Consider the following 53,406-nt stretch of genomic DNA (forward strand, 5'->3'; position numbering starts at 1 on the left):
CTCCCGCCCCGCAAAGTCCCCACAAACCAGCCCCGTCAAATCTCCGGCAACCAGCGCCGGGTCGACCATCGGCTTAGCCATGTTTCTCTCCTGCTCCAGATCATCCACGATGATGCGGTCGAAGCGGGGCATGGTCTCTCGCAGCCAGGGCAGGGCCTGGTCGGTCATCACGGTGAAGCTGCCCGGCTTCAGCCAGTTGGCGTCGAGGAAGGGTTCGGGCTTGGGCACCAGGGTCACCGTCGTCACCACCATGTCGGCGCCTTCGATCGCGGCCCTTGCCGTGTCGCAGGGGATTGCTTGCAGACCTCGCGATTGCGCCATTTGGCACAGCGCGTCGCGGTTGGCGGTGCCGCGGCCGAAGGCGCGGATTTCGCGCAAGGGGAAGAGCGCGGCGAAGGCTTCGAGGTGGCCGCGCGCTTGCACCCCGCAGCCGATGAAGGCCAGGGATGACGCATCGCGGCGCGCCATGCGCCTGGCGGCGACGGCGCTCAAGGCAGCCGTGCGTTTCTCGGTCACCCAATTGCCGTCGACAAGGGCAAGCGGCAGGCCGGTCTCGGCGTCGAGCAGCGTGATCAGCGAATTGAGCGTCGGCAGTCCGCGCCCGGCGTTGCGCGGATTGACGACCAGCGATTTCGTCGCCAGCATGGGCGGCGTCGAGGCGACGCCCAGCGTCGCCATGATGTAGCGGTCGTCGCCCGGCAGCACCACCGCCTTCGGCGCGCACCAGACCTCGCCGCGCCGCTGGCCGACGATCTGGCGTTCGATCTCGTCGACCATGTCGACTGTCGAAATCGCCAGGCGGTCGAGCAGCTGGGATGACAGATAGGGCAGGGTTTCGGCGGTGTTCATTTTGTCATTTCCAAGGGGGACGATCAGACTACACGATGTGCGCGAGGCCGAAAGCCTCGCGGCGCCGGCGGCGTGACGGCATGCCTGGGAGGCGGGAACGGCGTCCAGCGGTGCCGACCGTCCCAGCGGGTCGAGCGGCAGTCGGTGACCTTGCTTAAGACCGCGCTCTCGGGCTGAATGGCTAGACATGCCGCGAGGAGGGCATCGAGATGAGCCAAGACAGTCCACGGCCACTTTCCGAGATCGCCAGCTATCACGCGCATGTCTATTTCGACGGCCAGGCCGAGCGGCAGCATGCCGAATGGCTGCGGCTGCGCATCGCGGAACGATTCCGCGTGCGCCTGGGCAATTGGCACGACAGGCAAGTCGGGCCGCATGACAAGCCCATGTACCAGGTCTCCTTCGCGACCGGGATCTTCGGCGCGCTGGTTCCGTGGCTGATGCTGAACCATGGCGGCCTCAGCATTCTCGTCCACCCGAACACGAGCAATCCCAAGCGCGACCATCTGGTCGATCCCATCTGGATCGGCCGGCCGCTGGCGGTGCATGGCGACGTGCTTCCGGAGGACCATGAGGCGGAAGAGGCGCTGGAACCCAATACCGAGCCGTCCCTGCCGGCGTAGACCGGCGTCGGTTCCGCGCCGCGCGGGGCATTGCGCGATGCCGTTGGGTGCGCTTCTATCCCTGCCGCGCCATGGGGGGTCATCATTTGTCTGGCAGGAACCAAACGTCCACCGGCCACGAAGCGAGCGAGGCCGGCTGGCTCGATCTTCATTTCGAATCGTCGCGGCCCGAATACGAGGCGGCCTTGCTCGACGCCGGCATCCGCCCGGGCTGGCGCGTGCTCGACGCCGGTTGCGGCAGCGGCGGCTTCCTGCCGCTCATCGCCAGGGCCGTCGGCCCCTCCGGCTTCATCGCCGCGCTCGACCTCGCGCCCGAAAACATCGGCCGGGTCGAGGCGCTCGCGGGCACGCTGTCCGAGCCGCCGGAAATCGCCACGCATGTCGGCAGCATCCTGTCGCTGCCCTTCGCCGACGCATCGTTCGATTGCGTCTGGTCCGGCAATGTCATGCAGTATCTGACGCCGGCCGAGTTCGAGCTTGCCGTCGGCGAGGCCAGGCGCATGCTGAAGCCGGGCGGTATCTTCGCCGTCAAGGATTTCGATTCGACCATCCTGCAAATCCTGCCCATGGACCGGGCCCTGCTGGCGCGCTTCATGGCCGCCAGGCTGCAGGGGTTCCGCGACCGGGGCGTGCTCGGCACCGATTGCGGTTCGACGCTTCCGGCGCGCCTGCGGCAGGCGGGCCTGGAGGTCGTCAGCCGCAAGGGCTGGCTGGTCGAGCGCTGGGCGCCGGCGCCCCGCTTCACGCGCGCCTATGTTCGCGACCTGCTGGCCTATTTTGCCAGCGTCGCGCCGGGCTACGCCCTGCCTGACGCCGACCAGGTCTATTGGCGGGAGCTGAAGCAGCGGCCGGATTGCCTGCTCGACGATCCCGATTTCTGCTACCGCGAGTTCTTCGTCATGGCGGTCTGCCGGACCTAGCGCTCAGCGACGACCGATGCTCCCGGCGGCTGCGCGAGGCCGCGGGCAAACCCGCTTCCGAGATCCAGGCCAAGCCAAGGCGCATTCGCCAGTCATCCACTCAAATGGCCGGCTTTCGATCGAATTTCTTTGCAACCCGTTAATGCGGCCATGCGTCAATAAGCATCTGCTAATTATCCGATGGCGTGGGGTACGCAATGACCAAGAATCTTGGCAATGGACGCTATGTGCCGCCCAAGGACACAAGCGTCTCCTTCTTCGGCAAGGTCGCGCCGGCGCTGTTTCCGCTCGTCGCGGCGGCGCTGGGCTACGTGATCGGGCGGCAATTCCTCGGCCTGTAGACGCAATTCCAGGAAAAGTGCGTAAGCGCCTTCCCCTGAGGAATCGCGTCCTCCGGCAAGGCCGACAGGCATCAAGCCCCGGTCTCGGCTGCCGCCTCCTCGGCGGCGGCTTCGGTTCGCCGGACGCGGTCGCTGGCCAGAAGCACGACCGGGCAGGCGGCGGCGGCCAGAACCGCGCTCGCCGTGTCGCCGAAGAACAGCTCGTCGCCTGGCCGCTGCGTGACGCCCATCACCACCATGGCGGCCCCCTTGGCGGCCTCCCTGGCGATCGCCCTGTCGGGCGTGGCGCGCGTCCTGATCGAGGTGTCGACGGCGACGCCATAGCGGTCGGCGAGATCGGCGACATCCTTGAGCACGGCCTCCTCGCGGCGGTGCGAAACCGAGCTCGGCCGGCTGCCCTTGCGGGCCTGCGAGACATAAAGGACTTTCACGCGCGCCCGGTGCGGCCGCGCCAAGGCGAGCGCGAAATCGGCCGCGCGCCGCGCCACCTCGGTGCCGTTGACGGGAACCAGGATGGTCGCGCCGGCGCGCAGCATCGGCATCTTGCCATCGGCCTTGGCGCCATTCAGCACCAGGCAGAGCGGGCCGTCGAAGCCGCTGGTGATGGCGTTCAGCGTGCCGCTGAAGGTGCCGTCGGCCAGCGCGTTGTCCAGCCCGACCAGCAGCAGGCCGTAGCCCTTGCGGGCTTCCGCGGCGATCGTCTCGGCGGTGGCTTCAAGCTCGGTGCGGGCCGTGAGGTGGACCTTGTCGACGGGCGTATCCTCCGCCTTCCTGACAGCCCTGGCGCTTCTGGCCGCCCCCCTCTCGACCTGCTTGGAGGCCCGCTCGGGACCTTTGTCGCGGGTGGCGCCGGGCAGCTTGCCATCCTCGAGGTGGAGCAGCGTGGTCGGCATGCCGCTGCCGCCGCCGACGAGACCGGCGAGATAGGCGGTGAACTTGCCCACCGGGCTGTCGTCGACGAGCAGCAGCAGCCGCTCCAGCTTGGAGACGAAGCCGCGCTCGTCGAGCAGTTCGCGGTCGACGCGCTGCTTTTCGGTGTCGCCGACCGGCAGCCGGCCGAGCGCCCAGCGCAGCATTGGCGGCATGGCCAGCGTGGTGATGACGGCCATGGTGACGATCATGGTGAACAGATTGTGGGAGAGGATGTTCATCGACAGGCCGATCGAAGCGACGATGACCTCTGTCGAGCCGCGTGCGTTCATGGCGCTGCCGACGGCGGTGGACTCCTTCAGCGACATGCCGGCCAGCCGGCCGCCGAGGAAGGCGCCCGAGAACTTGCCGATGCTGGCGATCGCCACCAGCGCCAGCGTCAGCAGCGCCAGCGTCGGGTCGGCAAGCACGGTGAGGTCCGCGGACAGGCCGGCCATGCCGAAAAACACCGGCATGAACAGCGCCGTGATGACGCCGCGCAACTGGCCCTCGATGTGGTCCGACAGGATCGGCGATTCCCCGACCAGTATGCCGGCGACGAAGGCGCCGAGCACGGTGTGGACGCCGATCAGGTTGGTGATCAGCGCCATCACGCCCATGATGATGAGGATAACGGTGATGACGGCGTATTCGCTTCGGAAGGAATCGTTGCTCCAGCGGATCAGGGTGAACACCAGGCGGCGGCCGATGGTGAAGGAGAACACCATGAACAGCGCCACTTCGGCCACCGTCAGCACCAGCGGCAGCACCTGCAGGCTGCCATTGGTGGCGATGCCGAACGTGACGGCGATGATCAGCCAGCCGATCGTGTCCTCGATGATCGCCGAGGAGACGATGACCTGGCCGAGGTTGCGGCGCATGAAGTTCATTTCGCGCACCACCATGGCGACGATCTTGACCGAGGAGATCGACAGCGCGGTGCCGAGGAACAGCCCGGCGACGATGCGCTCGCTCGGCTCGGGCAGAAGCGAATCCGGCAGCACCTGCGCCAGCGCGAAACCGCAGGCAAAGGGCAGGACGACGCCGGTGATCGAGATCGAAAAACAGGCCGCACCCACCCGCCGCACGAGCCGCAGATCCGTCTCCATGCCGGTCAGCAGCAGGAGCAGCAGGATGCCGAGCTGCGAGACGGCATCGATCATGCTTTTCTGCGCCGGATCGGTGGAGAAGATCAGATGCTGGGCGCCGGGCCAGAGCCAGCCGAACAGCGACGGCCCGAGCAGGATGCCGCCGATCAGCTGGCCCATGATCGCCGGCTGGCCATAGCGCTGGAAGATCTCACCCAAGCCACGCCCGACCAGAAGCAGAAGCACGATCTCGGCGACGAACAGCCCTTCGGCCGAGCCGCCCATGCCCGAGGCGTGGCCGGCCGGCTGCGCGGCCAGCGCCTGGCTTGCCGGGGCGAGGGCGACAATCGCCAGCGAAAGGGCGACGGCCAGCGAAAGGGCGGCCGCGGTGCCGTGCGACCTTGTTGCCAGTGGGTGGATCATGGGTCCCTTCAAGACGCCGCCGCGGACTGACCATCACAACGCGCGGCCGGGGTTTGCGTTGCAGCCATCGTCGCGAGATATCGAACTCAGACGTGGACGTCGCCGAAGGAGAGTTCGCCGTCGTCGCCCGGTGTCAGGAAGGCGGCTGCCAGCAGGACGGCATAGAGGAGGGCAACCACGGCGACGATGGCCACGCCCGGAATGGGACCGAGCGCCGCGGCGCCGACAGCTTCGCGCATCGTGCCGACAAAGCCGACCGGCACGCCTTGGTCGATCAGGCTCGGGGTCGACAGTTTGAGGATCCAGGCGAGCAGCAGGATCAGCATCATGTGCAGGTAGTTACGGCGCAAGCGGCGCGCCAGCGCCACGCGCTGCGAGACCAGGAATTTGGGCGTGCGCAGGCTCTCGCCGAGGATCAGCAGCCAGTCGGAGGCAAAGTCGGGCTGCGGCGAGAAGATCTGCGCGAAATAATGGCGCTCGAACTGGCGCACGCGGGCGCGGTAGACATCGAAGAAGCGGTAGCGGCGCGCCTCGATCCACAACAAGAGCAGCACCAGCAGCATGGCGAACAGCAGCACGCCGTGATGGGCGCTGGCCGTCGACAGCGACACCGACAGCATCGCCGCGACAACGGTGATCGCCCAATTGCTGGTGCGGTCGAGACGGTCGCGCCACCCCGCCATGCGGGCGATCTCGGCGCGATGGAAATGGGACATCACGGTGACCAGCTCGCCAGGCGAAAGCGGCCTGCCGACGGGCGTTGCCGGCGCATCGTTCATGACTTCCTCCCCGCCGACAACGCTTATGAGGCAATGTCGTTCCGGCCAGCGGTCATTCGGGCCCGCCGGTCCAGTCGACCAGCAGGGCAGCGAGACCAAAGGCGGCGCCGATGGCGCAGAGACAGGGCCAGCCGCCCAGGGTCCAGCCGATGCCGGCCAGCAAGGAGCCGATGGCGCCGCCGATGAAGAAGATGCCGACGAACAGGCCGTTGAGGCGGCCGCGCGCCTCGGGACGCAGCAGGTTGATGGCGCGGCGGCCGAGCGTCTGGTCGCCGGTGACGCCGATGTCGAGCAGCACGGCGCTGACGCCCATCAGCGCGAGCGGTGTCCATGACGCGCCGGACTGAAAGGAGCCGGCCCATGCCGCGAGCACCAGCGCGCCGATCAGCACGAGATGGCAGAAGATCGTCGCCGCCCGCGTCCAGCCACGGTCGCCGGCGCGACCGAACAGCGGCGTAACCACGGCACCGCCGGCGCCGACGAGCGCGAAAAGCGCGATGCCGCGTTGCCCGAGGCCGAAAGGCGGCTGCGCCAGGCGCAGGGCCACCGCCGTCCAGAACAGACTGAACGCCGCCATCACCAGCGCCGCGGTCAAGGCGCGGCGCCGCAGCACCGGCTCTTGGCGCAGCAGATGGAACAGTGAAGCAATCAGCGCGCCATAGGACGATTTCACCTCCGGCCGCCGTCGCGGCAGGGTGAAGGCGAGCACGATGGCGAGCAGCGTCAGGGCGGCGGCGCTGAGGCCGTAGAAGGCGCGCCAGCCCCAGGCATCGGCGACGAGGCTGGCCAGCGGCCGTGCGAGCAGGATGCCGATCATCAGTCCGCTCATCACATCGCCGATGACGCGGCCGGCCTCGCCGGGCGGCGCCATCGAGGCGGCGATTGGCACCAGTATCTGGATCGCCGAACAGGCGGCGCCGAGCACGAACAGGACGATCAGCAGCGAGGCGATGGTGGGCGCCAGCGCGGCGATGCCGGCCGCAAGAGCCGCCGCGCCCAGCATGCGCAGGATCAGGGTGCGGTTTTCGCCGAGATCGGCCATCGGCACCAAGAAGAACAGGCCGGCGGCATAGCCGAGCAGCGTCGCCATGGCGACCAGACCGACGCTCGCTGTGCCGGCGCCGAGCGACGGGCCGATCAGGCCGACCAGTGTCTGCGGCGCGAACAGATTGGTGACGATAATGCCGGTAGAGGCTGCAAAAAGCAGCGTCTGCGGGCCGGTGATGGTTCGAGCCGGCAGCCGTCCGGCCAGTTGGCCGTCATTGGTATCGAGCATGAAGTCCTCAATGAACTTGCATATCCCGTGAGGACTTTATGCCGAAGCTTTATCATGCTACAATTCAATCTAATCGATAATGATTATGCGAGATATGCATGAACATCCACGATCTCGAAGCTTTCGTCGCCGTAGTGGAAACTGGCTCGATCGTCGGCGCCTCGGCCAGGCTCAATCTCACCCAGCCGGGGGTCACGCGCCGCATCCAGAACCTCGAGGATGGGTTGGCGACAGCATTGCTCGACCGCCAGTCGAAGCCGCTGAAGCCGACCGCCTCGGGACGCGAGGCTTATGAGCATGGCCGGCGCGTGCTGCGTTCGCTGGAGGACCTGAAGGCAGGCGTGTCGCCGCAAGGCGAGGTCAGGGGCGAATTCCGCCTGGGCATCATGCCCTATCTCTCGGATGCGGCGCTGGCGCTGCCGCTCGATGGCCTGCGCGCCGCCTTCCCGCAATTGACGCTGCGCATCACGTCGGGCTGGTCGCCAAGGCTGGTCGAGCAGGTGGCGCGCAGCGAGGTCGACGCGGTGGCGGTGTGCCTCGCCGAAGGCCTGGCGCCACCGGACGAACTGGTCTGCGACGATCTCGGCGTACAATCGGTGCTGCTGGTCGCGTCTCCCGGCCTTGGCGTGCCGAAGCAGGCGAAGCTTGCCGATCTATCGCGCTTTGCCTGGGTGATGAACGAAAACGGCTGCGGTTTTCGCGCCTTCATCCGTCAGAGCTTCGAGGCCGCGAGGCTGCCTTTCCAGGTCGGCGTCGAAGCGCTCAGCGTCGATCTCAGAATGTCGCTGGTGGCGCGCGGCCATGGCATCGGCATCGTCACGCCGGGCGCCTTCGCCGACAGTCGCTGGCGCGATGCCGTCGAGGTGATCGACTGCCCCGACTTCAAGCCGCAAGTGCGCGCCTGGCTGCTGCACCGCCCGCCTGCTGGGCGGCTGGGGCGCCCGATCGCGCTGTTCCGCGACGCGCTGATCGACGGGCTCAAGCTGCCGATGCCGCTGGTGTCATAGGTGTCAGGGATGCTACGTCGTCCGAATTTGTTGAATCCGATCAAGCTGCTGCACGGGATGGCTCAGGTAGGGACAGGTTTCGAACGGTTCTGGCTCTTGAGAATCCCCGAACCTTCAGCAACATGGCCGCCATGGCCGAGGCACGACAATGAGCAAGCCGATTTCCGCCGCACCGCGCAAATCACCGCCACGCAAGTCGCCGATGGCGCTGACCGAGGCGCTGGTGGCGCGCACCTTGCGCGCGGTCGAGGATGCCGGGCCGGTGCCGGGCATGATCCCGATGACCGATGACGACTATGCGCGGTTTCGCGACGAGATCCTGGCCTCGGCACCGACCGGACCGCTGAAACTGTTCGCCTATGGCTCATTGTTGTGGAAGCCGGCGGGCGAGGTGAGGGGCGGCGAGCGGGCGGTGGCGCGGGGCTGGCACCGGTCGTTCTGCTTCACGGTGCAGCGCTTTCGCGGCACGCTCGAGCAGCCCGGCCTGATGATGGCGCTCGACCGTGGCGGCCAGTGCCAGGGCATGGTGTTCGAGATCGCCGAACCGGTAGCCGCCAATCTGGAAGCGCTGCTGCGCCGCGAGATGACCATTCTGCCCGCCGTCAATGTGCCGCGCTGGCTGCGGGTCAGCACCGAAAGCGGGCCGTGCCTGGCGCTCGGCTTCGTCGTCGATCCCGCCAACCCGCGCTATGCCGGCAAACTGGACAAGCCCGCGGTCGCGGCGACGCTGGCGAACGCCGTCGGCCATTGGGGCTCGGGCGCGCAATATCTGTTCGAGACCATCCGCCATCTCGACGCCTGCGGCATACGCGACCGCAATCTGTGGCAATTGCAGGAACTGGTGGCGCGCGAGATCGGTCGCAGCCACGTCGCCGTCTAGCCGCCACCGTATTCAGGACGCTGCAATCTTTCGCTTGACAACATATATCCCTGTGGTTATACGTCAACCAATAGCCAACGGGTTATCGATTAGAGATGCCAGACGCTCATGACACGCTCTTCAGGACGCTCGCCGACCCGACACGGCGGGCGATCTTCGAGCGGCTGTGCCGCCAGGGAGAGCAGACGGTCGGGGCGCTGACCAGCCAGTCCGGCGTCTCGCAGCCGGCGGTGTCGAAGCATCTCGGCGTGCTGAAGCAGGCCGGGCTGGTGCGCGACCGCCATCAAGGCCGCCAGACGCATTACAGCGCGCAGCTTGCCGCGCTCGCGCCGCTGATGGACTGGACACGCCATATGGCGGGGTTCTGGGAAAGTCGGTTCGACGACCTCGAGGATTTGCTCAAAAGGATGGACCAGTGAACGATAGTGCACAGCAAACCCGCACTGTCGTCGTCGAGCGGGAGATCTCCCATCCGCCCGAAAAACTCTGGCGCGCGCTGACGCAACCGCATCTGATCGAGGAGTGGCTGATGAAGAGCGATTTCAAACCCGCCGTCGGCCATCGCTTCAACATCAGCGCCGACTGGGGCGGCGTGCTGGACTGCGAGGTGCTTGCCGTCGAGCCGCACAAGAGGTTGTCCTACAGCTGGAACCTCGCGCATCAGGACCCGGCGTTCGATCTCAGGAGCGTGGTGACTTTCACGCTCACCCCGACGCCAACGGGAACCCATCTGCGCATGGAGCAGGCCGGTTTCCGGCCCGACCAGAAGCGGGCCTATGGCGGCGCCAAGGTGGGTTGGCCGCAATTCCTGGAAAAGCTGGAAGAGCTTCTGGCGCGGACGGACTGAGGCCTCTCGGCCGAACTGAAAGCCACACAGAAATATTAGAGGGCGGGTTTCCCGCCGGCAAAACCATGGAGAAAAAGCGATGAAGATCAAACTGACCAGCATCTATGTCGACGATCAGGAAAAGGCGCTTGCCTTCTACACCGGCGTGCTGGGCTTCACCAAAAAAGCCGATTTCAGCAATGGGCCGTTCCGTTGGCTGACGGTCGTCTCGGCCGAAGAGCCCGACGGCACCGAATTGCAGCTGGCGCTGAACGACAACCCGGCGGCAAAGGCCTACCAGCAGGCGATCTTCAAGCAGGGCCAGCCGGCGCTGATGCTCTTCACCGACGACATCAAGGGCGACCATGAGCGCATCAAGGCGAAGGGCGGTGCCTTTGCCATGGCGCCTACCGACGTGACCGGCTCGACCATCGCCAAGTTGGAGGATGGCTGCGGCAATCTCATCCAGATCACCGAACTGGCGCGCTGGTAGGGCGCCGGGTTTCAACGCATAGCGCAAGAGGAGGCAGAATTGGACTGGAGCAAATGGATGCGGCAAGCGCATCGCTGGCTGTCGATCATCTTCACGGCGACCGTCGTCGCCAATTTCGTCACCATGGCGTTTGGACAGCCGCCGGCCTGGGTGGTCTATTCGCCACTGCCGCCGCTCTTCCTTATGCTGTTCAGCGGCCTCTATATGTTCGTGCTGCCCTATGTCGCGAAAGGACGCAGCGCACAGCGGGCCGATGGATAGGAGGAAAGCGCATGGCCAAGGCGACCCCGGCCAAGGCTGAGCCGAAGCTGCTTTCCGGTGGCAATCCGCAGATCGCCAAGGGCTATGACGACGCGCCGGTGCAGGCCTATATCGCGGCGATGCCGGGCTGGAAGCGCGAGGTCGGCCAACGCCTCGACGCGCTCATCGAGCGCGCCGTGCCCGGGGTGAACAAGGCGGTGAAATGGAACTCGCCCTTCTACGGCGTCGAGAGCGAGGGCTGGTTCCTCAGCTTCCATTGCTTCACCAGATACATCAAGGTGGCCTTCTTTCGCGGCATGTCGCTGGATCCGGTGCCGCCGGGCGAATCCAGGAGCCAGGACACGCGCTACCTCGACATTCATGAGGACGACGCGTTCGACGAAGCGCAGTTCAGCGCCTGGGTGAAGCAGGCGAGCCTCTTGCCTGGCGAGCGCATGTAAGCGCTCTATTTTCAGTTCGAAGGAGAACCACAATGACGACCACCCAGGACAGCAAATCTCCCTCCGAGCTGATCGACGGCAGGATCAAGGAATTGGGCGACTGGCGCGGCGAGATGCTGGGGCGGCTGCGCACGCTGATCCATCAAGCCGATCCCGACGTGGTCGAGACGTGGAAATGGCGCGGCGTGCCGGTGTGGGAGGATGCCGGCATGATCTGCACCGGCGAGACCTACAAGGCCGTCGTCAAGCTGACCTTCGCCAAAGGTGCCGCGCTGCCCGATCCCGCGCGCCTGTTTAATTCCAGCCTCGAAGGCAACACACGGCGCGCCATCGATTTCCAGAAAGGCGAGGAGGTCGACCAGGAGGCCTTCAAGGCGCTGGTACGCGCGGCGGTGGCTTTGAACAAATCCAAGTCCCGAAAGTAATCGTTCATTGCGCATAGAGGTCACGGTCGGCGCTGCCCCTCACTGTCCTGCCGGACATCTCTCCCCGTAAACGGGGCGAGAGGGCTGCCGCGAGGCCGACGCTCTTTCCGCAACGCCGGCGATTGGCGAAATCGGCGAGAACGGCGTCCCTCGCCCCGTTTACGGCGAGATGATGCCAGGCAGGCGAGGGGCAGCGCTGACGGCAGATGATTGCCAACGGCTTCAACACGGCGGCCCGCGGACGCTGCCAGCCTCACCGCAAGACAGCCGCGTTTACGATCTGGGAAGCTTGATGGTGCTAGACATCGCGGGATGATGGCTGGCCAGCCGGGCCGGCCGGTTTGGATTCGCCGCCATGAACAGCAGCCCAATGCGCATGCCGTGGGTGGACACGGCCAAAGGCCTCTCGATCATCCTCGTGGTCATGATGTACTCGGCCTACAACACCGGCGAGTATACAGGCGGCGTCGGCTTTCTCCACTATGTCATCGGCTTCGCGACGCCGTTTCGGATGCCGGAATTCTTCCTGATCTCGGGGCTGTTCCTGTCGCAGGTGATCGACCGGCCGTGGCGGCGCTATATCGACCGGCGCGTCGTCCATTACCTCTATTTCTACGTACTGTGGGCGATCATCTCGATCGGGCTGAAGATCGGCATCTTCAGCCGGGATCCCGCCGGCATGCTGCACGACCTGGCAATGGCCGTCGTCCAGCCCTATGGCGTCCTGTGGTTCATCTACATGCTGGCGGTGTTCGGTCTTGCCGCGAAACTGCTGCGGCAGCTTGCCGTGCCCGCCTGGATCGTCATCCCGATCGCCGCCGGTCTGCAGATGTGGGCGCCGCATCCCGACAGCTACGCGGTCGAACAATTCGCCGCCTACTTCGTCTTTTTCTACGTTGGCTTCGTCATGGCGCCGCTGGTGTTCCGGCTCGTCGAATGGACGCAAGCCCGCCCGGCGGTGGCTGTCACCGGGCTCGTCCTGTGGGCTGTCGTCAATGGCCTGCTGGTCTATTCGCCGGGTTATGCCATGCAGCCGGTCGGCATGCAGATGGGCCTGGCGGCATGGCCGCCGCTGCATCTCGTCCTGGCCGTCGCCGGTGCCGTGGCGCTTTGCGTGCTTGGCGGTTTCCTGTCGAAATTTCCCGCCATGGAATGGCTGCGCTGGCTCGGCGAACATTCGCTGGTCGTCTATGTCGCCTTCACCATTCCGATGTCGCTGTTCCGCGGCGCCGCACTGGCAAGCGGCCTGCTGACCGACACGGGCTTGCTCAGCCTGGCGGTGCTGCTGGTCTCGATCGTCAGCCCCGTCGTGCTTTACTTCATTGTCCAGCGCATCGGCTTCGGCATGTTCCTGTTCGAGCGGCCGGCCTGGGCGCATATTGACGGCAGCGCCGCGAAAACAGCGCCGAAAAAGCCGCTGACCGCCGCCGCCCAGTCGAGCCGGACATAACCGACCGCCCCATGGCGTTACGGCCGACCTCAACCATCGCGCAGCCAGACCAGCATCTCGCCCGGCTCGCGGTTGTCCCAGGCGAAATAGGGGACGGCGGTCAGGCGGGTCTCGACCCTGGCCGGCGGCTCGGAGCGATAAAGGCCGTCCTGCCAGCCATCCCCGGCATCGGCTTGTGCCGTGGCTGAAAGCGTCACCACACCGCCGAGCAGATCCGGTTCGTCATGCGCCTCGATGCCGGCCGTGCGCGGCAGGGTCAGGCGATGCAGGCGGCTGTCATTGTCGGTCGCCTCGACGCAGTAGATCAGCGGCCCGCGCGACAGCGCGACGCGGCCGGCATCCTGCCTCACCTCGGGATTGGCATAGAGCCGCTCGATCGGCATTTCGAGATCGAGCCTGACACGGTCGCCCTTCTTCCATTGGCGCCGGATCGCGGCGTAGCCGTCACTGGTCACTTCTGCGAGGTCGATCGCCTCGCCATTGATATCGAGCTTGGCCTTGGAGCTCCAAGCCGGCACACGCAGGTGCAGCGTGAACTCTACCGGCGCCTGCGGCTCAACGGTAATCTCGACGGCACCATCCCAGGGATAGCGGCTCGCCTGCGTCAGCGTGACCGGTGTGCCTGCAATGTCGAAGCGGGCGGTGGAGTCGCCATAGAGATGAACCGCCAGCGCGTCGTCCGCCAGGCTGTAGAAATAGCTGCCGATCGAGGCGACCATGCGCCCGATATTGGGCGGGCAGCAAGGGCAGCGGTGCCATTTCCAGCGGTTATGCTTGCCCCGGCTTTCCAGCGGGTTCTCGTAGAAGAACAGCGAACCGTCGAGCGACAGGCCCGAGATCGAGCCGTTGTAGAGCGCGCGCTCCATCATGTCGGCGTAGCGCGCGTTCGGCCCCATGCCGAGCATGCGGCTCGCCCAGAACACCAGCCCGACCGACGCACAGGTCTCGGCATAGGCGGTTTCGTTGGGCAGGTCGTAGTCGCTGGTGAAGCCCTCATTGTGCGCCGACGGGCCGAGCCCGCCGGTGATGTAGAGGTTCTTGGTGGTGAGGTCGTCCCACAGCCGGTCGAGCGCCACCCGCAGCGTGTCGTCGCCATATTCGGTCGCGATGTCGGCCATCCCCGAATAGAGGTACATGGCCCGCACCGCGTGGCCGACGACCTTGTCCTGCTCGCGAACCGGTATGTGCGACTGGCTGTATTCGTAGGTCTTGAAATGATAGGCCTTTGGGTCGGCGCTACGGGCGCGCGCCTCCTCGTCGAAATAGTGCGGCTGCTGCCCGCGCTGGTCGATGAAATATTTGGCCAATTCCATGTACTTTTGTTCGCCCGTCACCCGCGCCAGCTTGACCAGCGCCAGTTCGATCTCCTCATGGCCGCAATAGCCTTTTTTCTTGCCGGGCTCGGGTCCCAGCACCGAAGCGATGTGGTCGGCATAGCGGCACATGATGTCGAGCAGCTTGCGCTTGCCCGTCGCCTGGTAGTAGGCGACCGCGCCCTCGATGAGGTGGCCGGCGCAATAAAGCTCGTGGCAGTCGCGCAGATTGGTCCAGCGCTTGCCCGGCTGGATGCGCTGGTACCAGCTGGAGAGATAGCCGTCCTCCTGCTGCAGCCTGCCGTACATGTCGATGACGGCATCGATCTTCTTCTCCAGTTCGGGATTCTTACGCCGGTAGAGCGAATAGGCCGCGGTCTCGATCGTCTTGCCGAGATCGGAATCCCAGAACATCTGCGTGGTCACCGTCGAGCCGGTGAAGCCGGCGGAGGCCGCCTCGTCGGGCGAGGGCGAGTGGAACGGAATGACGACGCCTGGCGAGGGCTGGTCCGGATCGATCTGCTCCAGCATGCGCGCCGCCACGCAGCGGTCGTAAAGGATGTCGGCGGTGCGCGTGGCAACCGCCTCGGCGCGGTCGCCCCAGAAGCCGCGCACGTCGACCTGCGGCACCGGCAGCGGGCGGAAGGCGAGCTTCGGCTTGCCCGTCTCCTGCGATTTATTTGGGGTGGCGTGCCGGGGGGATGGCGATGCGGTCATGAACTCACTCCATTCGATCTGACGTCTATCTCTTTGTTGGAGCCTGATCTTTCCGAAAACCGGTTCTCACTTTTCGGGATCATGCTCTATTTGACGGCCCCGGCCATCAGCCCGCGGATGTAGAAGCGCTGCAAAGCCAGGAACAGGATCAGGCACGGCACCATCATCACGGTGACGCCCGCCTGCACCGCGCCCCAGTCGATGGCGCCGAAGCGGCCGGACTGAAGTGCGGTCATCATCACCGGCAGCGTGAACTTGGACTGGTCGGTCATCAGCACCAGGGCAGCGAGGAATTCGTTCCAGGCGCCGATGAAGGCAAACAGCGCGATGGTGACGACACCAGGCCAGACCAGCGGCAGCATCACCTTTATGAGCATGGTGGCGTTGCCGGCGCCGTCCATGCGCGCGGCTTCCTCGATCTCGCGCGGCACCGCGTCGAAGGCGTTGCGCATCATGAAGATCGAGAACGGCAGCTGCAGCGTCACATAGACGCCGACCAGGCCGGTCAACGTGTTGTGCAGGCCCAGCTTGGTCAGCACCAGGAAGATCGGCGTCAGGATCGACTGGAACGGGATCATGATCGTCGACAGGATGAGAACGAAGAACAAGTCCTTGAACGGGAACCGAAACCGCGAAAAACCGTAGCCAGCGAGCACGCTGACGATGACCGACAGCATGACCGTCATCACCGAGACATAGATGCTGTTCTGCGCCGAGGCCCACAGGCCGTCGCCGAAACTGTTCAGCGTTTGATAGTTCTCCAGCGAGAAGCCCGTCGTCGGCCAGGGCGGCAGCGGCGGCAGGCGCGCCTCCTGTGCCGGCTTGAAGGCCGACAGCACCGTCCACACGATCGGCGCCACGAACAGCACCGAGGCGACGATGCCGGTGGAATGCCTGGCCAAGCGTGCGGCAAGCTTGCCTGTGCCCGATATCGCCTGCGCCATCAGTCGAGCCCCTCGGGTTTGCGCAGCAACCAGAGCTGGACGAGGCTGAGCGCCACCAGGATGACCAGCAGCACCATCGAGAGTGCCGCGCCATAGCCGAGCTTGAACGAGACGAAGGACTGGTTGAAGATCCAGTACACCGCCGTCAGCGTCTGGTTGCGCGGGCCGCCGCGCAGGATGATGTAGAACTGGTCGAAGGCAAGGATGGAGCCCGCCACCGACAGGATCAGCGCCAGCGCCAGGGTGCGGCGCATCAGCGGCAAGGTGATCGCCCGGAACCTGGCGAACGGCCCGGCGCCGTCGATGACGGCGGCCTCCTGCAGATCCTGCGGGATCGACTGCAGGCCGGTCATCAGGATGATCATGGTGAAGCCAGCGACCTTCCACACCACCATGGCGATGATCGACCAGAAGGCCGGTTGGAAGGTGGCGAGCAGGTTGAACTTCTTGTCGATCAGGCCGAGATCGTAGGCGGCGGGGCTGAACAGGCCGGAATCGACGTTGAGCAGCCACGACCACAAAAGGCTCGCCGAGGCAAAGCCGACCACCGCCGGCATGAAGAACATGGTGCGGTAGAAGTTGGTGAATGGGCGCGGCCGCTCGATGAAGATCGCCAGCGGAAAGGCGACGGCGAAGATCGCGATGGTGACGATCAGCGTGTAGTAGCCGGTGAATCTCAGCGCGTTCCAGAACCTGGTGTCGCGCAGGATTGCCCAGTAATTGCCGAGGCCGATGAAGGAGTGCTCGCCCATCAAGGGCCAGTTGTGCAGCGACATCCAGGCCGTCATGCCGAGCGGAATGACGAAGAACAGCATGACCAGCGCCACCGCCGGCGCGACATAGATGAGGCCGATCCATTGCCGGCGGCCGACGCCGACCAGCCTTCGGGCGCGGGGCGGGGCGGTGGTTGAGGCTGTGATGGTGGTCATGGCTGTTTCCCTGGCGCTGCGTCCCCTCCTCCTGAAGGGGAGGGTCCGGCCGAAGGCCGGGGGTGGGGTCCTCCGCCAAGCGCGCCGACATCAAGGAACGTCGAGCACTGCCGAGACGACCCCACCCGGACCTGCGGTCCGACCTCCCCTCAAGGGGGAGGTGGAGGCGGCGCTACTTCTGCGGCGCCTGGTCGATGATCGACTGCATGGTCTCCTGCGCGTTTGCTATGGCGCCATCGACGTCGTCGCCGAAGAACACCTCGTTGATCATCTGCGTCCACGGGCCGTTGGCGGAGTTGATCAGGTCGTTGAACACCACCGAATACGGCGTCTTGCCCTTGGCCATCGCCTCGGCGGCGATCTGGTAGCGCGGGTCGAGCTCCTTCAGCGCGTCCTTGGCGATGTCGCCGCGCACCGGCAGGCTGCCGTATTTGGCGAGGATCGTCTGGCCTTCGAGCGAATAGGCGAAGTCCAGGAACTCCTTCACCACGGCGAGTTTCTTGGTGCCCTTGGTGACGACGAAATTGTCGCCGCCGGCAAAGGACGACCAGTTGCCATCCTTGCCCGGCAGGAAGGTGACGCCGTAGTCGACATCAGGATATTGCGTGTTGAGCGCGCCGATGGCGAAGGCGCCGGAGGGCGAGATGCCGATATTGCCGGCGGCGAAGGCGGCAAAGAAATTGGCGCCGGTGTCGGTCTGCGCGCCCGCCGGCACCAAATCCTTCTTGACCATCGAGCGGTAGAGATCGATGGCGCCGCGCAATTGCGGGCTGTCCAGCGTCGCCTTGGAGCCGTCCTCCGACAGGATGTCGCCGCCCGAGGCCCAGATCAGCGGCGTGAAGGTGAAGATGTTGCAGCCACCGCAATTGCCGGAGAAGTAGAAGCCCTTGATGTTGCCGCCAAGAGCGTTGACCTTCTCGGCGTCGGCTTCGATCTCGGCCCAGTTGGCCGGGCCTTTTTCAGGGTCGAGGCCTGCCTGCTTGAACAGCTTCTTGTTCCAGATCAGCACCGAGGCGTCGGCCGAGAAGGGCAGGCCGTAAATGCGATCCTTGTAGGTGCCGGTCTTCACATGCGCGGGCGACAGGCTGGCGAAATAGGGGAGCGATTTCGCCCAGTCGGTGATGTCCTCCAACTGGCCGGCGGCCGCGAAGGAGGGCGTGTAGATCAGGTCGAGCGACAGCGCGTCGGGCGCCGTGCCGCCGGCCGCGGCCGCGCCATATTTCGGGATGATCTCGGCATTGGGAATGATGTCGAGCTTGACCTGGTCCTTGTTCGCCTTGTTGAAGGCGTCGACGATCCTCGGCATGAAGTTCGAGCCGTCGGCGCGTACCCAGATGTTGGCGGTTTCGGCGGCGGCAAATTGCAAGCCGCAACCCAGAACGGCAGCCGTCAACGTCAATTTGGTCAGGGCCAATTTGGTCGGGGCCAGTTTGGCAATCAAAGTCCTCATGTTCTCCTCCTCCTCATTTGGCCGCGATGCGCGGCTTGCCGCCGATCGCGGCGCTTCGTTTCTCAGCCGTCTTTTCAGCCGTCGGGCAGGCGGCCGCAGGACTGCCGCACCACCAGCCGGCACGGCAGTTTTCTGATGCCCGGCGCGGCGGGCTTGCCGCCGACCAGGGAAAGCAGGGTCAGCCCGGCCTCGCGGCCGAGCGCTGTCAGGTTCATGTCGACCGAGGTCAGCGGCGGGCGGGTCGCCTCGGCCACGATCTCCCAATTGTCGAAGCCGATGACGCCGACATCGCCGGGAACGCTCAAGCCACGCTCGCGCAGAGCATCGATGACGCCGCGCGCGATCTGGTCGTTGCCGCAGAAGACGGCGTCCGGCTTTTCTCCCCCGCCATCGAAAAGGAACGTCACCGCCTCATGCCCCCAGGCTTCCGACCAGGCGCCGAGCAGGGGTTCGATGACGGACAGGCCGTTCTCGATCAGCGCGGCGCGATAGGCCTGCGCCCGTTCATGCACCACGGCAAAACTGGCCGGGCCGGTGACATGGGCGATGCGCTTGCGGCCGAGCCGGCAGAAATGGTCGACGGCCAGCCGCGCCCCCCCGGCATCGTCGGAAACGAAGGCGACGGCGTCGGGATCGGGCTGAGTGAAGGCGTAGATCACGGGGATGCGCAAATTGGCGAGATCGATCGGCAGATGGCGGTCGATGCGCTTGCCGGTGGCGATGATGCCGTCGACGCGCTTGTCGAGCATGGCCTCGACATGGAGCTGGCCGAGACGGGGATCCTCCTCGACATTGCACAGGAATACCGAGACGCCGGCATCGACCAGCGCATCCGAAATGCCCGACATCAGCGGCAGCGAGAAACGGCCATAGGTGTCGTTGGTGAGCAGGCCGACAGTAAAGGAGCGGCGCCTCAGCAGGCTCTGCGCCAGGCTGTTAGGCCGGAAGCCCAGGTTGCGCGCCGTCTCGCGAATGCGCTCGCGGGTCTCGGCGGTCATGCGCCCCTGATCGTTGAGCGCCTTGGATGCAGTGGCAACGCTGACGCCGGCCTGCGCGGCCACGTCGCGCAAGGTGACGGGTTTGGGAAAGACCGGAACTGGCTGGTCGTCCGATGCCATCGCGGCAGAAATCCTTGGTTGGAAAAAGGTTTTCCCTTACCGGCCGGAATAAAGCCCGGCTAACGGCCGAACCCCATCGGGACTGTCTGGAAAAACCTTTTCTCAACTTGAAGGCTAGGCCAGATCGGGGGACCGATCAAGAGGAAAATGGCCAGATCAGGGTTCCTCGCTACCATCCGCTATTTCGCGCGCGGCCGCGACGTTTCGCATCTTCGAGGCCGAAAGGCAGGTAAAAGGGAACGCGCCGCGGTGTGGAGCTGGACGCTCTTGCCCTTGGTCGGCAGGATCCTTGCATGGAGCCGCCGCATTCCTCGACTTGGTGCAAGCCCAGCGGGAGACCGCTCACGTCCTTGGAGTTACTCTATGCCTTCTTGGCCACACGCTTCTTTTTCGGCGCCGGGTTCAGCGCTTCCGCCACGCGATCGGCTTCTTCCTTGGCCAGGCGCAATTCCCTCAGCCTTGCCGTCTTGATCTCCCTGGCCCTCGCCTCGGACATGTATTCGGCGGTTGCCTTATTGCGCTCCGCGGTTTTCTTCTGCTTGTCGACAAAGCGGGCTTCAGCTTTTTGCATGATCGTCTGATTGCCGTCGGCCATTGAAGAAATCTCCTTCGCGCGTGAAATCGTGAAAATGAACTTCTCGATAAATAGGCGCCCGGAAGGAAAAATTCAATCTTTCGAATAATTTGGCCTCCTTGTCGGCGTCAGGAGACCGCGCTTCGAAATAATACTTTTGAAATTTTTCTCCCGCCGGAATCAAATCTTGCGCCGGGAAAGGAGATAGCGCCAAGGCGCCAACGGACAGAATTTCGAACGGAAAACCGTTTCGCATTTTCCTGGAATTGCCTAGGATGGTCCGGTGGTCGTTTGGTGCAGGGTTTGCGGAAACGGAACCGCGATTCCCAGTTTGGAGACAAGTCATGTTCGCGGCCCAGGCCATCGATATCTCAGACAAGGCCGCGTTCTACCGCGACCTTGCCAAGCAATTGAAGGCGCTGCTCGAGGGCGAGCACGATTCGATCGCCAACGCCGCCAACACCGCGGCGCTGATCTTCCAGATGGTCCCCGACCTCAACTGGGCCGGCTTCTATTTCCTGGCATCGGACGAAGAGTTGGTGCTGGGGCCCTTTCAGGGCAAGCCGGCCTGCGTGCGCATCGCCGTCGGCCAGGGCGTATGCGGAACGGCGGTCGAGCTCGGCACGTCGATGCTGATCAAGGACGTGCATGATTTCCCTGGCCACATCGCCTGTGACGCAGCCTCGCGCTCCGAACTGGTCGTGCTGCTTGAGGACGAGGAGGGCGTGTTCGGCGTGCTCGATCTCGACAGCCCGCTGCCCGGCCGCTTCGACAGTGCCGACCAGACCGGCATCGAGGCGCTGGCGGCGATCTATGTCGCGGCGAGCTCGTTCCAGGATTAGTTAGCCTGAGACCTTCACCAGCATCAGGCTGAAGCCGCCGATGAACATGAAGGCGCACAAGGCGAGCGCCAGCGGGCGCAGGCCGCGCGAGCGCAGTTGCGAAATGTCTGCCTGCAGGCCCATGGCGGCCAGCCCCATGGTGAGCATGATGGTGGTGGCCAGCACTACCGCCTGCTTCACTTCGGCTGGTATCGCAACCAGGCTGTTCATTGCCACGACGGCGACAAAGGCGGCGACGAACCATGGCATGGGCGGGCGTGCAGCCGACTGGTCGTCACTTTTGCGGCGTGCCATCAGGCCGAGCGCAACGACCATCGGCGCCAGCATGGCGACGCGGGTCAGCTTGGCGACGGTGGCGATCTCGCCGGACTGGGTGCCGTTCTGGAAACCGGCGCCGATGACCTGCGCCACCTCATGGATGGAGGCGCCGGCCCACAGTCCGAAGGCGTGCTGGTCGAGGCCGAGCAGCGGCGCCAGCAGCGGGAAGCCGAGCATGGCGATGGTGCCGAACAAGGTGATCGAGGCGACGGCATAGGTGACGTCCTCGTCGCGCGCATCGGTGACGATGTTGGTGGCGACGATCGCCGAGGCACCGCAGATCGAGGTGCCGGCGGCAATCAACTGGGTGAGCTTGGCGTCGACGCCGATCAGTCGACCGAGCGTGATGGTGAAGACGAAGGTGGCGCCAAGGGTCAGCGCGACGATGCCGACGCCGCCGGCGCCGATCGAGACGACCTGGCCAAGCGTCAGCTGGAAGCCGAGCAGCACGATGGCGAAGCGCAGCAGGCGCTTTTGCGAAAAAGCGATGCCCGCCTTGGCGTGCACCGGTGTGCCGAGCACGTTGGAATAGACCATCCCGGCGACGACGGCCAGGATCATCGGGCTGAACAGGGCAAAACCGGAGACATTGCGGGCCGAGAAGGCGACGGCCGTGATCATCGCCACCAGCACGATGCCGGGAATGATGCCGTTTCCCAGGGAATCGAGGCGCTTGCGACCTTGGGCCAGATCGGCGGAAATCAGGCCTTTCGGAATACCGTTTGCGATGGGAGTCAGGGACGACAATGCAATTCTCCGTGCAGGCCTGCCGGAGAAATGTCATTCCAAGACTAATCTTTCCAACGAATTATTTTCGTTAGAATGATCGATTTTTATGAACGGTCTTAGGCGCGCTTCGAAAAGCAGACGAGCGGTGAAGGGCCGGCCTACAGCTGCGCTTCGATCGCCGCCTTGTCGATCACCGACCAGACGTGCCTGATCCTGCCGTCGAGAAACTCGTAGAAGACGTTCTCGCTGAAGGACACTTTCCTGCCGTTGACCGGCAGGCCGAGAAAAGTTTCCTTCGGCGTGCAGTTGAATTGAAGGCGGCTCGCTATGAAAGGCGTATCGGCGATCAGCAGCTGGATGTCGAAATAGAGATCGGGAATTTCGCGAAAATCCCGCTCCAGCATGTCGTGGTAACCCGACAGGCCGACCCGGTCGCCATTGTAGTGCACCTCCTGGTGTACGAAGCGGTCTAGGCTCCGCCAGTCCTGGGCGTTGAGGCAGGCGATGTAACCACGATAGCTATTGGCAAGATCTTCATCGGTCATAGCATGCTCCGGTGCTTTGCCAACCGCATGTCTTCCACGACTGTTCCGGACGGCGAGAAATGCTTGTTCGGGGAAGACATAGAGCGGCGATGCCGGAATGCGAGTGCGGCATCAGGGAAGGACTTCGAATTCCGGTCCGCCGATCACCTCGTCGATCGCCTGTGGGTCGACGTGCTCGCTGTCGACCGAGGCTTCGAGCTGCGACAAGGGGGCTTCAAGGGTCCAGGTGACGCCGTGGCTGTCATATTCGAGAACGCCGGTGCCACTTACAGCTGCTGGAGCGACGCGCTGGAGCACGACGGTGCCGAAACCGCCATGGCCGATGTTCTGCACCTGAGGACCATCGCGCTCTTTCCAGATCAGCTGGAACCGTTTCAGGGCGCCTGCCTGGCTCACCTTCCATTGCACCGATATCGTTCCCTCGGCGGCCGAAAGCACGCCATATTTGGCGGAGTTGGTCGCCAGTTCATGAAAGGCGATGCCGAGATACTGGACGGCATTGGGGTTCAGCGTCAGGGAAGGGCCAGCCATGGAAATCCGTTCCTCGTTGCCGAACGGTTTGGCTTGTGCCAGGAGCAGCTCGAAAATCGTCGCGCCTCGCCAGTCGCCGGACACCAGCAGGTCGTGCGAGAGCGACAGCGCCATGATGCGCTCGCGCACCTGGCGTTCGAACTCCGCCGGTGTCGAGGACCTCTTGCTGGTCTCGCGGATCATAGAGATGATGACGGAATACTGGTTCTTGACCCGATGGTTGACCTCGCGCATCAGCATGCGGATGCGATATTCGCTCTCCTTGGCTATCGAGATGTCGCGGGCGATCTTGGAGGCGCCGATGATCCGGCCGACGGCATTGCGTACGGGCGAGATCGTCAGGGATACGGGCACGAGGCTGCCGTCCTTGCGGCGGCGGATGGTCTCGTAGGTCTCGACCCGCTCGCCTTTGCGGATGCGCTCCAATATGCGTGGCTCCTCGTCCAGGTGGTCATCGGGTATCAGCATCGTCACGGACCTGCCGACCGCTTCGTCGGCGGTGTAGCCGAACAGGCGCTGGGCGCCTGAGTTCCAACTCTTGATGACGCCGTCCAAATCCTTGCTGACGATTGCATCGAAGGAGGATTCCACGATGGCCGACAGATGATGCCTGGCCTCGTCGGCAAGATGCCGGTCGGTGAGGTCGAACAGCATGTTGACGGCGCCGACAAGCCTGCCTTGGTCGTCATGGAGCGGGGTGGGATAGGGAAGGAAGGGCACGCGCGTGCCGTCCGGACGCTGCGAGATGGCCGACTGGTTTCTGATCGGCCGGTTCTCCCGCAACGCAACGGCCATCGGGCATTGGTCGTGCGGCAACACCTGCCCGTCGGTCGTGAACAGCTTGTGCGTTACGCACCACTGGTCGTTTCCGAGCTCGGGCTCGCGCCCGGCAAAATCGGCCGCGGCCCGGTTGAAATAGGTGATCCTGCCTTCGCTATCGGTCGTGTAGATGGCGACAGGAAGATTATCGAGGATTTGATGGGATAGATCGAGTGTCGAACTGTTCGACAGGTCCGTCATGCGCAAGGTTCCATTTAACCACCGTGAACGCTGTCCGGCTGAATTGGTTCCCTGGACCCGTAGGCTAGCCGCGATAACGCAGCGCATCGACCAGCAGCGTAAAGGCGGGCGTCGCCTGGCGGCGGCTGGGATAGTAGAGGTGGTAGCCGGGAAACGGCGGGCACCAGTCGGCCATGAGCCGCAACAAACGGCCATCGGCGAGATGCGCCGTCACTTGATCCTCCGGGAGATAGGCGAGGCCGACGCCGGCCAACACGGCATTCATGCGCAGCCCCGCGGTGTTGAAGATCAACTGGCCGTCGACGCGCACCTTCAGCTCGCGTCCGGCCTTCTCGAATTCCCAGGCATAGAGCCCGCCATGGGTCGGCAGGCGCAGGTTGATGCAATTGTGATCGGTCAGGTCCTGCGGCGTGCGCGGCTTCGGCCGGCTTGCGAAATAGGCCGGCGAGCCGACCACCGCCATGCGCATGTCGGGACCGATGCGCACCGCGATCATGTCTCGCGCCACCTGTTCACCCAGCCGTACGCCGGCGTCATAACGCCCGGCCACGATGTCGGTCAGGCCGTAGTCGACGACGATCTCGACCCGGATGTCGGGATATTGCGGCAACAGCCGGGCGATGGCTGGCCACAGGACCGTGCCGGCCGAATGTTCGCCAGCGGTGATGCGGATGGTCCCGGCGGGCTTTTCTCGCAATGCGCTCAAGGCGGCGAGCTCACTCTCGATCTCGTCGAGCCTCGGTCCGACGGTGCGGGCCAGGCGTTCGCCGGCTTCGGTTGGCGAGACACTGCGCGTGGTGCGGGTCAAAAGCCGTACGCCCAGCCGCTCTTCCAACGTGCGCAAGGCATGGCTGAGCGCCGATTGGGACACGCCAAGCTTGGCCGCCGCCCTGGTGAAGCTCTTCTCGCGCGCGACGGCGAGGAAGGCGGTCAACTCATTCAGATTGTCGCGTGGCATTGATGAATTTCTCTCATAAGTACATGCCGGATATAGCAGCTACTCGTGACCATCGCAGCCCCTAAATAGATTGCAATCGGCCGGACAAGCCGGCGCTCCTGGCTTGGCGGCAATGTCCTCCCGGCATCACGAAAGGATGGAAAACGTGGAGATCACACGAAGCGGCTCGCAGCACTCGGCGAAGGGGCCCGCCGAATATTTCACCGGGACGGTGCGCATCGATGCACCCTTCAAGGGCAGCGACCCCGCGCGCGTCGGCGGGGCCACCGTGACCTTCGAGCCCGGCGCGCGCACGGCCTGGCACACGCACCCGCTCGGCCAGACACTTATCGTTCTGTCGGGCGCCGGTCTGGTGCAATGCGAAGGCGGGCCGATCCAACACATCCGTCCCGGCGACATCATCTGGTTCGCGCCCGGCGAAAAGCATTGGCATGGGGCGTCGCCGACAACGGCGATGAGCCATATCGCCATTGCCGAAGCGCTCGACGGCAAGGTCGTCGACTGGATGGAGCATGTCACCGACGAACAATACGGGATTTGACCGACCAGGCCGCGCACCCACCGATAGCACAAGAAGGAGACCCTCATGACCGATGCCCCAGCGCCTCCCAAAAGCCCGTTTTCCGACATCGCTCCAGCACTCGGCACCTATACCGACGAGGTGCTTTTCGGCGACGTCTGGAAACGCCCCGGCCTCTCGCCGCGCGACCGCAGCCTCGTCACCGTCGCCAGCCTGGTCTCGGGATACCAGATCAACGAGATGCCCTTCCACATGAAGCGGGCGCTCGAGAATGGGGTGACACCGGACGAGCTCATCGAGGCCATCACGCATCTTGCCTTCTATGCAGGATGGCCGCCGGCAAGCACTGCGATCGGCATCGCCCGCAAGGTCTTCGAACAGGCCGACGCCGAGAAGAAGGGACAGTGACGATGCAAAAGCGCACACTTGGAAACAGCGGCCTCGAAGTCTCGGCCATCGGCCTGGGCTGCATGGGCATGAGCCAGTCCTATGGGCAGCCGATGGAGACGCCGGATGCAGTCCGTCTGATCCGGGCGGCATTCGAGCGCGGTGTCACCTTCTTCGACACGGCGGAGGTCTACGGACCGTTCAGGAACGAAGAGGTCGTCGGCGAGGCGTTGCAGCCAATCCGCGACCAGGTGGTGATCGCCACCAAATTCGGCATCGACATCGCCGGTGCGGCCGGACACCAGGGCATGGACAGCCGGCCGCAGCATATTCGCGACGTCGTCGAGGCCTCTCTCAAGCGGCTGAGGACGGACTACATCGATCTTCTCTACCAGCATCGTGTCGATCCGGTCGTGCCGATCGAAGAGGTGGCTGGCGTGGTGAAGGACTTGATCAGCCAAGGCAAGGTGAAGCATTTCGGCCTCTCGGAAGCGGGCGTGCGCACCATCCGCCGCGCTCATGCGGTGCAGCCGGTCGCCGCGCTTCAGAGCGAATATTCACTCTGGTGGCGTGAACCCGAGGAGGCGATCCTGCCGGTCCTCGAGGAACTGGGAATCGGCTTCGTGCCTTTCAGTCCGCTGGGCAAGGGTTTCCTCACCGGCGCCATCAACGCCGCGACGACGTTCGATGCCAACGATTTCCGCAACAGCGTTCCGCGGTTCACGGAGGAAGCCCGCCAGGCAAACCAGGCACTGGTCGACGCCATCGTCGCGATCGCGGCTGACAAGAACGCGACATCGGCACAGGTCGCGCTTGCCTGGCTGCTGGCGCGCAAGCCCTGGATCGTTCCGATCCCAGGCACGACCAAGCTAAACCGCCTTGAGGAAAACATCGGATCTCTCGCCGTTGCCCTGACCGCGGACGATCTTCGCGATATCGAGAACGCGGTCTCGGCGATTGCCGTCCAGGGAGAACGATACTCCCCGCAACAGGCGGCGAGGATCGATCGCTGAGGGTCCCAGCCGTATCAGGCCAAGGCGTTGCCGACGGTTTGGCCCAATGACAGGCCGAGGCGGTGTCTTGACGCGGGATCGTTGCTGCTCCAGCTTGCCGCCATGTTCGTTCCCGCGCCCGTCATCGCCAAGCGACGCCGCTTCCGCCCAGCGCGGAGCGGTACGCTGATTGCGCGACGACAAAGGCCGGCAGGATAAATCCGGTTCGCTCGTTTCAAGCCCCGCCCGCGACAACAGCCGGCGGGGTTTTTCATGCCTGGAGCACTGTCATGACCATCGAGTCTGCCATCCGGTTTCGGCCGGCCGAACCCGCCGATGCCGCCGCCATCCGCGACATCGTGCGTGCCGCCTATGCCAAATGGGTGCCGGTGATCGGCCGCGAGCCGCTGCCGATGCGCGCCGACTACGAAAAGGCGGTCGCCGAGCATCCGTTCGACCTCGCCGTCGAGGACAGCCGCATCGTCGGCATGATCGAGACCACGACGGCCGACGATCACCTGTGGATCGAGAACGTCTGCGTCGCGCCGGAAGCGCAGGGCAGGGGTATCGGCCGGCTCCTGCTGGAGCGTGCGGAAATCAAGGCGCGCGAGGCGGGCCGCAACGGGCTTCGCCTGTTGACCAACGGCGCCTTCGAAGCCAACGTGTCGCTCTACAAGCGGCACGGCTATACGGTCGACCGGGAAGAGCCGTTCATGAATGGCGTGACGGTCTATATGAGCAAGAGGTTGGAATGACGATCGGAGCGCCACGATGGCTGCGAGGATAACGCTGAAACAACTGCCCGGGCTTTATGCGATTTCGCGGCTTCAAGCCGCTGACGGCATCCCTGGCTGGGCGGACGGACCAGGTTTCGTCAGCATCACCAGGACCGACGACGAGCTCTCGATCACCTGCCTTCAGGATCGCGTCCCCGATGCCGTCAAGCATGACCGCGACTGGGTCGCCTTCAAATTGCAGGGGCCGTTCGCGTTCGACGAAACCGGCATCGTGCTGTCCGTCATCAGGCCGCTGTCGGAAAACGGGCTGGGCATCTTCCTGGTATCGACCTTCGATGGCGACCACCTGCTGGTGAAAGCGGCTGACGAGCCTGCGGCAAGAGGTTTGCTGGGCGAAGCCGGGCATACGCTGCTATAGTCCGCTCATCGCTGGTCCAGCCCTCTGGCTCAACCACTGCCGCGTTGGCTCAACCAGTTCGGGGGTTGCGTTTGACAGCGCCGTTTGCGCATCGTTATTTCTAGCCAGATATCACGGCCTGGCCATGCGGCACCCCAAGGAGAGACCATGTCACACGATCTGCAGTTCTACATCGATGGCGCGTGGGTCGATCCTGTCGTGCCCAACACGCTCGACGTCATCGATCCATCGAACGAGGATGCTTTCGCGCGGATTTCGCTCGGCTCCAGGGCCGATGTCGACAAGGCGGTGGCCGCCGCCAAGCGCGCCTTCAACACTTACGGCTTCACCTCGGTCGAGGAACGCCTCGACATCCTCAACCGCGTCATTGAGGTCTACAAGAGGCGCAGCAAGGATCTGGCGATCGCCGTGTCGCGCGAGATGGGCGCGCCGCGCCAGATGGCGCTCGACAGCCAGGTCGGCGTTGGCCTGGCGCATCTGGCCAAGATGGCCGAGACGCTGAAGAATTTCCAGTTCCGCCATGTCAAGGGCAACCATCTCGTGGTCAAGGAGCCGATCGGCGTCGTCGGCCTGATCACGCCCTGGAACTGGCCGCTGAACCAGATCACCTGCAAGGTCGGTCCGGCACTCGCCGCCGGCTGCACCATGGTGCTGAAGCCGTCGGAAATCGCGCCGCTCGACGCCATCATCTTCGCCGAAATCATCGACGAGGCCGGCGTGCCGAAGGGCGTGTTCAACCTCGTCAACGGCGACGGTCCCGGCGTCGGCCAGGCGCTGTCCAGCCATCCCGACATCGACATGATGTCGTTCACCGGTTCGACCCGAGCCGGCATATTGGTGGCCAAGGCTGCCGCCGACACCGTCAAGCGCGTGCATCAGGAGCTTGGCGGCAAGTCGGCCAACATCCTGTTCCCGGATGTCGACCTCGCCACCGCCGTCAGCAAGGGCGTCGCCGGCTGCTTCAGCAACAGCGGCCAGTCCTGCAACGCGCCGACGCGCATGTTCGTGCCGCGCGACCGCCACGACGAGGCCGCGGGATATGCCAGGACGGCGGCGGAAAAGTTCACGGTCGGTCCAGCCGACGGCGCCAACACCAAGCTCGGCCCCGTCGTCAGCCAGGTCCAGTTCGACAAGATCCAGGACCTGATCCAGAGCGGCATCGACGAGGGCGCCACGCTGGTCGCTGGCGGCCCTGGCCGCCCTGCCGAACTCAATCGCGGCTACTATGTCAGGCCGACCGTGTTCGCCGACGTCACCCACGACATGCGCATCGCGCGCGAGGAGGTTTTCGGGCCGGTGCTGGCGATCTTGCCCTATGACACGGTCGAGCAGGCGGTCGAGCAGGCCAACGACACCGTCTACGGCCTTGCCTCCTATATCCAGGCCAAGGACCTGCAGAAGGCGCGCGAGGTCGCGGCGCGCATGCGCTCGGGCAATGTCTACATCAACTATCCCCAATGGGACGCCGGCCTGCCCTTCGGCGGCTACAAGCAGTCGGGCAATGGCCGCGAATACGCCGAATACGGGCTGGAGGATTTCCTCGAGATCAAGGGCATCGCGGGATACGAAGCGGCGGAGTAGTGCAGGACTTTCGGGCCGGCGCAATGCCGGCCCGGTCAGAAGGGACAGGTCTCCGTCAGAGGGCGCTATTTCAGCGGTAGAAACAATTCGCAGACCACATCAGGCACCGGCACATTCGGGAACATCGAAAAGTGCCGGCGGCAATAGATCGGGAAGTCACGCGCTTCCTCGCCGCTGGCAGGAAGCCAGTCGCGATAAAGGTAGAGCGCGGCTGGCTCCAGGTTGTTGGTATTGTGGACGACGCGCAACACCGCGCAGCGTCCGCCGGGGATCACGCCAGCCATCATCTGCCCGTCATCAGCGTCGATCGGCAGGTCAGTCCCGACACACAGGTCCATGCTGTAATCGGCTGGGTTGGCGGGGATCCTCTCGGAACGGAAGACGTTGAAGGTCGGGCTCGTCTCCGGTGACAGGCCGGCGGCCTTGCGCCAGGCGATGAACCGCTGGATGGTGTCGCCGAGTGTCGCCCGGTCGCCTCGATGTTCCATGATCGCCACCGGCGTCGGGGGCACATCGCGGATCGTCACGTCGTCGTGGTCATAGGTAATGTGCATGAGCTTGCTCCTCGCATTGTCCATAGGCCCGAAGGCCGCAAGCCACGGTGCCCAGTCGGGCGACTTCCGGAACGATGAAGGAGACTGCCCGAACCGTTGCCGAAAGGCGCGGGCGAAGGCGTCCGGTGCATCGTAACCGGCATCCATCGCTATGTCAGTGACGCTTTCGGCATCCCTGAAGGCCAGCCGGTATGAAGCGCGCTTCATGCGGGCAAGCTGGACATAGCGATGCACGGACAGCCCGAAGGTCGCCGTGAACTGCCGGTGGAAATGGTATTTGGAGAATGCCGCGATGCCGCTCAAAGCATCCAGGTCCAGATTGCCGTTCAAATGCTGGTCGATATGATCCAACACTCTCTGCATCCGGGCATGGTAGTTTTGAAGCGCCGCCTTCATCATTCCGTTCTCCGTGGCAGCACCAGCTAAAGCGTATGCGGACATGACGCGCTCGACCGATCTTGCGGTTTGTCACGGGTCGCGGAAACCGCGCCAAGGACCGTTTAGCGGCACGCGCGACCTTAGTTGGAAATCCAACTACCGGGAAATTCGACTGTGTTATATTGTTCGGACCATCTAATCGCCATCAGCGCGGTCTTCACCAGCAATGGCTCCCCGCCTTGCCAATTGGCATATACATGCTATATATCTGCCAATTCGCGAGGTCCAAATATGCAGCTTCAAGCCATCACCGCCACACCGGCCACGGTCGGCTCAGCCATTTCGGATGAAGAGGCAGGCGCCTTGGCGCGCACCACTGTCAACCTGTTCAAGGCCTGGAACCTCACCGACTTCGAGGCCTGCGTCCTGCTTGGCGGCATTTCGGCGCGCACCTGGGCGCGCTGGAAGGAGGGCGGCATCGGCCGGATCGACCGCGACCTGCGCACCCGCATGGCGCATCTGATGGGCATCCACAAGGGGCTGCGCTACCTCTTCACCGAGCCGGCGCGCGGCTATGCCTGGATACGCAAGCCCAATGCCACCTTTGGCGGGCAGTCGGCGCTCGACGTGATGCTGCGCGGCGACATTTCCGATCTCGCGGCGATGCGCGAATGGCTCGACGCGGAGCGTGGCGCATGGTGAGTGGGCTCGCGGTCCGGCGCCGCGTCCACTGGCCCCAGACCTATCGCATCATCCGCTCCATCCATCCGCCGATCGATCTGTTCGAGGACATCGCCGATCCGCGCGACTGGGAGGCGCTCGCCGCCGTCGAGGAGAAGACCAACCCGCGCATCCGGCTGGAGCTTGGCGATCTCGGCAAGGTACCGGCCGCAAGGCGGGTTTCCGGTCCCGGCGCCAGCTTCGTCATGGCGCCTTTCGTGCATTGTTCCGTCCTTCGGCCCGGCCGTTTTTCGGACGGCAGCTACGGCATCTACTATGCCGGCGACAGCGAGGACGTGGCGCTGGCCGAAACCATCCACCATCACCAGAAATTCATGCGCGCCACCAACGAGGCGCCCGGCTGGACGGCCGATTTCCGCGTGCTGATCGGCAGCGTCGATCGCGACCTCGACGACGTCAACGCCGTTCCCGGCGTGCTCGATCCCGACGACTACACGGCGTCGCAGGCGGAAGGGCGGGCGCTGCGGGCCGCCGGCAGCGACGGGCTGGTGTGGAACAGCGTGCGCATGCCCGATGGGGAGTGCATCGGCATCTTCTGGCCCGACGTCATCGGTGTCCCTGTGCAGGGCCGCCACTACAGTTACCACTGGGACGGCGGCCGCGTCGATTTCGTGCGCCAGCACGACACGGGCAAGGTGCTGGAAGTGGTGTGAACGAAGGCGGCCGCGGCGACCAGTCCCAGGCCTTTACGTAGGCTTGCGTGCCTGCGTGACGGCCAGCCATACGGCCGAGACGAGAAAATAGAAGGCACCGAACGCGGCATAGGGCGCGATGTCGGTGATGCCAGGCGTCGCGGTGCCGATTGCCTGTTTGATGAAGAAGCCACCGGCAAGCGCTGACTGCGCACCGCTCAGCACCATCGCCCATTGCGCGCCTGCCCGCCAACGGCGCACACCGGTCGCAAGCTGGAACAGGCCGGAGAGAACCGCCCACGCACCGAACACCGCCAGAACCGCGTGCGGGCCCTGTCCGAGTGCGATGAAGACGGCAATGGCCGTGATCGTGCTGACCACCGCGTTGAGCGCCTGGCTGGGATTGGCTTTCAGGCCGCCGCTGCGCTGCGCGTCCAGAATATTGGCAACAGCGTCCCACAAGGGGTAGGCGACCAGGAGTAACGCGGAAACCGGCGGCGCGCTTTTGGCAAGTGTGAAGGCGGCCGCCACCCAGGCGACCGAAAAGCCGGCCCGGAGGAAATAATAGGATTTCAGCCACTGCGATGCGGCGCCGGGCGCCTGAATGGTTTGAGTGCTCATTGGAATTTCCTGTCTCGTTGGTTGGACGGCGATTGACCCGTTTGATCGATTTGGAATCACGCCCGCCGGGTTGGATGATTGGAACAGCCCGTTCTCGCAGCCTTGGCTGCGGGAATGGTTTTGATCCAAGCAAAAAACGGCGCATAATCAGCATGAAAATGCGCTATCCTCGTGAGGAATGTAGGGGAGCCGGCCGGCCGCATCCATGATGGAATCGCCTGAAAATTTGACCATTCTTCCGGATGGAGGGCCGCGTGCCGGTGTCTCCGGGGACCTTCTCTCGCATGTGCTGGCGCAGATCAGGCTTACCGGCGACGAGGTTTTCTCACGCACGCTGGCACAGGCGGAGCAACTCGATCTCGACGAGGGCCAAGCCCATATCGTCGTGGTGACCGTCGGCGCGCTGCGCATGGAGAGTAGGGATCAGGCCCCTGTCGTCATGGAGGCCGGCGACCTCGTGCTCCTGCCTCGTGGTCCCGGCGCGTTGCGGCTGGTGGCGTCGCATCCGCGGGTGGCGATCGTCGCCTGCCGCTTCTGGTTCGATCCTGACAGCCTGCGGGGAATGATCTTCGCCTTGCCGCGATGCATCCATATCGGGCGTGCCCACGGGGCAGGGTGGGTCGATGGAATGCTGCCTTTCCTGATGGTCGAAACCAGCGACGCCCAGCCCGGCGCGGCTTTGATGATTTCCCGCATCATCGATCTCATGGTCATCCGCACCTTGCGCAGTTGGGTCCATGAAGGACGCGCCACGGGCTGGCTCGGCGGGCTTTCAGACGCCCGCATCGCCCGTTCCCTGAAGGCCATCCACGAAAGGCCGCTGCAGCGGTGGAGCATCAATGAACTGGCCGACAAGGCCGGCATGTCCCGATCCAGCTTCTGCGAGCGCTTCGCCGCGCTCGTCGGGCGCTCGCCGCTGCGCTACCAGAATGAATGGCGGTTGGGCCTGGCCCGCGATCTGCTGGCCAGGCGAGACGCACGCGTGGGTGAGATCGGCTTGCGCATCGGCTACGAGTCCGAAGCCGCCTTCAGCCGCGCCTACAAACAGCTCTTTGGGCATCCGCCACGGGTTGAATATGCCCTGGCGAATGAAGCCGCACCGGTGAAACCGCGCTGACCGATGGCGCCAGCTTGAAAATATCGGGTTGCGGCCGCTACCGCACCACCAGCACCGGGATCTCGGTGTAGGACAGCACTTCCGCCGTCTGGCTGCCCAGAAGCAGCCTGCCGAGGCCACGGCGGCCGTGCGAGGCCATGACGATCAGGTCGCAGCCTTGCGCCCGCGACAGTTCCAGGATCGCTTCGGCCGGCCTTTTGTCCTCGACATGGACCAGCGTGGCGGACACGCCGGCGGCGTCGGCGGATGCCTTGCATTTGTCGAGCACTTCCTTGCCATAGCGGCGCGCTTCCTCCTGATAGGTGACCAGCTCGTCGCCGGCGGCATAGCCGGCCATGGCGCCGCCCCAGGCGAAGATCGGGAACTGTTCCGAGACGGTAACGAAGGTGACGGCGGCGCCGATGCCCTTGGCCAGTGTGAGGCCCTGGGCGACACCCTTGCCGGCCAGGTCCGAACCGTCGGTGGCGATGAGCAGATGTTTGTACATGATGGTGTCGCCTGTCGTGCCTGATGACTATTTCAACAGAGATAGTTATGCCGCACGCTCAATCATTGTGCCAATGCGGCGGGAATCAGGGCCAGGCGAGGTTTCATCATCACCCCGGATTCCCCTTTGCCGCACCGTCCTCTAAGGTGCCGCCGACATCGAAAGGCATCCCATGAGCAGTGCGTTTCCGCAGATCCATCTGGTCCGGCATGGCGAGACGGCATGGAGCCTTTCGGGGCAGCATACCGGGCGCACCGACATGCCGCTGACGCCGGCCGGCGAGGCGGCCGCGCGGGGTGTTGCGGAGCGATTGAAAGGCCTATCGTTCTCAGCCGTCTGGTCGAGCCCCTCGCAGCGCGCCTACAACACCAGCGTGCTTGCCGGCTTTGGTGCGACAAGCGTCAAGATGGACGATCTGCAGGAGTGGGACTACGGCGCCTATGAAGGGCGCACGACGAATGAGATCCTGGCCGAGCGGCCGGGCTGGAACGTGTTTCGCGATGGCTGTCCGCAAGGCGAGGTGGCGGCCGATGTCGGCACCCGCGCCGACAGGATCATCGAGCGCCTGCGCAAGTCCAATGCCGACATACTGATCTTTTCCAGCGCGCACTTCCTGCGCGTGCTGGCCGCCCGCTGGCTCGGCCTGCCGCCGGAAGGCGGGGCGCTGTTCGTGCTCGACACGGCCAGCATCAGCGTGCTCGGCTACGAGCATGATTTCGGCGAGCCGGTCGTGCGCAAGTGGAACTTGAAATAGGGGGCTGGTGGGCTTAGCGCCGACATCAATCGCTTCGTCATCCACGAGCGGAGCAAGGAGCGAAGCGACGCGGCGCAGGCCCGAGCATCCGCGACGCCGCTTCGCCCTGGTATGACGAACACGGGGAGGCCTCGGCTAATTCCGAATGCTGGCTGCCTACTTATCGAACTTCCGGATCGCCTCGGCGGTGACGGGCTGGAAGAAATTCACCAGATTGCCGTCGGGGTCGCGGAACAGCAGCGAGCGGTTTCCCCAGGGCATGGTGGTCGGCTGCTGCACGGTCGTGTTCTTGATGAGGTTGGACAGCCGGGCGAATTCGGCATCGACATCGCCGACGCGGAATTCGAGGATGGCCGTGTGGTTGTCGGCGGGGCGGGCGATGTCGCCGCCGAACAGCATCAAGGTGCGCGTGCTGCCGATCGCCAGCGTGCAGGCTGGCGTCGCCAGTTCGGCGAAGTCTTCGGTATAGACCGTCACCGGCATGCCGGTGACCTCACCGTAGAAGCGCACGAGGCGCTGGACATCCGATGTGATGATGCGGACTGAGACGAAATTCATCGCTTAGGTTCCTTGGTCGCTGAAGCCCGGGCCGGGCTTTCGATCAATCTATAAAGCAGGCCTCCTGACAGCTTTCTGTCAGGAGACGGGTTCGGACCAGATGTTCGGTTCGGACCAGAGCGGCGGCAAGCATGGTCGCGCCTCGCGCAGCGCAGCTTCCACGATCGAGTGGCCGACGCCCCGGCTGCCTCCGACCACGACGACATTTTGATCTTGCAACGATCCCATGGATCACCTCGCTCTTCCGGCGGCGGACCATTCCGGCGCCTGTAGATCAGGACAAAGCGGGTGGGGGAAAATCATCGGTGGTGGCGAAAATCTTTTTCGAGGCATTTGTCCGCGAAAGCCAGACGCAAGAAAACGCTGCCTTGGGGCTTCGCTCAGCCCGCCAGCAGCGCCAGTTCCTCCGGCGTGAGGTGCCGCGCCACGCCCTTGGCGAGGTCGCCGAGCGGCAGGCTGCCGACGGCGACGCGGATCAGGCGCTTGACCTCGATGCCGTGAGCGGCGAGCAGGCGGCGGATGTGGCGGTTCTTGCCTTCGTCGAGCACGATCTCCAGCCAGGCCGTGCGACCGCCGCTGCGCAGGAATTCGATCGAATTGGCCGCCAAGGCCTCGCCGTCGATGGTGGCGCCCGCGCGGAGTTTGTCCAGCATCGTTTCATCCGGCACCGTGGCGACCTGCACGTGATAGGTCTTGGGCAGATGCGAGGCCGGGTCCATCAGCCGGTTGGCGAAGCGTGTGTCGTTGGTCATCAGCAGCAGGCCTTCGCTGGCCTTGTCCAGCCGGCCGACCGGCGAAACGAAGGGCAGGTCGAGCCCTTCGAGACAGGCATAGACGGTGTCGCGCTCGAGCGGGTCGTCGCGGGTGGTGACCAGCCCGCGCGGCTTGTTCACCATGAGATAGACCTTGCGCTCGGCAACCACCTCGACGCCATCGACGACGATCCTGTCGCGGTTCATGTCGACGCGCAGCGCGGCATCGCGCACCACCTTGCCGCCGACGCGCACGCGGCCTTGTGCGATCAGCGCCTCGCCCTGCGTGCGCGAGCACAGGCCGAGTTTTGAGAGCGCTCGGTTCAGGCTGACGCCAGGAGGGCCGGCGCTGCGTGGCTTGCCGGGTGGCGGCCTGCCGGGCGGTGGTGGTCGTGAAGCCATGCTGCTTGGGTCGATCCGTGGTATCGGACAGATGCCATGGGCAGCGTCAGCTTAGCAAGCCGCCGCCGGGGCCGCATCGAGGCCCCGGCGGCAAGCCGGCCAAACGGGACCTTTCGACGCGTCACGCGGCCTGCTCGGTCTCGCCTGCTATGCCGTTCAAGACCTGGACGGCATCCGCCGGCAGCTTAAGCTCTGCGGCCGCCAGGTTCTCCCTGAGATGCCCGACTGACGAGGTGCCGGGGATAAGCAGGATGTTGGGCGAGCGCTGCAACAGCCAGGCGAGCGCCACCTGCATGGGGGTAGCGCCGAGCTTTTGCGCGACGTCGGCAAGCGTGCTCGACTGCAGCGGCGTGAAGCCGCCGAGGGGGAAGAACGGCACATAGGCGATGCCGTCGGCGGCAAGCTCGTCGATCAGCGCGTCGTCCTGGCGATGCGCGATGTTGTATTGGTTCTGCACGCAGACGATGTCGACCATGCCGCGTCCCTGCGCGATCTGCTTGCGGGTGACGTTGCTCAAGCCGATATGGCGCACAAGTCCCTGGCGCTGCAGTTCGGCGAGCGTGTCGAGTTGCGGCTCGAGCGAGCCTTCGGCGGGCCCGTGGATGCCATGCATGGAGCGCAGGTTCACGACCTCGATCACGTCCAGCCCGAGATTGCGCAGATTGTCGTGCACGGCCTGCGTCAGTTCCTGTGGTGACATCGCCGGGATCCACGAGGCATCCGCGCCGCGCCGCGCACTGATCTTGGTGACGATGGTGAGGTTGGCGGGGTAGGGGTGCAGCGCCTCGCGGATGATCTGGTTGGTGACGTGCGGACCATAGAAATCCGATGTGTCGATATGGTCGACGCCGCTGGCAACGGCCTCGCGCAGCACGGCTATCGCCGCGTCGCGGTCCTTCGGCGGGCCGAAGACGCCGGGTCCGGCCAGTTGCATGGCGCCATAGCCCAGGCGCTTCACGGTGCGGTCGCCGAGCTTGAAAGTTCCGGCTTTGCTGATGTCGCTCATGGGTCTCGATCTCCTTTGGATCGGCCCGATATAGACAGTCCCCGTCCGCGCGATAATATGGCGCAATCGGCACAGGCTGTGCGGAAAGGTGAACAATGGCATCGGATCTGGGTGACCTCCAGGCATTCATGGCGGTGGCGCGCGCCGGCGGGTTTCGGCAGGCGGCGCGGACGACCGGCTTCAGCGCCTCCAGCCTGAGCGAGACGGTGCGACGGCTGGAGAGCGGGCTCGGCGTGCGGCTCCTCAACCGCACCACGCGCAGCGTCGCGCCCACCGAAGCCGGCGCGCGCCTGCTGGAGCGGCTCGGTCCCGCGCTCGGCGAGGTCGAGGCGGCGCTGGACGTGGTCAACGGGTTTCGCGGCCGTCCGGCCGGCACGCTACGGCTCAACGTGCCGGTGGTGGCGGCGAAACTGGTGCTGCCGCGCCTTCTGCCGCCCTTCCTCGCGGCCTATCCCGACATCCGCGTCGAAGTGACGGCCGAGGACAGTTTCGTCGACATACTGGCGAGCGGTTGCGATGCCGGCATCCGCTATGACGAACGGCTGGAGCAGGACATGATCGCGGTGCCGATCGGCCCGCGCCGGCAGCGCTTCGCCACCGCCGCCGCACCGGCCTATCTCGATCGGCGCGGCCGGCCCGGCCATCCACGCGACCTGCTCGATCACGCCTGCCTGCGCGGCCGCTTCGCCAGCGGCTCCATGCCGCCCTGGGACTTCGAACGCAACGGCGAGACGGTGAGCGTCGAGCCGACCGGCCCGCTGCTGGTCAGCACCGGCACGGCGATGGACCTGGCTGTCAGCGTGGCGGTCGACGGCGGCGGTATCGTCTCATTGTTCGAGGACTGGCTGCGCCCCCATTTCGACGATGGCAGGCTCGAGCCCGTGCTGGAGCCCTGGTGGCAGGAATTCTCGGGTCCGTTCCTTTACTACCCCGGCCGCCGCCTGACGCCAGCGCCGCTGCGGGCATTCATCGATTTTGTCGGCGGGATGCGGTGGTGAGGGGGGCGCGACGGCCTGGCTCCTTCGACCAAAGGCAAATCCCTGACGTAACACTTTGTTGTCATTGAGGGTCTATCGAGGAGGCGATACGGCGAAAGCCCGGTAACAGGAAAGGCGCCCAATGGGTTCGCCCTGGTCCGAATTGCTGGCCAATCTGGCGGTCGTGGCGATGTTCGTGTCGGTCTGGATCCACACCCATGTGTGGCTGGACCGCTGGCCGGCCGTCGCGAAGGCGGCAGCCTTCGGCCTGCTGATGGGCGCCGGCGCCATCATCCTGATGCTCACACCAATGCAGCTGCAGCCTGGCGTGCTCGCCGATCTCAGGGCGACGATGATTGCCGTTGCCGGCTTCTTCGGCGGTCCCGTCGCCGGCATCGTCGCCGGAGTCATGGCTGGTGCGTTCCGGACTTTCGAGGGTGGCATCGGCGCCTTCGCCGGCGCGGTGGGGATCGCGGCCGCCATGCTGGTCGGTGTTGCCGGAAACCTTGCCCTTAGGGGCCGCCGGCCCACCATGGTCGACATCATGATCCTTGGCGCGGCGGCAGCGGCGGCGTCGCTGCTTGGCCTCAGCGTCCTGCCGCGGGATGTGCTGCAAACAGTCCTGCCGAAGGTTGCGCTGCCTTCCTCCCTGCTCATCTTCGTCTCGGTGGTGCTGTCGGGGCTTACGCTTTACCAGGAGCGGCGGCGCCTCGAGGCGCTGCAGTCGCGGCGCATCTACAAGGCCGTGGTGGAGACGCTGCCAGATTGCCTGAACGTCAAGGACCTCGACGGGCGGTTCATCGCGGCCAATCCGGCAACGGCCGAACTGATGCAGGCGCCAGACGCCAAGGCGCTGATCGGCAAGACGGACTTCGACTTCTACCCGCGCGAGACGGCGAAAGGTTTCCGCGAGGACGAGCTTGCCGTGCTGGCGTCGGGCGTCTCGTCCACCATCGAACAGCACCTTCACCACGAGGATGGAACCGAAGGCTGGCTGGCGACCTTGAAGGCGCCCTTTCGCGACAGGAGCGGGGCCGTCGTCGGCCTGATCACGCACAATCGCGACATCACGGCGCGCAAGCAGCTCGAGACCGAGCTGGCGGAAAGTCGGGTCCGGCTCGGAGACGCCTTGACACACATGGCCGACGGTCTGGTGATGTTCGACCCGGACGGCAGGCTGGTGCTGTGCAACGACCAGTATCGCGCCATGTTTCCTAAGACGGCTGAGATGAGGGTGCCCGGCGCCGACTATCGCGACATCCTGCGCGCCTCGGCGGCGCGCGGCGAGGGGACCACACCGCCAGACGCGGTCGAGGGCTGGATCGACGGCATCATGGCCTCGCAGAAGCTTGTCAGCCACCGCCAGGTCCGGCTCGCCGACGGCCGCTGGCTCGACGTACGCACCCGGCCGACAGGCGACGGCGGCAGCCTCAGCGTGTTTTCCGACATCACCGAGGCCAAGCAGGTCGAGGCCGAACTGCTGGCCGTCAACGAGAAGCTGAACCTTCTGGCGCACCGCGACGGGCTGACCGAACTGTGGACGCGCCGCGCCTTCGATGAAGCGCTGGCGCGCGAATTCTCGCGCGCCAGGCGCAATGCGGCGCCGCTCAGCCTGGTGATCATCGATGTCGACTGGTTTAAGCGGTTCAACGACCATTACGGCCATCCGGCGGGCGATGATTGCCTGCGCGCCGTGAGCCGCTGCATCCAGGCGACTGCCCGCCGTCCGGCCGACGCGGCGGCCCGCTACGGCGGCGAGGAGTTCGCGCTCATCCTGCCGGAGACCGACGCCCGGGGCGCCTTCGTCATCGCCGAGACCCTCAGGAGCAAGGTGCGCGACCTGGCCATGGCGCATGCCGGCAGCGAAAAGGGTATCGTCACGGTCGGCATTGGGGTGAGCACCCTCGATGCGGACGGCGCCGCGATGGAGATTGCCGATCTTCTGAGACGCGCCGACGAGGCGCTTTACGGCGCCAAGGCCGCCGGGCGGGACCGGGTGCATGGCTGGCGCCCGCATCTCAGCGACCAACGCTCGACCGGTTCCCGGCGCAAGATATGAGACTTGCAAGGCCACTGCCGGTGGATTTGGATCAAGGCTGAGCTTGCGATTGCCTGAACGAGGTCCGGGCGGGAAGCTCTCTCGGTGGCGCGTAAGCTTCAGCCGGAGTGAGCTGAATCCGTGCTGGCGCGATCGAGCTTCACAAGACGAGCCTTCGCTTCGCCGACGCGTTGTTGCGCGGATCTTATCCTGTCACAAAGCCGCAGATTGATACCGACGCCACAGTCTTCGTCCAGCATCGCGTTTGCGCGTTCAAGGGCGAGTTCCGCCCGGTTAAGTCGCTGCCTCGCCCTGGCAAGTTCCAAGGTCAAAAGTTCCATTGCTGCTTCCGTGGTTTGCGGTCCCTTCCATTGGGAAACCGCTGCCGGGTGGTTTGGTTCCGGGCCGTTCGTGAAGCTGTATTCGCTGCCGGGGTCAGGCGTCTGCCTGGAGATGCGGCGGCCGCCACGCTTCCAGGATTGGGCTGGTGATTGGCAGTCATGTCTTTGTTTATTGACCCCGCCAATGGCTGGCGTAACTTGTCAAAGGCCGTCCGCGACGCGAAGACACGTGGGCGCTTGGGAGCGATCATCCTGCTTCCACCCAAATCCAGGAGGAAGCTGTGCGCAGGCTATTACAGACGCGCCCTGGCGAATATCTCGATCACCGATTGGAGTGCCCTTTTTGCGGCACCATCCGCCTGCAAATCCCGGCCGATGCGACACCATCGACGCGGATCAGTTGCGCCGAGTGCGGCAGATATCTTGGTATCTGGGATGAGCTGCAGACCGACTTCGAGCAACAAGGCGGCAACGATGGCGTGTTCCGTCTCGACAAAGGGCGCATCCAGAAGCTCGACTAGGCTTGCCGCGAGCAGCGCTCGATAGCGCCGGCCAGGGTCGGCTCACCATCGCCGATGCCCATCAGGACGGCCTTGGATGGGCAAGGCCGGTGTCGAAGGTGCCTGGCAACACAGGTGGGCCACTGCGGCTGGTCGAGGCTGTCGCCATCGCGTCAACCGGCACGATGATGATCATGCGGGCATGCTGCTCCGGCCACAATGGCTTTCCGAAAAGGAAGAATGTGCTGGCGAGAAAACAGACCAGCAAGAGGATGGCCAAGGTGTTGGCGATGATCTCACCAAGCTGCATTGCTCTTCTCCAATTCACGCGTCCCTCTCGGCAACGAGCGCCAGCAAACTATGTTCAATGTTTGGGACCAATGCGCCTGGTTCGCAGGACTTCAGTCCGAGTTGCGGCTCGAGCGATAAACGCACAACCTGCCTTTGCACCGGCCCGAGCCTCCGCCAAGTGTGGCAGCCGGAGCATAGCCCGGCCTGCTCGCAACGTGCCGAGCCCTCCGCCAAAGCAGGCCGGGCTCCTTTCTCGAAAGCGGAAAGCGCGCCGGTGCCGTCCGCCTTGCTCCACGGCGACAAAGGCGCGATTCTCCTCCCTTCGGCGGCTAGCCAGCATAGTCAGATTGGGCCAGCATGGTCAGATTGGGATTGTATGGACGGATCTGTGGTCCCATAGCCAACTCGACCCCACGATTGGCGGTAAAGGCAGCAGGGCTGCTACCAGTTCAAAGTAAGGCTGACGAGCAGGACGGCGATCAAGGCCGACAACGGGACCGCCATCACCAGCGCCGCTTCCATAAGGCGGGTTTCCTTGTCGCTGAACATCAAACCTCCTCACTTATCGGCTGACGCCGAGGGTTTAGGGTTCGCTCACCGCCTGAAGCAGTGAGCGAACCCTATTGGCGCAGGAAGGGACGTAGCTGCGCCAATTCGCAAAAAACACACCCGCAGTACTGCCCGACATCCGTCAGGTATCCGCGATGAACTTGCAGCGAACAACGAGCGCGAAAGACGGCCGTTCCCGGCGGCGGCGCCGGCAGGACTATTGCGTTTTTCGATGGGACCTAAGTCCGGTGCTGGCCGGACCGAAGCCCAAGCCTGGAACATTCAATCATGCCTGAAGTTCGATCCGGCAGCGCGGTGACAATGTTGCGCTGTGCAGGTTTCAGATGGAGGTACTCATGAAAAAAGATCTTGCCGCCGTAGCCGCGGTTCTTTTGCTCGCAGGTGTCGGCGCAGCCGCTGCCGAGGACGTCGTCATCCAGCCCGAGCAGGAAACAGTGATCAAGGAGTATGTGCATAAGCAGCCGCTGGCTTCGGTCAAGCTTCCCGGCGTGGAACTCAACGTCGGCACGGCCTTGCCCGATACCGTCGAACTCCACGAAGTCCCCAACGTCAAGTATCGCTACACCGTGGTCGACAACCGGACCGTGATCGTGGATCCAAGCACCCGCAAGATCGTCAAGATCATCCAGTAGCGGCGCCTGGCCCGCTGCCGGCTGGCGGCGGGCCAACCGTGCAAATGCGTTGCCTGACAATCAGAATTTGTGTGGGTGGATGCCGACCTTGCGCAAGCTGAACGGGTGTGCGAACGCCGCCTTGAATGGGATCCAGAGTCAACGCGACAGGTCCGCCTCTCGCTCATGGTGTCGCCGGGCGAGATCGCGGATCCGGTCGGCGACCTTGCTGTCCACCGGATTGTAGACGGTCAGGCTCAGATCCGGCCGGCCATCCACCGCGAAGGCCGAATATTCGAGTTCAATGTCGCCGAGTTCGGGATGCTTCAGGCGCTTTGTCCCGTCGCCATGGCTGAGCACGTCGTTTTCCCGCCACAGCGCGTCGAATTCCGGGCTGGCGCTGCAAAGCTCCTCCACCAGTTGGGCGACCTCTGACACCGCGCCGGCGCGCGCCGCATCGGCCCGGAACGCGCCGACCACGAAACGGGCGAGGTTCTCCCAATCGTGCTGCTTGGCGCGGATGGTGGGGCTCAGGAACATAAACCGCAGGATGTTGCGCTGGCCAGTGGGCAAGGTGCTGTAATCGGTCATCGCGACTTGCGCGGCGCGATTCCAGGCGACGACATCCCAGGTCGCCGTCTTGATCAGGGCCGGGCTTGCCTCGAGCGTGTCGATAAGGCGCTGCAGCCTGGGGCTGACGCCGTCGGCGCCGATGTAGCGGACCTCGGGCGGGCGCCCGAGCCCCAGCATGAAAAGATGTTCGCGCTCGGCCTCGGTCAGCAGCAGGCCCTTGGCGATCCGGTTCAGCACGTCGGCCGAAGGTGCGCCGCCGCGTCCCTGTTCCAGCCATGTATACCAGGTCGGGCTGATATTAGCGCGTTGCGCGACCTCTTCCCGGCGCAGTCCCGGCGTGCGCCTGCGCCCGGAAAAGCCGAACGATGAGGGGTCGAGCCGGGTGCGTCTGTCTTTCAGGAATGCTGCGAGCGAACCGGCGGAAGTGTTGGGCATCCTGTTAGCCATTATACCGTGATAAGATCACTACTTTAATGGAATAATAGAGCAGCGATAGTGCGCAGGCAACTGTGCAGGAGATTTTGCATGCGTATCTTTTTAACCGGCGCGACCGGTTTCATCGGTTCGGCCATCGTTCCCGAACTTCTTCAGGCCGGCCATCAGGTCGTCGGCGTCACCCGCTCCGATGCCGGTGCCGAGGCGTTGGCCGCCGCCGGCGCCGAGGTGTATCGGGGAACCCTCGAGAATCCCCAAGGCCTGCGCGACGGCGCGGCGGAGGCGGAAGCCGTGATCCACACCGCGTTCGACCATGATTTTTCGCGGTTCGCCGAGAATTGCGAAAAGGACAGCCGTGTCATCGCCGCGCTCGGCCAGGCACTCGCCGGCTCCGACCGGCCGCTGGTGATCACCTCGGGCGTCGGCATGGGCAGTCCCGGCCATGGCCAACTGGCCGTCGAGGATGTCTTCAACCCCGATCACCCCAATCCGCGCATCGCCTCGGAACTCGCCGGGAATGCGTTGCTGGAGGCGGGCATCAACCTGTCGGTGATGCGCCTGCCGCAGGTCCACAACACCCTTAAGCAGGGGCTGATTTCGCCGCTCATCGAGATCGCGCGCCAGAAGGGCACCTCGGCCTATGTCGGCGAGGGCCGCAACCGCTATTCGGCCGGCCATGTCGCGGACGCCGCGCGTCTTTATCGGCTCGCGGTGGAGAAGCGGCAGCCCGGCGCGCGCTATCACGCCGTCGGCGAGGAAGGCGTCGAGGTGCGCGCGATCGCCGAGGCGCTTGGCCGGGGACTGAACCTGCCGGTGGTTTCGATCGCGCCGGAAAAGGCGGCGGAGCATTTCGGCTGGATGGCGATGTTCGCCCCCATGGACCTGCCGGCCTCCAGCGCGCTGACCCAGGCGCGGCTCGGCTGGCGTCCGACCGGCCCGACGCTGATCGCCGATCTGGACGCGATGCGATACTGAGGCGCGTAAGAGGCGGCCTTAGCCCGGGGTGACGGCCTAGCGCAAATGGACGAGCCCGTGCGCGAGGGCTTTGCAATCCTTGAGCGACAACCGCACCTTGTCGGCAAGGCCGCTTTCACCGAACTCGACAAAGCCCTGGTTTGCCGCCCGCGCATCGAGCGCGGGAGCAATGAGAAGGCTGAGTTCATCGACCAGCCCCGCCGCCAGGAAGGAGCCGTTGATGCCGGCGCCGCCTTCGAGCAGCAGGCGGCGGATGCCGAACTCACGCCCGAGCACGTCCAGCATGGCGGCGAGATCGATGCCGGGCGTTTGCGACACGATATAAGACACGCCGTCAGTGGCGAGCTCGGCCAGATGGCTGTCGGCCACACCATACCCGAGCAGCACCACGACATGGTCGCCGCCGATATCGGGTTTGGCGAAGTGCAGCTTGCCCGAGGCATCGAGCGCCACGGCAAAGCTGCCCGCGTCGCGCCGCGCGAAATGATGCGGCCGATCGACCTTGCCCACATGCTCGGGCGGATGCGCGGCGGCCTTGCTCATCTCGGCCATGGTGACGCGGCCGACGATCCAGGCGTCACCTTCGAGGTCGTTGTGGATCTTTTCATAGAGGCCCGACCACTCCGCCCGGCTGCCGTCGGGGCTTTCAGTATAGCGGCTTGGATGAAGGCTGCCGTCGAGCGAGGCAAGCATGTGGCAGATGATGCGCGGCTTCATATGGTGTCTCCATTTCGTCGGCCTGGCCGTCCCAAAGGTAGTGGCGCACCGGGAAAATGGAAGCCGCTGCGGTGTGCCTTGAGGCTGCACGCCCCGGCAGGTAAAAAATGACTGGATCTGCGCGACCTAGGGGCCGGTGCATGACGGACATCATCCTGTTTCACTCGGTTCTTGGCCTTCGCCCGATCGAGCGTCATCTTGCGGAATGCCTTCGCGCCTGCGGCCATGCGGTCGCACTGCCAGACCTTTATCAGGGTGCGGCGACGGATGATCTGGATGAAGGTTTCGCGATCAAGGCGCGGATCGGCTGGGGTGCCATCTGCCTGAACGCGCGAGAGGCTCTGGCCTCGACGCCGGGCGATGCGGTGCTGGCGGGTATCTCGATGGGAGCCGGCGTGGTGGCGGAATTCTGGGCGTCGCGGCCGCTGGCAGCGGGTGTTCTGCTGTTGCATGGTTTGGCGACCGTGCCTGCCAACACACGACCCGGCTTGCCCATCCAACTGCATGTCGCGGACACCGATCCACTGTTCCCCGAGCCCGACGTCACTGCCTGGCAGGAAAGCGCGGAGGCAGCGAGAGCGGATGTGCAGGTTTTCCGCTATCCAAACGCGGGACATTATTTTTCCGACCCGGCACTGCCCGACTACGATGCAACGGCGGCCGCGCAGCTCTGGAGCCGCTCCTTGGCGTTCCTGACGTAGAAGGCCTTCGGACCGAAGAGTCCAAAATTCAGACAATTCCGACAAGTTGCTGTCCTGGCTGTTATATCGATGTTGCACAAATGGTTGACCCTGGGTTAGCATCCTCTTGTTGACGCCGATCGGAGGAATTTAGGCGGCGGTCAGCTGGAGCGGCATGCGTTCTTGGCGCAAGGAGGATGCTCCAACACTTTAACCGGCGCATGATCCTTCCTGAAACCGGTCCCGGTTTTTAGGGGCCGTGCGCTTCTGTGGAGGAGGAACCCATGAACAGACGCGAATTCCTGATGACGTCCGTCGCCGCGGGCGCCATGATGCTCGCCGCACGCTCGGCTTTCGCCGAGGACAAACTCACCATACTGGGCTCGGTGCCCAGTCTCGGCTTTCCGTTCTTCGTGCACATGCTGAACGAGATCAAGGCCGAAGCGCAGGCGCAAGGCGTCAACCTGACCGAGAGCGACGGCCAGAACTCGGCCACCAAGCAGACCGCCGACATCGAGGCGGCGCTGGTGCAGAAGGTCAACGCCATCGTCATCTCGCCGCTCGACGTGAACGCGCTGGCGCCAGCCATCGAGGAAGCGGTCAAGGCCGGCGTTCCCGTGGTGACGATCGACCGCCGCGTCGACGGTGTCCAGGGCATTCTGGCCCATGTCGGCGCCGATAATGTCAAGGGCGGCGAGGCGGAAGCCCAGGCCGTGGTGGCGGCGTTCCCCAATGGCGCCAAGCTGTTCCACCTGCAGGGCCAGCCGGGCGCGGGTCCCGCGATCGACCGCAACAAGGGCGTGCACAATGTGCTCGATCCGCTGAAGGACAAGTACCAGATCGTCTACGAGCAGACCGCCAACTTCGCCCGCGCCGAGGCGCTGACGGTGACGGAAGCCGGCCTTGCCGCCAACGGCAAGCCGGACGCCATCATCTGCGCCAATGACGACATGGCGCTGGGCGCGCTCGAAGCGTGTGCCGCGCGCAATTTCAGCGACGTCAAGATCTACGGCTTCGACGCGCTGCCGGAAGCGCTGGTGGCCGTGCGCGACGGCAAGCTCGCCGGCACGGTCGAACAGTTCCCAGGCAAGCAGTCGCGCACCGCCGTGCAGATCGCGGTCGCCTACGCCAAGGACAAGACCGAGCCGAAGGAGAAGCTGGTGCTGCTGACGCCCATCGTCATCGGCAAGGACAATCTCGACAAGGCGGAGAGGCTGAACGAGACGAAGTGAGGGGCGGGTGGACATCGGCCGATTGGCGAGGCGGGCGGGACAGCACCCCCCTCTGTCCTGCCGGACATCTCCCCCGCAAGGGGGGAGATTGACTGTTCGTCTCCTTTCGCCAACCTCAAACGTTGCAGGAAAAGCGCGGTCAGAGACACTGGTGATCTCCCCCCTTGCGGGGGAGATGGCCGGCAGGCCAGAGGGGGGTGTTCAAGCACAGCCTGAACCGCATCAAGGAGCACTCCTTGTCTCCATCTGAAGCCGCATCCCCCATCCTGCTTGCCGTCGAGGGCGTCACCAAGCATTTTGCCGGCGTCACCGCGCTGAGCGATGTCTCGCTCGATGTCCGCGCCGGCGAAATCCTCGGCCTGCTTGGCGAAAACGGCGCGGGGAAATCGACGCTTCTGAAAATCCTGTCGGGCGTCATGCCACCGTCCGGCGGCCGCATCACCTTCGACGGCGCCGAGTACCAGCCGGCGAGCCCGCAGGAGGCCAAGCGGCTGGGCATCGTCACCATCTACCAGGAACTCAGCCTGATCCCGACGCTGACAGTGGCGGAGAACATTTTCATCGGCCGCGCGCCGATCGGCCGGCTTGGGCTGGTGAGTTGGCGCAAGATGGAACAGGATTCCCGCGCCATCATTGCCCGTGTAGGCCTTACCATCGATCCGATGACGCCGGTTTCGGCGCTGTCGGTGGCCGAGCAGCAGCTGGTCGAGATCGCCCGTGCGTTGTCCTTGAAAAGCCGGCTGATCATCATGGACGAGCCGACCTCGGCGCTGACCGAGACGGAGGTGCAGAGGCTGCTGTCGATCATGGACCGGCTGCGCAAGGACCATGTCGCGATCATGTTCGTCACCCACCGGCTGGAAGAGGCATCCGCCATCTGCGACCGCATGACGGTGCTGCGCGACGGCAGGCTGGCGGGACATCTCGAGCGTCAGGGTGGGCCGGTCAAATTGCCCGCCATCATCGAAAAGATGGTCGGCCGCGCCGCTTCCGAACTTTACGCCCGTCCGGCGCAACGCGCGGCGGCCGGCGATGTGGTGCTGTCGGTTCGGGGCTTGCGCACCGTACGCGATCCCGAAGCGCCGCACGCCATCGTGCTCGACGGTGTCGATATCGACCTCAAGGCGGGAGAGATCCTCGGCGTTGCCGGCCTCGTCGGCTCTGGCCGCACGGAGCTGGCGCGCGCCATTTTCGGCGCCGACCGCATCGCGGCGGGAACGATCACGCTCGACGGCAAGCAGATCGCGCCCGCATCGCCGGCCGACGCCATCGCGCTCGGCATTGGGCTGGTGCCGGAAGACCGCAAGCACCAGGCGATCTTCGCGGCACTTGGTATCCTGCCGAATTTCTCCGTCGCGTCCCTCGGGCGCTTCAGCAACGGCTTCGGCTTCATGGCCGAGCGGCGCGAGCGCGACGCGCTGTCGGGGTTCAGGAAGATGCTGTCGATCCGCATGGCTTCGGCCGAGCAGGCGATCGAGGGCCTGTCGGGCGGCAACCAGCAGAAGGTGATCCTGGCGCGCTGGCTGGCGCGCGACCCGAAAGTGCTGATCGTCGACGAGCCGACGCGCGGCGTCGATGTCGGCGCCAAGGCGGAGGTGCACCAGATCCTTGTGCAACTGGCGGCGCGCGGCATCGCGGTGATGATGATCTCGTCCGAATTGCCCGAGGTGCTGGCGGTGTCGGACCGCATCGTCACCATGCGCAAGGGGCGCATCACCGGCGAAATGCCGGGCGTCGAGGCAAACGAGGAAAGATTGATGGAACTGATGGCGCTCGACAGGCAGGATACGCCGGCACAGGATGCGGAGGGGCAGGCACGATGAGCATCGCCGAGGAACAGAGCCAGCGCGGCGGCGTGACGATCGCGCGGCTTTTGATGAGCTTTGGGCCGCTGCTGTTCCTGGCGGCGCTGGTCGTCGTCTTCACCGTGCTGAAGCCAAGCTTCATCGACCCGATCAACCTGTTCAACATCACCAGGCAGATCTCGATCACCGGGCTGATCGCGCTCGGCATGACCTTCGTTATCCTCACCGCCGGCATCGACCTTTCGGTCGGCTCGCTGCTCGCCTTCTGTGGCATGGTCGCGGCCGTGGTCGCCAAGGGCGGCACCGCCAACACGCTGTCGCTGTCGACGTCAGGCACGCAGGGTTTTGGCTGGTTCGCCGCGTTGCTGGCCGCTGTCGTGGTCGGTGCGCTCGCCGGCGGCGTGCAGGGGTTCGCCATCACAAGGCTGAAAGTGCCGCCCTTCGTCGTCACGCTGGGTGGGCTGACGGTGTTCCGCGGGCTGACGCTGACCATTTCCAATGGCGGCCCGATCTCCGGCTTCGACGCCTCGATGCGCTGGTTCGGCACCGGGCTGATCGGTCCGGTGCCGGTGCCGGCGATCATCTTCGCCATCGCCGCCATCCTGTGCCATATCGTGCTGCGCTACACTCGCTATGGCCGCGCCGTCTATGCCGTCGGCGGCAATGCCGAGGCCGCGCGGCTGTCGGGCCTGCGGGTCGACCGTATCCTGGTCTCGGTCTATGTCATCGTCGGCTTCTTCGCCGGGCTCGCCGCCTTCGTGCTGTCGGCCAGGCTGAATTCTTCCGAAGCGGTCGCCGGCATCGGCTACGAATTGACGGTGATCTCCGCCGTCGTCATCGGCGGCACCTCGCTGTTCGGCGGCATCGGCTCGGTCGGCGGCACGGTGGTGGGTGCCGCCCTGATCGGCGTGCTGCAGAACGGCCTGCAGTTCAACAACGTCTCGTCCTACACGCAAAGCATCGTCATTGGGCTGATCCTGATCCTAGCGGTGGCGTTCGACCGCTGGCTGAAGTCGCGGGTGAGGCGATAGGAGCGAGAGGTTGTGCGCTCACCCTAGCCATTTGCCAGGAAGCTGCCCCATTTCTTGCAAAACATCCGCGCCTTGCTAGAAAGGCTTCGCGCGGGGCAGCGTGAAAGAATCTCATGGTTGCCGACATCATCAGGCCGATCAGCTTGAGTTTTTCGCTGCTGCGGCGCTTCTGGCCGCAGCTCGTGGCGCTGGTGCTGGCCGGGGTGCTGGCCGGCGATCTCCTGCTGCAGCTGGCTGCCAGGGTGGCGCTCGCCAACCATTTCGCCGGGCTTGCCATGCTGACGCTGGTGGCGCTGGCGCAGCTGGTGGTGACGGTTGCGATGTTCCATGTGCTGCGGCCGGGCCTGCCCAATGTGCTGGCCGCGCAGCGCGGCGCGGACAAGGCCGCGGCCTCCGAGAGCGAAGTCGCTGGCAAGGAGGCGAGAGGTACTGACCGGCGCGGCTCGCGGCTGGTGCGCATGATCACCATCGCGCTGCTGCCGTTCTTTGCCCATTACGCCGCCTGGGGGTTCCTCGGCGATATCGTGCGCCAATATTCGCGCGCCTCGCTCGAACAGGCCGATTTCGGCCAGAGCGGCAATGTGCTCGACGTGCTCGATTCGCGCTGGCTGCTGATTTCGGTCGCCGTGTCATGGCTGATCCGCCGGTTGGCCAAGTTCATGCAGACGAAGACGACGGCAACGTCGTTCTGGCAGATCGTGGTGGTGATCTGCGAGACCAACTGGATCTTCGTCGGTCTCTACGTCATCAGCCGCTGGAAGGACAGCGCGCTGCAATGGCTGATGAGCCGCAATCTCTGGTCCGTGCTGCAGGCGTCCATCGACGGGCTGGCGAGCCCGGTGACGGCGACGAGCGCCGCACCTGTGGTGACGGCGACGAGCGCCGCACCTGTGGTGACGGCGACGAGCGCCGCACCTGTGGTGCCGGTCGAGATCACCTCGATCGCGCCCTCGACGGTGGCGGTCAATCTGTTTTTCTACATGCTTTTGCCGCTGATCTGGCTGGTGATGGCGGCGCTGATCTATGGCTATGACGTGCGCGACGACGCGGCGTTGATGCGGGTCGACAGCCGCGTCGAGCGGTTCGGCCGGCGCTATGCCGGACTGCCGAAATTCCTGCGCGATTTCGTCGAGCATTTCATCGCCGGCTATCGTTCGCGCTATCTGCCAATCGCCAATGGCGTGCGGCTGACGGTGAGTTCCAGCCTGGTGCTTTTGTGCACGCTGATCGTCGGCTACCGCCTGCTCGACTGGGGCGCGGCCTGGCTGTGGCTTGGCGCGACGCGGCTGATTGGCCCGCACGAGCTCGATGTCTGGCAGATTTTCTCCCATGGACTGACGCTGCTGTTCGGCAGCCCGTTCCAGGATTCCTCCACCGGCATTTTGATCGAGCCGATCAGGATATGTTTTCTCGCTGCCGTGCTGGAGACGGCGTTCTCGCTGCCCAAGCGGGTGACCGGGACTGTCGAAGCGCGGAAGTAGAGGATTTGTTGGCGCCGGCCTTGCAGAGCCGAGCCTGGGGCGCTGTCACTTCGGCGGCCGCTGGAAACGCAGATACCACGGCCGTTCGCTGCCCAGCCCGACGGCGGGGCGAATGGTTTTCACCGCGTCCTCGGGCACGATGAAGGTGTCGCCGACGGTGATGACATCGCCTTTTTTGGCGCCGGAGAAGATGGCCGAAGCGCAATTCATCACGCCGTCGGGCAGGCTGACGCCGCTGATGAAATCGGGCAGCCATCGGCGCCCGGCGGCGTCTGTCAGCATCAGCTTGCAGCCCAGCCATTGTTTCTGCAGGTCTGGGTCGCCAATGGTCACGGTGAAGGTAGCGATGACGGCGAAGGCGTGGTTGGGCAGGCGGCCGGCCTTGCCGCCGCGCAAATCGGCCAGTTTCCAGCCGCTGCCGCCGAACGGCACGGATTGGCCGAACTCGACATCCCTGGCGATAAGGTCCTCGCCATGCAGCCATTCGCGGACGCTGTCATGGCTGGTCTCGGCCAGTGTCAGCGGCAGCAGGATGGCGAGCGCCATCAAGCCGCGCCGGCGCCATCGTCGCTCGGATTGCCGGTCCACGGTCGGGGTGTCTGTCGAAACGGCGCTCATGTCTTGCCCTGCGGTGTCTTGTCCTGCGGTGTCAGGCCCGGCGCCGCGTCGAGGTCGAATTCCGGCAGGATGTCGGCCGGCTGGCCGTCAGCGCCGGTCGGCAGCGCGTCGAGGCTGATGCGGGCCTGCGCGTCGAGCGGGCCGAACTGGCGCGCCGATATCAGCAGCCTGGCGCCGCGGATCTGGTCCGGTGGTACCTCGAAGACGAACAGGCCATGGTTGTCCAGGCCCGGATCGACGCCGTGCGGCGGCATGTCGGGGCGGTAGCCCAGCCGCTCCGTCTGGTGATATCGCAGCCCGGTCGGGCCTTGCCAGAAGCCGTCGGCGACCGCGGTGGAGGTGCTGGTCGCGGTGAGGTTTGTTGTTACCACCGCCCATAGGCCGCTGGTCGTCAAAAGCTTCTCCTGGCCGAACTGATTGGTCTTGAGCTGGCGCGCGAAGATCACCTTGTCCAAGCTGACAGCGAAGCTGCGCGCGCGCACCGTGTCATGCATCGAACCATCGATGGGGATAGGTGCGGTGAGGTCGGCATAATGCGGCTTCGTCATCTGCATGCCGTAGCTCAGCACCACGGTGGCGCAAAGGATCGCGAGATTGCCAAGCACGCGTATCCTCATGGGCCGCTTTCCGGCTGCCCACTCTGAGACTGCCCACTCTGCGACTGCCCGGCCGCCGGCAGGTCGGCGACCGGCAAGGTGACGGTGCCGAGCCGGTAGGGGTTGTACCAGCCTGGTGTGCCATAGAGATTGTCGCGCGGCTTGAAGATCTCGGCGGTGACGCCGAAGGCGAGGCTTGCCGGCACGGCGGCGTCCCCGGCAAGCGGCCAGACATAGGCCATGCGCTCGGTCATGCCGGGATGCAGTTCCGGCGTCATCGTGGGATCGCGTGTCAACACGATCATCGGCACGGGATCGGA

General features: G+C 64.8%; 60 protein-coding genes (1 of these 60 only partly in view). 33 read left to right on the plus strand and 27 right to left on the minus strand.

Going from position 1 to position 53,406, the window contains the following annotated elements; genetic code table 11:
- The coding region (locus FJ936_RS21055; protein ID WP_141906917.1) for an ornithine cyclodeaminase family protein at nt 1–849 on the minus strand (849 nt) is incomplete at its 3' end.
- 209 nt (nt 850–1,058) lie between these two features.
- Between FJ936_RS21055 and FJ936_RS21060 the strand changes: the two genes are divergently transcribed.
- The 3 genes from FJ936_RS21060 to FJ936_RS30565 all read left to right on the plus strand — a co-directional run bounded on the left by FJ936_RS21060 (nt 1,059) and on the right by FJ936_RS30565 (nt 2,733).
- Nucleotides 1,059–1,472 carry a DOPA 4,5-dioxygenase family protein gene (locus FJ936_RS21060; protein WP_141906918.1) on the plus strand — a complete coding sequence of 138 codons (414 nt, stop codon included), beginning with the start codon at nt 1,059–1,061 and terminating at the stop codon, nt 1,470–1,472.
- Nucleotides 1,473–1,558: 86 nt separating this feature from the next.
- A complete protein-coding gene (locus FJ936_RS21065) occupies nt 1,559–2,392 on the plus strand; it encodes a methyltransferase domain-containing protein (protein WP_246680503.1) in 834 nt (277 codons plus the stop codon).
- Between the two features lie 197 nt (nt 2,393–2,589).
- Entirely contained in the window at nt 2,590–2,733 is a 144-nt protein-coding gene (locus FJ936_RS30565) for a hypothetical protein (RefSeq protein ID WP_181166483.1), read from the plus strand.
- Nucleotides 2,734–2,804: 71 nt separating this feature from the next.
- Here the strand turns inward: FJ936_RS30565 and FJ936_RS21070 are convergent, their stop codons facing one another.
- From FJ936_RS21070 to FJ936_RS21080, 3 genes are all read right to left on the minus strand, one after another.
- Nucleotides 2,805–5,153, minus strand: coding sequence for a cation:proton antiporter (locus FJ936_RS21070; RefSeq protein WP_246680504.1), 2,349 nt, complete (start codon nt 5,151–5,153; stop codon nt 2,805–2,807).
- A gap of 86 nt (nt 5,154–5,239) precedes the next feature.
- Nucleotides 5,240–5,932: a DUF2270 domain-containing protein gene (locus FJ936_RS21075; protein WP_140617867.1), complete on the minus strand. Its 693-nt coding sequence runs from the start codon at nt 5,930–5,932 to the stop codon at nt 5,240–5,242.
- Nucleotides 5,933–5,984: 52 nt separating this feature from the next.
- Entirely contained in the window at nt 5,985–7,208 is a 1,224-nt protein-coding gene (locus FJ936_RS21080; protein WP_141906919.1) for an MFS transporter, read from the minus strand.
- A gap of 98 nt (nt 7,209–7,306) precedes the next feature.
- Between FJ936_RS21080 and FJ936_RS21085 the strand changes: the two genes are divergently transcribed.
- The 9 genes from FJ936_RS21085 (at nt 7,307) to FJ936_RS21125 (ending at nt 12,990) form a co-directional block, all read left to right on the plus strand.
- The gene (locus tag FJ936_RS21085) at nt 7,307–8,215 is read left to right on the plus strand and encodes a LysR family transcriptional regulator (RefSeq protein ID WP_141906920.1); all 909 of its coding nucleotides are present in this window, start codon (nt 7,307–7,309) and stop codon (nt 8,213–8,215) included.
- Nucleotides 8,216–8,363: 148 nt separating this feature from the next.
- Nucleotides 8,364–9,095 (plus strand): gamma-glutamylcyclotransferase, encoded by a 732-nt coding sequence (locus FJ936_RS21090; RefSeq protein WP_141906921.1) that lies wholly within the window; start codon nt 8,364–8,366, stop codon nt 9,093–9,095.
- A 95-nt stretch (nt 9,096–9,190) separates the two neighbouring features.
- Nucleotides 9,191–9,514, plus strand: coding sequence for a metalloregulator ArsR/SmtB family transcription factor (locus tag FJ936_RS21095; RefSeq protein ID WP_140617871.1), 324 nt, complete (start codon nt 9,191–9,193; stop codon nt 9,512–9,514).
- On the plus strand, nt 9,511–9,942 hold the full coding sequence (locus FJ936_RS21100) for an SRPBCC domain-containing protein (RefSeq protein ID WP_140716562.1): 432 nt from the start codon (nt 9,511–9,513) through the stop codon (nt 9,940–9,942). The genes FJ936_RS21095 and FJ936_RS21100 overlap by 4 nt, the downstream gene beginning before the upstream one ends.
- A 79-nt stretch (nt 9,943–10,021) precedes the next feature.
- Complete coding sequence (locus FJ936_RS21105) at nt 10,022–10,414, plus strand: VOC family protein (protein ID WP_140663587.1); 393 nt, start codon at nt 10,022–10,024, stop codon at nt 10,412–10,414.
- Nucleotides 10,415–10,453: 39 nt separating this feature from the next.
- Nucleotides 10,454–10,675 carry a hypothetical protein gene (locus FJ936_RS21110; RefSeq protein ID WP_141906922.1) on the plus strand — a complete coding sequence of 74 codons (222 nt, stop codon included), beginning with the start codon at nt 10,454–10,456 and terminating at the stop codon, nt 10,673–10,675.
- Nucleotides 10,676–10,686: 11 nt separating this feature from the next.
- Nucleotides 10,687–11,115, plus strand: coding sequence for a DUF1801 domain-containing protein (locus FJ936_RS21115; RefSeq protein WP_141906923.1), 429 nt, complete (start codon nt 10,687–10,689; stop codon nt 11,113–11,115).
- A 32-nt stretch (nt 11,116–11,147) separates the two neighbouring features.
- Complete coding sequence (locus FJ936_RS21120; protein WP_140716554.1) at nt 11,148–11,540, plus strand: DUF1801 domain-containing protein; 393 nt, start codon at nt 11,148–11,150, stop codon at nt 11,538–11,540.
- A 355-nt stretch (nt 11,541–11,895) separates the two neighbouring features.
- Nucleotides 11,896–12,990, plus strand: a complete 1,095-nt coding sequence (locus FJ936_RS21125; RefSeq protein WP_141906924.1) for an acyltransferase family protein — start codon at nt 11,896–11,898, stop codon at nt 12,988–12,990.
- Nucleotides 12,991–13,019: 29 nt separating this feature from the next.
- Here FJ936_RS21125 and FJ936_RS21130 read toward each other — a convergent pair whose 3' ends face one another.
- The 6 genes from FJ936_RS21130 to FJ936_RS21155 all read right to left on the minus strand — a co-directional run bounded on the left by FJ936_RS21130 (nt 13,020) and on the right by FJ936_RS21155 (nt 20,056).
- A complete protein-coding gene (locus FJ936_RS21130) occupies nt 13,020–15,020 on the minus strand; it encodes a glycoside hydrolase family 127 protein (RefSeq protein ID WP_141906925.1) in 2,001 nt (666 codons plus the stop codon).
- A gap of 86 nt (nt 15,021–15,106) precedes the next feature.
- Entirely contained in the window at nt 15,107–15,964 is an 858-nt protein-coding gene (locus FJ936_RS21135) for a carbohydrate ABC transporter permease (RefSeq protein ID WP_141906926.1), read from the minus strand.
- Entirely contained in the window at nt 15,964–16,893 is a 930-nt protein-coding gene (locus FJ936_RS21140) for a sugar ABC transporter permease (protein ID WP_141906927.1), read from the minus strand. Before FJ936_RS21140 ends, FJ936_RS21135 begins: the two co-directional genes overlap by 1 nt.
- A 172-nt stretch (nt 16,894–17,065) precedes the next feature.
- Complete coding sequence (locus tag FJ936_RS21145; RefSeq protein WP_140716548.1) at nt 17,066–18,343, minus strand: sugar ABC transporter substrate-binding protein; 1,278 nt, start codon at nt 18,341–18,343, stop codon at nt 17,066–17,068.
- 74 nt (nt 18,344–18,417) lie between these two features.
- Nucleotides 18,418–19,461, minus strand: coding sequence for a LacI family DNA-binding transcriptional regulator (locus tag FJ936_RS21150; RefSeq protein WP_140724953.1), 1,044 nt, complete (start codon nt 19,459–19,461; stop codon nt 18,418–18,420).
- 361 nt (nt 19,462–19,822) lie between these two features.
- Nucleotides 19,823–20,056: a hypothetical protein gene (locus FJ936_RS21155; protein WP_015316770.1), complete on the minus strand. Its 234-nt coding sequence runs from the start codon at nt 20,054–20,056 to the stop codon at nt 19,823–19,825.
- 323 nt (nt 20,057–20,379) lie between these two features.
- Here FJ936_RS21155 and FJ936_RS21165 point away from each other — a divergent pair, with 323 nt between their 5' ends.
- Entirely contained in the window at nt 20,380–20,877 is a 498-nt protein-coding gene (locus FJ936_RS21165; protein WP_140724959.1) for a GAF domain-containing protein, read from the plus strand.
- On the opposite strand, the gene FJ936_RS21170 is transcribed toward FJ936_RS21165, so the two are convergent.
- The 4 genes from FJ936_RS21170 to FJ936_RS21185 all read right to left on the minus strand — a co-directional run bounded on the left by FJ936_RS21170 (nt 20,878) and on the right by FJ936_RS21185 (nt 24,978).
- Nucleotides 20,878–21,942, minus strand: coding sequence for a YeiH family protein (locus tag FJ936_RS21170; protein ID WP_140724962.1), 1,065 nt, complete (start codon nt 21,940–21,942; stop codon nt 20,878–20,880).
- Nucleotides 21,943–22,082: 140 nt separating this feature from the next.
- Nucleotides 22,083–22,469 carry an ester cyclase gene (locus tag FJ936_RS21175; RefSeq protein WP_140724965.1) on the minus strand — a complete coding sequence of 129 codons (387 nt, stop codon included), beginning with the start codon at nt 22,467–22,469 and terminating at the stop codon, nt 22,083–22,085.
- A gap of 111 nt (nt 22,470–22,580) precedes the next feature.
- The gene (locus FJ936_RS21180; protein WP_141906928.1) at nt 22,581–24,020 is read right to left on the minus strand and encodes a PAS domain S-box protein; all 1,440 of its coding nucleotides are present in this window, start codon (nt 24,018–24,020) and stop codon (nt 22,581–22,583) included.
- 64 nt (nt 24,021–24,084) lie between these two features.
- Nucleotides 24,085–24,978 (minus strand): LysR family transcriptional regulator, encoded by an 894-nt coding sequence (locus FJ936_RS21185; protein ID WP_141906929.1) that lies wholly within the window; start codon nt 24,976–24,978, stop codon nt 24,085–24,087.
- A 145-nt stretch (nt 24,979–25,123) separates the two neighbouring features.
- On the opposite strand from FJ936_RS21185, the gene FJ936_RS21190 reads away from it, so the two are divergent.
- From FJ936_RS21190 to FJ936_RS21215, 6 genes are all read left to right on the plus strand, one after another.
- Nucleotides 25,124–25,519 carry a cupin domain-containing protein gene (locus FJ936_RS21190; RefSeq protein WP_141906930.1) on the plus strand — a complete coding sequence of 132 codons (396 nt, stop codon included), beginning with the start codon at nt 25,124–25,126 and terminating at the stop codon, nt 25,517–25,519.
- A 45-nt stretch (nt 25,520–25,564) separates the two neighbouring features.
- Nucleotides 25,565–25,906: a carboxymuconolactone decarboxylase family protein gene (locus tag FJ936_RS21195; protein WP_141906931.1), complete on the plus strand. Its 342-nt coding sequence runs from the start codon at nt 25,565–25,567 to the stop codon at nt 25,904–25,906.
- Nucleotides 25,907–25,908: 2 nt separating this feature from the next.
- Nucleotides 25,909–26,898: an aldo/keto reductase gene (locus FJ936_RS21200; RefSeq protein ID WP_141906932.1), complete on the plus strand. Its 990-nt coding sequence runs from the start codon at nt 25,909–25,911 to the stop codon at nt 26,896–26,898.
- A gap of 269 nt (nt 26,899–27,167) precedes the next feature.
- Entirely contained in the window at nt 27,168–27,632 is a 465-nt protein-coding gene (locus FJ936_RS21205; RefSeq protein ID WP_141906933.1) for a GNAT family N-acetyltransferase, read from the plus strand.
- Between the two features lie 16 nt (nt 27,633–27,648).
- A complete protein-coding gene (locus tag FJ936_RS21210) occupies nt 27,649–28,032 on the plus strand; it encodes an ACT domain-containing protein (protein ID WP_141906934.1) in 384 nt (127 codons plus the stop codon).
- A gap of 147 nt (nt 28,033–28,179) precedes the next feature.
- On the plus strand, nt 28,180–29,613 hold the full coding sequence (locus FJ936_RS21215) for an aldehyde dehydrogenase family protein (RefSeq protein WP_141906935.1): 1,434 nt from the start codon (nt 28,180–28,182) through the stop codon (nt 29,611–29,613).
- A 65-nt stretch (nt 29,614–29,678) separates the two neighbouring features.
- Here FJ936_RS21215 and FJ936_RS21220 read toward each other — a convergent pair whose 3' ends face one another.
- On the minus strand, nt 29,679–30,563 hold the full coding sequence (locus FJ936_RS21220; protein WP_141907001.1) for an AraC family transcriptional regulator: 885 nt from the start codon (nt 30,561–30,563) through the stop codon (nt 29,679–29,681).
- 273 nt (nt 30,564–30,836) lie between these two features.
- Here FJ936_RS21220 and FJ936_RS21225 point away from each other — a divergent pair, with 273 nt between their 5' ends.
- Nucleotides 30,837–31,247 (plus strand): MbcA/ParS/Xre antitoxin family protein, encoded by a 411-nt coding sequence (locus FJ936_RS21225; protein WP_015316785.1) that lies wholly within the window; start codon nt 30,837–30,839, stop codon nt 31,245–31,247.
- Complete coding sequence (locus FJ936_RS21230; protein ID WP_141906936.1) at nt 31,241–31,939, plus strand: RES family NAD+ phosphorylase; 699 nt, start codon at nt 31,241–31,243, stop codon at nt 31,937–31,939. Before FJ936_RS21225 ends, FJ936_RS21230 begins: the two co-directional genes overlap by 7 nt.
- A gap of 33 nt (nt 31,940–31,972) precedes the next feature.
- Here the strand turns inward: FJ936_RS21230 and FJ936_RS21235 are convergent, their stop codons facing one another.
- Complete coding sequence (locus tag FJ936_RS21235) at nt 31,973–32,539, minus strand: DUF308 domain-containing protein (protein ID WP_141906937.1); 567 nt, start codon at nt 32,537–32,539, stop codon at nt 31,973–31,975.
- 205 nt (nt 32,540–32,744) lie between these two features.
- On the opposite strand from FJ936_RS21235, the gene FJ936_RS21240 reads away from it, so the two are divergent.
- The gene (locus FJ936_RS21240; protein ID WP_141906938.1) at nt 32,745–33,656 is read left to right on the plus strand and encodes an AraC family transcriptional regulator; all 912 of its coding nucleotides are present in this window, start codon (nt 32,745–32,747) and stop codon (nt 33,654–33,656) included.
- Nucleotides 33,657–33,693: 37 nt separating this feature from the next.
- Here FJ936_RS21240 and FJ936_RS21245 read toward each other — a convergent pair whose 3' ends face one another.
- A complete protein-coding gene (locus tag FJ936_RS21245) occupies nt 33,694–34,143 on the minus strand; it encodes a universal stress protein (protein WP_141906939.1) in 450 nt (149 codons plus the stop codon).
- 172 nt (nt 34,144–34,315) lie between these two features.
- On the opposite strand from FJ936_RS21245, the gene FJ936_RS21250 reads away from it, so the two are divergent.
- Entirely contained in the window at nt 34,316–34,897 is a 582-nt protein-coding gene (locus FJ936_RS21250) for a histidine phosphatase family protein (RefSeq protein WP_141906940.1), read from the plus strand.
- Between the two features lie 156 nt (nt 34,898–35,053).
- Here FJ936_RS21250 and FJ936_RS21255 read toward each other — a convergent pair whose 3' ends face one another.
- The 3 genes from FJ936_RS21255 to FJ936_RS21270 all read right to left on the minus strand — a co-directional run bounded on the left by FJ936_RS21255 (nt 35,054) and on the right by FJ936_RS21270 (nt 37,615).
- On the minus strand, nt 35,054–35,455 hold the full coding sequence (locus FJ936_RS21255) for a VOC family protein (protein WP_141906941.1): 402 nt from the start codon (nt 35,453–35,455) through the stop codon (nt 35,054–35,056).
- A 380-nt stretch (nt 35,456–35,835) separates the two neighbouring features.
- Complete coding sequence (locus FJ936_RS21265; RefSeq protein WP_181763155.1) at nt 35,836–36,609, minus strand: pseudouridine synthase; 774 nt, start codon at nt 36,607–36,609, stop codon at nt 35,836–35,838.
- Nucleotides 36,610–36,730: 121 nt separating this feature from the next.
- Nucleotides 36,731–37,615, minus strand: a complete 885-nt coding sequence (locus FJ936_RS21270; RefSeq protein WP_141906942.1) for an aldo/keto reductase family oxidoreductase — start codon at nt 37,613–37,615, stop codon at nt 36,731–36,733.
- 95 nt (nt 37,616–37,710) lie between these two features.
- On the opposite strand from FJ936_RS21270, the gene FJ936_RS21275 reads away from it, so the two are divergent.
- Both FJ936_RS21275 and FJ936_RS21280 read left to right on the plus strand, forming a co-directional pair.
- A complete protein-coding gene (locus FJ936_RS21275) occupies nt 37,711–38,613 on the plus strand; it encodes a LysR family transcriptional regulator (protein ID WP_141906943.1) in 903 nt (300 codons plus the stop codon).
- 121 nt (nt 38,614–38,734) lie between these two features.
- Nucleotides 38,735–40,651 (plus strand): diguanylate cyclase, encoded by a 1,917-nt coding sequence (locus FJ936_RS21280; protein WP_141906944.1) that lies wholly within the window; start codon nt 38,735–38,737, stop codon nt 40,649–40,651.
- A 98-nt stretch (nt 40,652–40,749) separates the two neighbouring features.
- Here the strand turns inward: FJ936_RS21280 and FJ936_RS21285 are convergent, their stop codons facing one another.
- Entirely contained in the window at nt 40,750–40,971 is a 222-nt protein-coding gene (locus tag FJ936_RS21285) for a hypothetical protein (protein WP_140617896.1), read from the minus strand.
- Nucleotides 40,972–41,252: 281 nt separating this feature from the next.
- On the opposite strand from FJ936_RS21285, the gene FJ936_RS21290 reads away from it, so the two are divergent.
- Entirely contained in the window at nt 41,253–41,492 is a 240-nt protein-coding gene (locus tag FJ936_RS21290) for a hypothetical protein (RefSeq protein WP_015316799.1), read from the plus strand.
- Nucleotides 41,493–41,553: 61 nt separating this feature from the next.
- Here FJ936_RS21290 and FJ936_RS21295 read toward each other — a convergent pair whose 3' ends face one another.
- On the minus strand, nt 41,554–41,781 hold the full coding sequence (locus tag FJ936_RS21295) for a hypothetical protein (protein WP_015316800.1): 228 nt from the start codon (nt 41,779–41,781) through the stop codon (nt 41,554–41,556).
- Nucleotides 41,782–42,667: 886 nt separating this feature from the next.
- Here FJ936_RS21295 and FJ936_RS21300 point away from each other — a divergent pair.
- A complete protein-coding gene (locus FJ936_RS21300; RefSeq protein ID WP_140716509.1) occupies nt 42,668–42,964 on the plus strand; it encodes a DUF1236 domain-containing protein in 297 nt (98 codons plus the stop codon).
- Between the two features lie 138 nt (nt 42,965–43,102).
- Here FJ936_RS21300 and FJ936_RS21305 read toward each other — a convergent pair whose 3' ends face one another.
- Complete coding sequence (locus FJ936_RS21305; RefSeq protein ID WP_246680505.1) at nt 43,103–43,951, minus strand: helix-turn-helix transcriptional regulator; 849 nt, start codon at nt 43,949–43,951, stop codon at nt 43,103–43,105.
- A 90-nt stretch (nt 43,952–44,041) separates the two neighbouring features.
- Between FJ936_RS21305 and FJ936_RS21310 the strand changes: the two genes are divergently transcribed.
- Complete coding sequence (locus tag FJ936_RS21310) at nt 44,042–44,926, plus strand: SDR family oxidoreductase (protein WP_140663534.1); 885 nt, start codon at nt 44,042–44,044, stop codon at nt 44,924–44,926.
- A 36-nt stretch (nt 44,927–44,962) separates the two neighbouring features.
- Here the strand turns inward: FJ936_RS21310 and FJ936_RS21315 are convergent, their stop codons facing one another.
- Nucleotides 44,963–45,643 (minus strand): RibD family protein, encoded by a 681-nt coding sequence (locus FJ936_RS21315; protein ID WP_141906946.1) that lies wholly within the window; start codon nt 45,641–45,643, stop codon nt 44,963–44,965.
- Nucleotides 45,644–45,783: 140 nt separating this feature from the next.
- On the opposite strand from FJ936_RS21315, the gene FJ936_RS21320 reads away from it, so the two are divergent.
- From FJ936_RS21320 to FJ936_RS21345, 5 genes are all read left to right on the plus strand, one after another.
- Complete coding sequence (locus tag FJ936_RS21320; RefSeq protein ID WP_140788384.1) at nt 45,784–46,344, plus strand: dienelactone hydrolase family protein; 561 nt, start codon at nt 45,784–45,786, stop codon at nt 46,342–46,344.
- A gap of 263 nt (nt 46,345–46,607) precedes the next feature.
- The gene (locus tag FJ936_RS21325) at nt 46,608–47,555 is read left to right on the plus strand and encodes a substrate-binding domain-containing protein (protein ID WP_140663528.1); all 948 of its coding nucleotides are present in this window, start codon (nt 46,608–46,610) and stop codon (nt 47,553–47,555) included.
- A gap of 221 nt (nt 47,556–47,776) precedes the next feature.
- Entirely contained in the window at nt 47,777–49,378 is a 1,602-nt protein-coding gene (locus tag FJ936_RS21335; RefSeq protein WP_181171134.1) for a sugar ABC transporter ATP-binding protein, read from the plus strand.
- Nucleotides 49,375–50,391, plus strand: a complete 1,017-nt coding sequence (locus FJ936_RS21340) for an ABC transporter permease (protein WP_023774610.1) — start codon at nt 49,375–49,377, stop codon at nt 50,389–50,391. Before FJ936_RS21335 ends, FJ936_RS21340 begins: the two co-directional genes overlap by 4 nt.
- A gap of 113 nt (nt 50,392–50,504) precedes the next feature.
- Entirely contained in the window at nt 50,505–51,872 is a 1,368-nt protein-coding gene (locus tag FJ936_RS21345) for a hypothetical protein (protein WP_141906947.1), read from the plus strand.
- 45 nt (nt 51,873–51,917) lie between these two features.
- On the opposite strand, the gene FJ936_RS21350 is transcribed toward FJ936_RS21345, so the two are convergent.
- The 3 genes in view from FJ936_RS21350 to FJ936_RS21360 are tightly spaced (each overlapping or abutting the next) and all read right to left on the minus strand, a layout consistent with a single transcriptional unit that may run on beyond the window.
- Nucleotides 51,918–52,490, minus strand: a complete 573-nt coding sequence (locus tag FJ936_RS21350) for a hypothetical protein (protein WP_015316812.1) — start codon at nt 52,488–52,490, stop codon at nt 51,918–51,920.
- Nucleotides 52,487–53,107: a hypothetical protein gene (locus FJ936_RS21355; protein WP_140617905.1), complete on the minus strand. Its 621-nt coding sequence runs from the start codon at nt 53,105–53,107 to the stop codon at nt 52,487–52,489. The genes FJ936_RS21350 and FJ936_RS21355 overlap by 4 nt, the downstream gene beginning before the upstream one ends.
- Nucleotides 53,104–53,406 carry the 3' end of a hypothetical protein gene (locus tag FJ936_RS21360; protein ID WP_140788388.1) on the minus strand. The gene runs 324 nt beyond the window's last position, so only the last 303 of its 627 coding nucleotides appear in the window; its start codon lies off the right edge, out of view; its stop codon occupies nt 53,104–53,106. Before FJ936_RS21360 ends, FJ936_RS21355 begins: the two co-directional genes overlap by 4 nt.

This window comes from Mesorhizobium sp. B2-4-13 (assembly GCF_006658535.1).
In the GTDB taxonomy this organism is placed as follows: domain Bacteria; phylum Pseudomonadota; class Alphaproteobacteria; order Rhizobiales; family Rhizobiaceae; genus Mesorhizobium; species Mesorhizobium australicum.

Coding starts and splice junctions, on each gene's coding strand:
- FJ936_RS21060 (WP_141906918.1), top strand. CDS start 1,059: ATGAGCCAAGACAGTCCACGGCCACTTTCCGAGATCGCCAGCTATCAC.
- FJ936_RS30565 (WP_181166483.1), top strand. CDS start 2,590: ATGACCAAGAATCTTGGCAATGGACGCTATGTGCCGCCCAAGGACACA.
- FJ936_RS21070 (WP_246680504.1), bottom strand. CDS start 5,153: ATGATCCACCCACTGGCAACAAGGTCGCACGGCACCGCGGCCGCCCTT.
- FJ936_RS21075 (WP_140617867.1), bottom strand. CDS start 5,932: ATGAACGATGCGCCGGCAACGCCCGTCGGCAGGCCGCTTTCGCCTGGC.
- FJ936_RS21080 (WP_141906919.1), bottom strand. CDS start 7,208: ATGCTCGATACCAATGACGGCCAACTGGCCGGACGGCTGCCGGCTCGA.
- FJ936_RS21085 (WP_141906920.1), top strand. CDS start 7,307: ATGAACATCCACGATCTCGAAGCTTTCGTCGCCGTAGTGGAAACTGGC.
- FJ936_RS21090 (WP_141906921.1), top strand. CDS start 8,364: ATGAGCAAGCCGATTTCCGCCGCACCGCGCAAATCACCGCCACGCAAG.
- FJ936_RS21095 (WP_140617871.1), top strand. CDS start 9,191: ATGCCAGACGCTCATGACACGCTCTTCAGGACGCTCGCCGACCCGACA.
- FJ936_RS21105 (WP_140663587.1), top strand. CDS start 10,022: ATGAAGATCAAACTGACCAGCATCTATGTCGACGATCAGGAAAAGGCG.
- FJ936_RS21115 (WP_141906923.1), top strand. CDS start 10,687: ATGGCCAAGGCGACCCCGGCCAAGGCTGAGCCGAAGCTGCTTTCCGGT.
- FJ936_RS21120 (WP_140716554.1), top strand. CDS start 11,148: ATGACGACCACCCAGGACAGCAAATCTCCCTCCGAGCTGATCGACGGC.
- FJ936_RS21125 (WP_141906924.1), top strand. CDS start 11,896: ATGAACAGCAGCCCAATGCGCATGCCGTGGGTGGACACGGCCAAAGGC.
- FJ936_RS21130 (WP_141906925.1), bottom strand. CDS start 15,020: ATGACCGCATCGCCATCCCCCCGGCACGCCACCCCAAATAAATCGCAG.
- FJ936_RS21135 (WP_141906926.1), bottom strand. CDS start 15,964: ATGGCGCAGGCGATATCGGGCACAGGCAAGCTTGCCGCACGCTTGGCC.
- FJ936_RS21140 (WP_141906927.1), bottom strand. CDS start 16,893: ATGACCACCATCACAGCCTCAACCACCGCCCCGCCCCGCGCCCGAAGG.
- FJ936_RS21145 (WP_140716548.1), bottom strand. CDS start 18,343: ATGAGGACTTTGATTGCCAAACTGGCCCCGACCAAATTGGCCCTGACC.
- FJ936_RS21150 (WP_140724953.1), bottom strand. CDS start 19,461: ATGGCATCGGACGACCAGCCAGTTCCGGTCTTTCCCAAACCCGTCACC.
- FJ936_RS21155 (WP_015316770.1), bottom strand. CDS start 20,056: ATGGCCGACGGCAATCAGACGATCATGCAAAAAGCTGAAGCCCGCTTT.
- FJ936_RS21165 (WP_140724959.1), top strand. CDS start 20,380: ATGTTCGCGGCCCAGGCCATCGATATCTCAGACAAGGCCGCGTTCTAC.
- FJ936_RS21175 (WP_140724965.1), bottom strand. CDS start 22,469: ATGACCGATGAAGATCTTGCCAATAGCTATCGTGGTTACATCGCCTGC.
- FJ936_RS21180 (WP_141906928.1), bottom strand. CDS start 24,020: ATGACGGACCTGTCGAACAGTTCGACACTCGATCTATCCCATCAAATC.
- FJ936_RS21185 (WP_141906929.1), bottom strand. CDS start 24,978: ATGCCACGCGACAATCTGAATGAGTTGACCGCCTTCCTCGCCGTCGCG.
- FJ936_RS21195 (WP_141906931.1), top strand. CDS start 25,565: ATGACCGATGCCCCAGCGCCTCCCAAAAGCCCGTTTTCCGACATCGCT.
- FJ936_RS21200 (WP_141906932.1), top strand. CDS start 25,909: ATGCAAAAGCGCACACTTGGAAACAGCGGCCTCGAAGTCTCGGCCATC.
- FJ936_RS21205 (WP_141906933.1), top strand. CDS start 27,168: ATGACCATCGAGTCTGCCATCCGGTTTCGGCCGGCCGAACCCGCCGAT.
- FJ936_RS21210 (WP_141906934.1), top strand. CDS start 27,649: ATGGCTGCGAGGATAACGCTGAAACAACTGCCCGGGCTTTATGCGATT.
- FJ936_RS21215 (WP_141906935.1), top strand. CDS start 28,180: ATGTCACACGATCTGCAGTTCTACATCGATGGCGCGTGGGTCGATCCT.
- FJ936_RS21220 (WP_141907001.1), bottom strand. CDS start 30,563: ATGAAGGCGGCGCTTCAAAACTACCATGCCCGGATGCAGAGAGTGTTG.
- FJ936_RS21225 (WP_015316785.1), top strand. CDS start 30,837: ATGCAGCTTCAAGCCATCACCGCCACACCGGCCACGGTCGGCTCAGCC.
- FJ936_RS21230 (WP_141906936.1), top strand. CDS start 31,241: ATGGTGAGTGGGCTCGCGGTCCGGCGCCGCGTCCACTGGCCCCAGACC.
- FJ936_RS21235 (WP_141906937.1), bottom strand. CDS start 32,539: ATGAGCACTCAAACCATTCAGGCGCCCGGCGCCGCATCGCAGTGGCTG.
- FJ936_RS21240 (WP_141906938.1), top strand. CDS start 32,745: ATGATGGAATCGCCTGAAAATTTGACCATTCTTCCGGATGGAGGGCCG.
- FJ936_RS21245 (WP_141906939.1), bottom strand. CDS start 34,143: ATGTACAAACATCTGCTCATCGCCACCGACGGTTCGGACCTGGCCGGC.
- FJ936_RS21250 (WP_141906940.1), top strand. CDS start 34,316: ATGAGCAGTGCGTTTCCGCAGATCCATCTGGTCCGGCATGGCGAGACG.
- FJ936_RS21255 (WP_141906941.1), bottom strand. CDS start 35,455: ATGAATTTCGTCTCAGTCCGCATCATCACATCGGATGTCCAGCGCCTC.
- FJ936_RS21265 (WP_181763155.1), bottom strand. CDS start 36,609: ATGGCTTCACGACCACCACCGCCCGGCAGGCCGCCACCCGGCAAGCCA.
- FJ936_RS21270 (WP_141906942.1), bottom strand. CDS start 37,615: ATGAGCGACATCAGCAAAGCCGGAACTTTCAAGCTCGGCGACCGCACC.
- FJ936_RS21275 (WP_141906943.1), top strand. CDS start 37,711: ATGGCATCGGATCTGGGTGACCTCCAGGCATTCATGGCGGTGGCGCGC.
- FJ936_RS21280 (WP_141906944.1), top strand. CDS start 38,735: ATGGGTTCGCCCTGGTCCGAATTGCTGGCCAATCTGGCGGTCGTGGCG.
- FJ936_RS21285 (WP_140617896.1), bottom strand. CDS start 40,971: ATGGAACTTTTGACCTTGGAACTTGCCAGGGCGAGGCAGCGACTTAAC.
- FJ936_RS21295 (WP_015316800.1), bottom strand. CDS start 41,781: ATGCAGCTTGGTGAGATCATCGCCAACACCTTGGCCATCCTCTTGCTG.
- FJ936_RS21300 (WP_140716509.1), top strand. CDS start 42,668: ATGAAAAAAGATCTTGCCGCCGTAGCCGCGGTTCTTTTGCTCGCAGGT.
- FJ936_RS21305 (WP_246680505.1), bottom strand. CDS start 43,951: ATGCCCAACACTTCCGCCGGTTCGCTCGCAGCATTCCTGAAAGACAGA.
- FJ936_RS21310 (WP_140663534.1), top strand. CDS start 44,042: ATGCGTATCTTTTTAACCGGCGCGACCGGTTTCATCGGTTCGGCCATC.
- FJ936_RS21315 (WP_141906946.1), bottom strand. CDS start 45,643: ATGAAGCCGCGCATCATCTGCCACATGCTTGCCTCGCTCGACGGCAGC.
- FJ936_RS21320 (WP_140788384.1), top strand. CDS start 45,784: ATGACGGACATCATCCTGTTTCACTCGGTTCTTGGCCTTCGCCCGATC.
- FJ936_RS21325 (WP_140663528.1), top strand. CDS start 46,608: ATGAACAGACGCGAATTCCTGATGACGTCCGTCGCCGCGGGCGCCATG.
- FJ936_RS21340 (WP_023774610.1), top strand. CDS start 49,375: ATGAGCATCGCCGAGGAACAGAGCCAGCGCGGCGGCGTGACGATCGCG.
- FJ936_RS21345 (WP_141906947.1), top strand. CDS start 50,505: ATGGTTGCCGACATCATCAGGCCGATCAGCTTGAGTTTTTCGCTGCTG.
- FJ936_RS21350 (WP_015316812.1), bottom strand. CDS start 52,490: ATGAGCGCCGTTTCGACAGACACCCCGACCGTGGACCGGCAATCCGAG.
- FJ936_RS21355 (WP_140617905.1), bottom strand. CDS start 53,107: ATGAGGATACGCGTGCTTGGCAATCTCGCGATCCTTTGCGCCACCGTG.